Origin of the sequence: Parabacteroides caeci, from assembly GCF_023656795.1 — a bacterium.
In the GTDB taxonomy this organism is placed as follows: Bacteria; Bacteroidota; Bacteroidia; order Bacteroidales; family Tannerellaceae; genus Parabacteroides; species Parabacteroides segnis.
The window spans coordinates 1-41,678 of sequence record NZ_JAMOKT010000063.1 but is presented as its reverse complement, the minus strand read 5'-3'; the positions used below and the strand labels follow the sequence as shown (position 1 = coordinate 41,678).

Here is a 41,678-nt window from a genome sequence, read left to right as displayed (position 1 = left end):
TATTGCTGGTAGGTTGCTCCTCAGCAGAGCCTACTTCCTCTTAACATCCTGATACAAAGATAAATTATAAAAGTTAATTAATAATGAATTATCCAACTTTGTTTGGATTTTAAATGGAAAAAGGATTATGAAACAAAAAATATTATATATAGGTGTGGCTGCCGTACTCTCATTAACGGCATGTAACGACTCATTTTTGGAACGCTCTCCACAGAGTATCAATGATAAAACATTCTGGAATACACCGAGTGATCTGGAAGCTTATGTGAACAATTTTTATGGTTGGCTACCTAGTGGCGTAACTTCTATTGCCGACGGGGAAAGTGACGATCAGGTGCCTAACGGTATCGCGCAGTATTTTTGGGGACAGTTTACTACACCTACACCAGAAGCATCTTCCTGGTGTAACTGGAGTAAAGGGGCATGGAGTCCGATTCGCCTGACCAATTATTTTATGACACATTATCAGACAGTGGTCGGTTCGGAAGCGGATATAAATAAATATGTAGGTGAAAATCGTTTTTTCAGGGCTTTCCAGTATGCCGGATTAATGAGAACTTTTGGTGATCTTCCCTGGATTGACAAAGAACTGGGTACTGATTCTCCGGAATTATATGATCCGAAACTTAAACGTTATGAGATAATGGATAAAATCATAGAAGACTTTGATTTTGCCATTCAGTGGTTACCCGAAAAACCGGCAGCCGGACGTATCGGAAAAGATGTGGCCCGTCATTTGAAAGCCAGAACTTGTTTGCATGAAGCTACTTATTACAGATACCACACCGAACTGGGGTGGCAGGACAAGGCTGAACGTCTTTTGAAGATGGCGGTCGACGAAACCGATGCGATAATAAATAGTGGCCGGTATGAAATTTATAATACGGGAAAACCTGAAAAAGATTATTATGAAATGTTCGTCATGGAAGATAAGACTAATCTTAAGGAAGCGATTCTTTCGGTAACTTTTTTGGATGGGAAGAGAAAACATGGTATGAGCCGTACTTTATGGGAAGCTAATACCGGTTTTTCCAAAAATTTCGTAGAAGGCTATTTGTGTAAGGATGGAAAGCCTATCTCTTTAAGTACCTATTATAAAGGAGATGAAAATATGCGTAACGAAACGACTGATCGGGATCCCCGATTGAAACAGACTATTCTTTCCTGGGATTTTCCGACTCGTGTTACTTTGTCGACAAATGACAGTACGTTTATAGAAGAGGAATCTAAGTTTATCGACCAGTATTGCTATACTGGCTATAAGTCGATCAAATATTTTATTCCGACCGATAAAGCATTTGAAGCGAATAATAATACGTATGATGGAATAGCTTATCGCTATGCCGAAACTTTGTTGATAAATGCTGAGGCAAAAGCTGAATTAGGTACAATCTCACAGGCGGATCTCGATAAAACGATCAATGTGCTGCGTGACCGTGTTGGTATGCCTCATTTGACAATTAACGTTGGTTTTACCGATCCGAACTGGACAAAGTGGGGATATGACCTATCACCGTTATTGCAGGAAATCCGTCGTGAACGACGTGTCGAACTTGCTGGTGAAGGATTCCGCTGGGATGACCTGATGCGTTGGAAAGCCGGAAAGATATGCGATAATGTAAAAACGTATGTGGGTAAGCGCCAACCGGAAAAAGGTGGCAAATATGCGATTGTATATCCTAATTATACGAATGAGGATTATTCTTATGAAGCCGGAAAGAGCCGTACATGGGATGATCGTTTATATTTGCGTCCGATTCCTACGGCAGAACTTCAACGAAATCCTGGTTTGCTTCCTCAGAATCCGGGATGGGATAAATAATAGTAAAAGGGGCTGTGTCATGCAGCCCCTTTTTGTCTCTTTTAAATCATGAAAATACTATGAATGCAAGTAATATATTAATTGTTGGCCTTTGTGCCTGCACATTCTTGTCTTGCAAGGAAGTGGCTCCGCCTGCTCCCGTCTTGCCTGTTCCGACTCCGGAACAAGTTGCCTGGCAGAAAATGGAAAACTATGCTTTTGTACATTTCGGACTGAATACGTTCAACGATCTGGAATGGGGATATGGGAATACGCCTGCCGGAACATTCAATCCGACTGACCTGGATTGCGAACAGTGGGTGCGTGTCATTAAGACGGCCGGACTGAAAGGGGTGATACTGACTGCCAAACATCATGACGGCTTCTGTCTGTGGCCTACAAAAACGGTCGATTATAATATTTCAAATTCTCCCTATAAAGACGGAAAGGGCGATATGGTCCGTGAACTGTCGGATGCCTGTAAGAAATACGGACTGAAATTCGGCCTTTATCTCTCTCCCTGGGATCGTCATAATGCCGAGTATGGACGGGAAGGTTATCAAAAAACTTATCATGAACAGATTAACGAACTGACCTCTAATTACGGTCCGCTGTTCGAATTCTGGTTCGACGGGGCGAATGGCGGAAACGGGTGGTACGGCGGTACCGACGAAAGCCGTTCTATTAACCCGAAAGAATATTACGGCTATGAGATGGCCCGCGAAATGATTAAATCCAAGCATCCGGGTGCCATGATCTTTGGTGGAACCGTTCCGGATATCCGCTGGATCGGTAATGAGTCGGGCTGGGCGGGCGAAACGAACTGGGCTCCTTATTCATACGATAAAGAAGAACATTACAGCCAGGCCCAGTGGGGAATGAAAGACGGTGATAAATGGCTGCCGGGAGAATGCGATGTCTCTATCCGTCTGGGATGGTTTTATCATCATCGCGAAGACCACCAGGTCCGTACCGTTCCTAACCTGGTGGATCTTTATTATCGCAGTGTCGGGCATAATGCCAATTTCCTGTTGAATTTCCCGGTAGCTTTGAGCGGACAGATTCATCCGGTCGATTCGGCACGTGCTGTCGACTGGTATCACACCATCACGGCAGACTTGAAAGATAATTTACTGAAAGATATCAAACCGAAAGCCTGTGAAACCCGTGGTGGAACGTATAATGCTGGCAATGTAACAGATGGTAACTGGGATTCCTATTGGGCTACCTCTGATGGGATGACGACTGGGGCATTGACATTCCCGTTACCTGCCGGAACTTCTCTGAACCGTGTGCTGATACAGGAATATATCCCGTTGGGGCAACGTGTTTGTGCTTTTATGTTGGAAGTAGAGAAAGACGGGAAATGGATGCCTGTTGAAACTGCCGATACGCTTTCGACGATCGGGTATAAACGTATCGTTCGTTTTAAAACAACTCCGGCGGATGCCCTCCGTATAAGTTTTACAGAATCGAAAGGTCCGTTGTGTATCAATAATGTGGAGGCTTTCCTGGCTCCTCCGTTGCTGGAACAGCCCTATATTATGCGTAATGCCAAAAACGAAGTACGCATCGGAACAGAAAGTGAAGGTGCCGATATTTATTATACGACGGATGGAACGGAACCGACTGCCCAATCTGCAAAATATGAGACTCCCTTTATTCTGGATATCAAAGGAACAGTGAAAGCCGTAACTTACGATCCCCAATCAGGTAAAACAGGGCCTGTCGGTATGCGATATTTTGATCTTCCGGCTGCTGATTATAAAATTGTAAACCCTGTCGATGAGCGTACGTCTTTGCTCTTTGACGGGAACGGTTATTCGACTTATTATCTTCCGGAAGGTAAAAATGAGTTGGCGATTGAACTGGCTGAACCGCATGTGATCAAAGGTTTTGTTTATACTCCGAATCAGGGGCGTGATGCGAGTGGTCATATCTCCAATTATCAGCTACTGGTAGATGGTAAAATAGTTGCTTCCGGTGAATTTTCGAATATCAAAAACAATCCGATAGAACAGGAAATACATTTTAATCCTGTAAAAGGTCAAAAGTTAATCTTTAAGGCAACACGAATAGTGGATAATGCTAAACGTGTTGGAATTGCTGAATTTTCTGTTATTACAGAAGATTGAGGTATTCAACATAATTGATGGTGACAGCAAGGGCTTGTGAAGGTCCTTGCTGTTTTGCGAAACTAAGCCTCTGTCCTGAATCTGCATATGTCGTCGACTGAGACGACTGTCATCCCGTGTTTTTCTGCAAAATCAATGATTTCCGGCATGCGTGCCATTGTCCCGTCTTCATTTGTCAGTTCGCACAAAACGGCTGTGTCTCCCAGGCCGGCGAGTTTCACCAGGTCTACGCTTCCTTCGGTGTGGCCTCTTCGTTCTAAAACGCCATTATCTCTGGCTTGCAGGGGGAAAACATGTCCTGGATGGGATAAGTCCTCCGGTTTGGCACCTTGGGCAATTGCCGTTTTTATCGTTTGTATCCTGTCGGCAGCCGAGACTCCGGTGGTTACACCCTCTTTGGCTTCTATCGAGATGGTGAATGCTGTCTGGTTCTTACTGGTGTTGTCGTCTACCATCTGATGCAAACCGAGTGATCTGCATTTTTCGGAAGTGAGGCAAAGGCATACGATGCCGCTGCATTCACGGATCATCAAAGCCATGTCTTTTACTGTCATCTTTTCTGCGGAATAGATAATATCTCCTTCGTTTTCCCTGTTCTCGTCATCGACCAGCAGAATACCTTTTCCTGCCTGTAAACAGCTGATCGCCTTTTCTACGCGTTCTTTGTAGTCAACACCGAAATTTTTGATCGTTTTCATTTTCAAACCCTGTAATTTAAGTAGTTGTTAAATAGTTAGCATATTGCAGCAGGGCAGGAGGGAATACTATATACAACACTTCTCCTGCATAATGACTATGCCGGTAGAATTGTCGTACTATCGTTATTGTCTTCTTCTCTCATCCAGACTTTAACTGTCGGTCCCGGATTTTCACCAGGTCAGTCCTCTGTTTTGCAGAGGAGTCGCGGACTGTCACCGCCGGTAGGGAGTTACACCCTGCCCCGAAGAATACTGGTCACAAAAATAGAAAGAATTAGGAAAACAAACAGGATAAACAGATTAAAAGTGCAATTCTGAAAACAATAATTATATTTGTAGAAATATTAATCAATAAAATATCATGGGACACAATTGTAGCAAATGCCCGATACGGGCGAAATTTGAAAAAAATCCACGGTCATTATTAGGTCGTTTCTGGCGTTGGCACATTGATTATTGTCCGGGTTGGAAAGCCTATTTCACATCGTTGGACGCGGATGAGCAACAGCTATTGCGTAATAAGTATAACTTCAAGAAATATGAGTAAGATGCTCACCGATATCCGTTTGCGAAGTCAGCAATTAGTTCGTCCGGAATTTAAAGATCCCAAGGATTTGGTTTCCTGGATGGGAGCTGTCCAGGCACAAGAGTATAGAATGGTTAAGTGGGCGCTGGGAATACGGCTGAAATCAGCTACATTACAGACAATTAACGATGCGTATCAGCGGGGAGATATTCTGCGGACTCATGTGATGCGTCCCACCTGGCATCTGGTAGCGGCGGAAGATATCCGTTGGATGCTGAAGTTATCATCGCAACGGATCATAGCTGCGTGCAACTCCTTTGCTAAAGGTAACGGAGTGGATATTCCTGAAAGTACCTACACCAAAGCGAATGATTTGTTTGAAAAGGTATTGGAGGGTAATAACCATCTTACAAAACAAGAACTGGAAGATGAGATTGTGAAGGCTGGTATTATGCCTGATTCTCCTAAATTAGGTTATCTTTTCACACGGGCAGAACAGGAAGGTATTATATGCAGCGGAGCAGATAGAAAAGAAAAGGCGACTTATGCTCTATTGGAAGAACGTGCTCCTAAGGTTAAAGAATTACATAAGGAGGAAGCATTGGCTTTGCTTGCTAGAAAGTATTTCAGAAGTCATTCGCCGGCCAGCCTGAGTGATTTTGTCTGGTGGTCAGGCTTACCTGTGGCAGAGGCACGTCAGGCAATTGCTGCAATCGACGGTGAATTGAATAAAGAGAAATTTGCCTCGCAGGAATTGTTTCTCCATCAGCAGTGGGACAAAAAGTTCAGGACTAGCGATGTATTACATTTTATGCCTCCTTTTGATGAATATCTCATCAGTTACAAAGATCGTACAGCTGCGATGGATAAAGAACACCATCCGAAAGCCTTTAATAATTTCGGAATATTCTATCCGGTCATTTTATATAACGGGCAGATTGTCGGTAACTGGAAAAAAGTAAAAAAGAAAAGTGGTATGACATTTGATACGTCCTTCTTTGTCGAATGTCCGGATTTGGATAAAGAGTTATTGGAAAAGGCAGGGGAGAGATATAAGGCCTTTTATAATTTTTAATTGAGAAATTTATGAAACTAACGGTATTGGTAGATAATAATACATATATAGATCAGTATTATCTGGGGGAACCGGCAGTCTGTTATTATATAGAAGACGGTGAAACCCGTTTGTTGCTCGATACCGGTTATTCGGATGTTTACATCCGTAATGCAAAGGCGTTGGGGATAGACCTGGCACAGGTCTCTGTAATCGCTTTGTCCCATGGGCACAACGACCATACTCGTGGATTGCAATTTTGGTCCGGGGAAATAAATACCCCCGTACGTATTGTTGCCCATCCCGATGCGTTCAAAGAAAGGAGATGCGGGGAACTTTTCATCGGTTCCCCTTTGTCTGAATCCCGTTTAAGAGAGAACTTCGAACTGACTTTGTCAAGAAGGCCTATGAAGATAAGCGACCATATTACTTTTCTGGGTGAGATTCCTTCCTCCAATACTTTTGAACCACGGAAGTCTTTTGTAGATAGCAATGATGTTTGTCATGTCGGTAAATTGGTTGTGCATCCCGGATATCAGAATCAGGGAATCGGTAAGGTCCTGATGTATGAAATTGAAAAGTATTTTCCGGCTTGCCGTAAATTTGTGTTGTTTACCGGAGAGGAAACGCCCAATGCCTTACATCTGTACGAAAAAGTAGGTTACCATATCGTTTCGAAAGAAAATATGGGAGGTTTTTCTATGATTTTAATGGAAAAGGTTATAATTCGTTGATATTTTACTGTCAGATCATGTTTCTCAAAATATTTTTATAACTTGCCGTCGGTTTATCTATGTGATGTATAAATTCTTGGAACAATGAATAACAGGCTGTTTCTATTCTTAATAATCAATCTTTTTCTACTGACAATATCCATTTCCTGTAGTAAGCTGGAAAGAGAAAAAGATATGCTCGAATTGTATACAACTTCTCTCTTAATAAATCAGGAAGGCGGGGAAGAGTGCATAGATCTTATGGCGAATGGTCTGTGGGAGATTCAGGATATTCCGGATTGGATCTCGGCCAGTCCTACATCGGGCGATGGTTATGGCATGGTAACTATCAAGGTGGCAGAAAATAAAGGGGCTGAACGGAGAAAGGCTTCTCTGCAATTTTCCCATGGGAAAGCAACGGAGACGTTGGAAGTGGAACAATTGAGCCTGAAGGAGGTGGATCCTTTTCTTGAGTTTAGTAGAAACCCCATGGATGTGAGTTGTTTTGCAGGAACACAAACTATAAAGTTAACAACCAATAGACCGTGGGAGGTATATATTGTTCCTAAATGGATCTCCATTACCCCTTCCTCTGGAGATGAATCAACAGAAATAACCATTAACATAGCAGAGAATCGCAGCCCTGACGGGAGACAGGCTAAGGTCGTGTTTTCAGGAGAGTTTGGACAAAGGGTTTTGGAAGTCAATCAGTCAGGTCTTCGTGATATCGCTATACCCCCGGGATTACCTATTTTTTCTTTTAAACAACTGGAATTTACGGGTGATCTGAGTTGGTGCAATGCATGGACTAACAGTATGTTTATAAATCCCGCTATTCAGGATAAAATTTATTTGGGCAATCTTGTGAGTCATAATGCCCAATCAAATATTAATATCCCTGAATTTACCGGATATACATTCAATCCCGTAACCGTTTCGACATCTGCTGCTGTTGAAGAAGTTGTAAAGACTTATATCCCTTCTCAGAAAGAGCAGGATATATTTGCCCAGCAAATCATGGAAAATATGTCTGATCAGAATGTCTCTTTTGAGATAGACAATGGGACGTTTGATTTCTATAGCCATAAACAGTTATACATGGCAGGTATGATTAATCTGGGAGTAAAGCTGGATGAGGCTGTGTCGGGTGTTTCTTTTTTAGAGAAAGAAATGCCAAGAAAGTACGGACTGATTTATTCATTCAAACAAATCCTTTTCACGCTGGACATGGATCGTCCTGAAAAACTTATAAAAGAAGAGTTGAAGGAGGTTGATAAAGGGAGAGGCGTTTCATATGTCGCTTCTGTGAGTTATGGTAGGATCGGATTGTTGGTCGTAGAGTCGGATACAGATTCGCGTGACGTCCGATTGGCGGTAAATAAAGTAATAGCCGGTGAATCTCTGTCTCAGGAAGAAACGAATATCCTTTCTGTGGTAGATGTTTGTTATGTCTATTTTGATAAAGACAAGAATCTACAGACCCAAAAAGGTGGTTTGGATGTCGTAAATGCCTATAAAGAGGCTATTTTAAAGGAGAAAGACTGTATTTATCCCGTTGAATTCAGTTTATCCGATTATACGGATCATTCGCTTAATAGTATTTCGTTTAGTTGTAGAGCAGGGGAATAGTTCCTGGTTACATTAACTATAGAAAAGGCTGACGGAAAAAGTTTATCTTTGTAAGTTGTCCGATGACCGGATAAACGGATACAAACGAAATATATGCGTATGTTACAAAATAGTGATGCTGAGAAGAAAGTAATCAGGAGAATCGCCGTTTTTTGCGGTTCAAGCCGTGGGACAGAGCGGATATTTGAAGAACAGGCTTACGAATTGGGAAAGACGTTGGCCGTTCAAAACATTGAATTGGTTTATGGTGGGGCCAATGTGGGACTGATGGGTACTGTTGCTAATGGAGTCATGGAAAATGGAGGCAAAGCCATCGGGGTCTTACCTGCTTTTTTGAAGAAAGTGGAGATTGCCAATTTAAATCTGACGGAGCTTGTGATGGTCGATACCATGCATCAGAGGAAAGCGAAAATGAATGAACTCTCTGATGGTGTCATTGCTCTTCCGGGAGGTTTCGGTACACTTGAAGAATTTTTTGAGATGCTGACCTGGGCTCAGTTAGGTCTTCACCGGAAACCTGTAGCTCTCTTGAACGTAGACGGATTCTATGATGTCCTTCTGGCATTGGTCGATACAATGGTCGACAGAGGATTCCTTCGAAAAGAAAACAAGGAGATGCTTCTGGTCAGCGACAATATAGAAGACCTGCTGGATAAAATGAGAAAATACGAAGCTCCGTCAGTCGGTAAGTGGCTGAACAGGGCGGGACTTTTGAATAAATGATCGTTGCCGGTTCTATAATTTGATTATCTCCATATCCTCCGGGACGAAAATATTCCCGGAGAAGTTTTCTCGTGCTTCGGCTGTATATTTTTCTTTACGTGTAGCGAGGGTTTTATCGATGTGCTTTTAGTTTCCTTTTCAGATACCAGGTAATGAGGGCGAGTGTTACCAATACCACAAAAACATAACTTATTTCCCTGCTGTATCTTTCCAGCTCTTCCAGTAACCGGTCTTCAGGAAGTATCTGTGCCAGGTAATATCCGAGCAGAACCAGGATACTGTTCCAGATGGCCGAACCGAGTGTTGTGAACAGGATGAAGGCGGGAAGCCGCATTCGTGCCAGTCCGGCAGGGATGGAAATGAACTGCCGCACGGCCGGTATTAATCTTCCGAAGAAGGTCGATATCTTGCCGTGTTTCAGGAAAAATGCTTCCACATACTCTATCTTTTGTCGGTTTATGCCGAGCAGATGGCCGAAACGACTGTCGGCAAATTTATAGACGATGGGCCTGCCGACGAAGAGGGCGAGATGGTAATTGATCAACGCCCCGATGAGCGCTCCCAAGGTTGTGAAAAGTATCACGAGGGAAATATTCATCTCACCGTTTGCCGCCTTGTAGGCGGCAGGTGTGACGATCAACTCGGATGGTAGCGGAACCAGCGAGTTTTCAAGTATCATGAGGATTAAAATCACCCAATAGCTGAGGTGCTCCAGGCACCATTGGATTAAATCAGAAAAGTCCATAGGGTATTTTATGCATTATTATCGTTGGGTACCTGAACCAGTATTTTATCTATTCTGGCTCCATCCATATCAACAATCTCGAAGCGGAAGTTGTTCCATTCGACTTGTTCTCCGGATTGAGGGATATGTCCCAGCTGTTCCAGCAATAATCCTCCTACCGTATGATAGTTACATCTTTCATATAAATCTTCTTTATCGAAATAAGACAGGAAATCATAAAAAGAACACTGTCCGTCGACCAGCCAGCCGTCGTTGTTGCTCCGTTGGATAATCTCCGGTTCCTTCTGCGTATCGTTGATGGTGCCTAACAAGGCTTCCAGAATATCCCTGAGTGTTATAATTCCCTGGCACATACCGAATTCGTCGCATATCAGGGCGCGGCTTATTCCCTGTTCTTTCATTTCTTCAAGCACTTTATATACACTCATGTTCTCATGGAAATAGAAAGCCGGGCGGACGATGCATTCCAGATTGAAATCAGGGGTATCCAGATGGAGAACCAGGTCTTTCAGAAAGATGACCCCTTCCACGTCTCCCTTTTTCTTGTCGGTCACCGGATACATTTCATATAATTCCTGTTCGATGGTCTTTTTCACTTGCATCTTATCCATATCCAAGTCCAGCCAGATGATTTCATTCCGCTGTGTCATAATGGAACTGACCTTCAAGTCGCCCAGGATGAAAACACGTTCGACGATGTCCTGCTCTACTTCCTGTATTTCTCCGCCTTCCTTTCCTTCCTGTACGATCGATTTGATTTCTTCTTCCGTCACCTTATTATCCGAGTCCTTTATGCCCAGCAGGTTGAACATGCAGGAAGTACTTTTTGACAGCAGCCATACAAACGGGGCGGCTACCAGCGATAAGATATACATCGGGCGGGCAACAACTTTGGAGGCTTTTTCTGCAATACTCAAACCGATTCTTTTAGGAACAAGTTCGCCGAATATCAAAGTCAGGTAAGTGACGGCTACAACAATCAACCCCTGGGCAATGAGGGATGCGTAGAGAGGGGATACTCCCCAATTCTTCAGGATAACCGAGAAGTCGTCCGTCAAAGCTGCACCGGAATAGATACCGGTCAGGATACCAATCAGTGTGATGCCTATTTGAATGGTCGAGAGGAAACGATCCGGCTCATTTGCCAGTTTCAGGGCCAGTTTAGCCGCTTTACTGCCCTTCTTTGCGTCAGTGTTCAGGCTCGATTTGCGGGCGGAGATTAATGCGATTTCAGACATGGCAAATATGCCGTTCAATAGGATAAGTGAAATGATTATTATTATTTCGTTCATGAAAATGATACTGTTTTAGTTTATTACTTAAATGTCTTATGGGCGGGGCCGGATGGTTTGCATACGGTGGTAGTATCATAATATATGATACAAGAATATTATAATATATGAGAATGGAGTATCACAATATATGATACAGCAGTCTTATAATATATGATATTATGCTTTCGTCCGGTGAAAGAATATGGTGTACTAAATAAGGAATGTACAGAACAAGGAATGTATCTGCCGTGGGGCAGGTCTGTTGTTAACGGGTATATAGTAATCAATATGAACCAGCTGTGTGAACAGGTCGGGAAGCGGTACGGAACAAACCGGAATCAGGGGATGAACGGGGCGGTTCCCGTTGCGGTAAAACAGTTCGTCCGTATTACCCGGCTCATCGGTATCTTCTGCCTGGTTGGAAATTTCCGTCTGATTAGCTGTTTGTGTATCATAATTGGGCACAACGTATCCGAATACATCGAGTAACACCAGGAATAACATGATGATACAGATAGCCCGTGCTTTGACAGTATAAATCGTATGTTGCGTAAATGCCATGCAATAATGTACAGCTGAATTTGGGTACGAAAATACATATTCGTCTGTTCGGTACATAGTATTCAACGCGTTTTTGTGTTACTTTAACGAATTTGCTTTAACATCCATCTATTTGAGTATCTTTCTCATGTTTCTTTCCGTAAGAGTATTATATTTGTTGTGAGTATACTATAAACTAATGAATAAACTTATGGCAGGAATTGAGGATTTGAAGATATTATTGTCTTCTATGAAACCGGAATTAGATAGTAGGGAATTTGTATTCTGTACGTTTGATAATCCCCTTTCTATCCGTTTTGATACTGTCTATAAATTAATATCGCTCACAGTTCATTCAAGTCTTAATGCCGTGGGATTAACCGCTGCTATAGGCACAAAACTAGCATCAAAAGATATCAGTGCTAATGTTGTAGCGGCTTATTATCACGACCATATATTTGTTCAGAAGGAGAAAGCCGGGCAGGCTGGAGGCTATAATGGAATTACAAGCAGAATCTTTTCCATGTAGAGAATAAAAAAAGAGCAAACCCTATGCAGTCTTTTCCATATTAGTGCATCATAGTTATATGATGTTGTGGGACATGGACAGAGAGGACTTCGTAGATTTGTGCAAAAAAGGTGATGAGCAGGCATTAAACCAGCTTTATAAAACTTACTCGGGAAAGATGATGAAGATATGCCTTCGTTATGTGCCCGACAGACAAATTGCACAAGACCTGCTGCATGACGGTTTCATTGTTATCTTTACTTCCATTGGCTCATTACGTAATCCGGAGAGGCTGGAAAGCTGGATGGGAGTCGTGATGAAGAATATCGCACTTCATTATCTCAGTCAAAACAACATGGTTAATACCATTCCTCTGTCTGATGTGTCCGAAGAAGATGAACCGGCGGAAAGTCCTTTCATGGCTGATTTGATATCGTATGACCAGTTGATGGAATTGGTGGAAGGGCTTCCCGAAGGTTATTCGAAGGTGTTCAAGCTGGCGGTACTTGAAGGGTTGCCTCATAAAGAGATAGGTGACTTGTTGCATATAGCTCCTCACTCATCATCTTCGCAATTGCATCGTGCGAAAGCATTGCTGAAAAAGATGATTGTCGATTGTCGCCTGGTTATTATAATATTGCTGCTGCTTCTTATCCCGCTGTTCTACAATTATCTGCCCTGGAAAAAGAAACAACAAAGCCATCAGCCTAAGATAGCAGTGCGTCAGCCGAAAGCTGAAAAAAGGGAGGAAGACAGGCAGACCGATTCCCAGGAACAGGAGGTTCGTTCCGGTACGGGAGAACATTCACAATTGCCGGGACTGATTAGTGCGCCACCGCTGGCGGATGCAGGAAAAGTACCGCCTATCTTGCCTGTCGGGAATATTACGATAAGTGTGCCACCTGTCAATAAGCCGTTGTTTGTTTCTGATTTGCCAAGTGCGACTATCTTCGGTTTGTGTTCGGAAGGAAGTTTTGTCTCCGTGCAACGTAAAAAGAAAGCAGGAGCGTGGAAGTTTATGCTGGCAGGTTCGTTAGGTCCGCAACTGGCTCAGAATATATACAAACTGATTGCTACTCCCCATTCAGACAGTGGAGTAGGGGCTGATCTTCCTCAGCAGGTAAGCACCTGGGAGGATTATTACACTTACCTGAATGCCCGTTATCAGGAAGGTACTTTGGGCGATTCAGTTACAATAATGAATATCGCAAAAAACAATCAGGGAGATATTGTAGAAAGTCAACACCACTATTCTCCTGTTACCATTGGGCTTTCAGCAAACAAAAAACTAAACGAACGCTGGAGCCTTGAAACGGGCTTGCAATATACTTTCCTGAAATCCGACTTTACCACAGGTAATGATTTCCGTATTCAGGAAACACAAAAAATCCATTACCTAGGAATCCCTTTCCGTGTATCTTATCGCTGGGGTAATTTCAGGAATTTCTCGCTTTACTCGACAGCCGGTATGCAACTTGATATTCCGTTAAAAGGGACACTTCAAACATCTCATATTACGGACAGTATACCTATGAGCATGGGCTGTCAGTCGTTGAATGTACCTCTACAATGGTCGATTAATGCCAGTACAGGTGTACAATATCATTTCACTCCCCGCATCAGTCTCTATATAGAGCCTACTGTCAATTATTATATTCCTGACGGAAGCGGGTTGCGTACTATCCGGAAAGAGCATCCGGTGACATTCACGGTCCCTGTCGGCTTACGTTTCAGTTGGTAGGGAGAAAAATAAGAAGTCTCAATAAAGTGATTTAACCACGCAGTCTTTTGCCTGAAAGAATATCATACTTATAGATATTTAAAAACAGAAAAGAGATGCAGGAACGACATATCAACCGTGACCGTTATTTTGAGGAACAGGCACAGACGACCCGGAAATATTATATTCCGTATATAAAGCAAATAGTAGGCGACCTTCCGGAGAAAGTCTTGGAAGTAGGATGTGGCGAAGGAGGTAATCTGCTCCCTTTTGCTGAGTCAGGTTGTGAAATAGTCGGAGTGGATATTGCCTCTTTACGAATAGAGCAGGCTCGAACATTCTTCGCCCGAAGAAATCAGAAAGGGACCTTTATCGCATCTGATATTTTCCGATTAAAAGATCTGGAAAAACATTTTCCGCTTATCCTGATACACGATGTGATTGAACATATCAATGATAAATCTCAATTCCTGTCTGGTATGAAAGGTTATTTATCGGCAGGTGGTGTGATTTTTATCGCCTTTCCAGCCTGGCAGATGCCGTTTGGCGGACATCAGCAGATTGCACGGGGCAGAGTTGTTTCGCTTCTTCCTTTCATACATTTGCTTCCGCGGGTTTTATATAAATGGATACTGGAAACAGGCGGTGAAGAAGAAGATACAATAAAGGAGTTGCTGAGTATTAAAGAAACGAAATGCACCATTGAAATGTTCCGGAATCTTGTAAAACAGACGGGATATCAGATTGTTGACCAGCAATTATTTTTTATAAATCCGCATTATGAGGTTAAGTTCGGATTATCACCGCGAAAGCTGGGTAAAGTTCTTTCTTCCGTTCCGTATCTGAGAAACTTCTTTAGTACAAGTTGCTTTTATTTGTTGAAGAAAGCAGAAGAGAAAGGGAATTGAATAACAACAATTTATTTTTAAAAATGGCCATTTTAACCTTTGTAGATAACGGTTAGAGAGATATTTGATTAACTCTGACAACCGTTATCTATATAAGGTTAAAACTATTACATTATTTATTGTTTCTGTCCTGTTACCGTAATTGAGTAGATTCCGACATTTCCTGATTTATATTTCTGAATTGTGCTTTCATCCAGATGTTCATATAGTACTTCATCGGGGATAATTACTGTCTTAGTCCTTTCCACACGGATATTTGTGAAATTCACTTTTTCTATCTCTGCTAAATATTCTTCTTTTTGAATGGCACTAGCGATACAGCCTGCATACATAGCGGCATTGTCGGTAAACTCTTTGGGGAATACCCCATTCAGTACGACATCAGAGATGCAAAAATGTCCACCCGGTTTTAATACACGGTAGATTTCTTTGAAAATAATATTTTTTAGAGGAAGCAGGTTTAATACACAGTTGCTGACAATCACATCTGCTGTATTATCCGGCAAAGGCATATTTTCAATATCTCCTTCTAAGAATTCTATATTCGTATATCCCCGCTTGAGTGCATTAGCACGTGCTTTAGCTATCATTTGAGGAGCAAAATCAATACCGATGACTTTGCCGCTTTCACCAACTTCCGAGCGGGCTATAAAACAATCATTTCCTGCTCCTGAACCCAAATCGATAACGGTGTCCCCCTTTTTAATATTGGCATATTGGGTGGGTAATCCACATCCAACCCCTAAATCTGCATCGGGTTCATATCCCTTCAGATTTTTATAGTCTTCACTCATTATAGTGAATACTTTCTTTGATGGGGGTACCGGGGATTTGCCGCAGCAGCAGCAGCCTTTTAGCGTGTCGGAATCTAATGCTAGTTCGTTATAACGCTGTTTTACCAACTCTTTTAAATCCTGATTCTCTTTCATATTCTTTCTATGTTAAATTAAATCTATTTGTATTAGTTCGTAAAAACACGAACAATATTCTCAAAAAAAGGTGCTGTTATTCACAGCACGATGTATCTTTAGAATTGCAATTATTCCAAAAAGTAGCAAATAAATTACGGGCAAGTTCCCAATTATCCCGGTTGATACAATACCTGACTTTTGGAGTTTCTATTTCTCCCTGGATTAATCCGGCTTCTTTTAATTCCTTTAAATGTTGTGAAACAGTTGCTTTAGCAATTGGTAGTTCTTCGTGGATATCTCCGAAGAAGCAACTATCCTGTTTGGCTAAAAAATTAAGAATAGCCATCCGTGCCGGATGTCCCATCGCTTTAGCAAAACGGGCAATCTGTTCTTGTTCTTTTGTATACTGTTTTGTTTTCATTATTCCTTTATTGTTTGTTGTTCGCAAAACTACGAATAATATTCTGTATTCCAAATGTAACTTGGTATTTTTAGTCTATTTAAAGGTTTAGTATGATTTTGATGGGTGTCAAAAGTCGGGGAATGTCATGCGGAACACTGTTCCTTCTCCGGGTTCAGAGTTTACAATAAGTTCTCCGCCATGGAGTTGCATAATGCGGCGGGATAGTGGCAGTCCTATTCCGCTTCCTTCTTTTTTGGTGGAATAAAAGGGGGTGAAGATATCTTCCAGTCGGTTTTCCGGAATGCCTTCCCCGTTATCAGTTACTTGTATGAATGAAAAGGTAGCTTCTTTTCCTGACTCAACCCTGATTTGTGGCTCCGGGTTATTTGCGGTGGCCTGTAAGGCGTTGCGGATAAGATTAATGAGTGCCAGTGTTATTAAATTCTGGTCTAGTAAGATTTCTACGTTTTCAGGTGAAATATAACGGATATTCTTACTGCCTTGTTCCGAACTCAATAACCGTTCAAGCTTGTCGAACAAAGAACTAATTTGAACTTTTGCTTTGACCGGATCAGGCAGGTGTGTTAACCGATGATAGGCATTCAGGAAAGTATTCAGCTGCTGCACTTGCTGGTTAATGGTTTGCAACCCGTCGATTGTTCCTTCTTTTCCGTATTCATCATTATATTTAATCAGGTCGGCCGACAAAGAGGCTATAGGTGTAATGGAGTTTCTGATTTCATGCGTCAGTACGCGGATGATACTTTCGTAATAAAACCGTCGTTCTTCCAGTTCGGTATGATTGTTTTCAAATTGTGTGATAATCCGGTTCATCTCCCGGAACAATCCATTCAGGAATTTATCGTCCCCTTTTTCTGTGAAGTGGGCGTTGAAATCGTTGTTATTGATCGCGCTGAAGAAGCTTTCCAACTGGCGGTCTGTCTTGTCCATTTTCCTTATCAGCATAATAGCCAAGGCTATGATCATACAGATGCAGACAAAAGCAAAAAACAGGGAAGTCCGACTGATCAAAAGCCAGGCACCTGCAATCGAGAATAACACAATTCCTGTTATCCCGCTGATAATGACCCGGTGTAATCTGCGATTCAGCATATCCTTTATTGCAAAAGTACAATTTAAACTAACATGATGCATTCAAAGTACTCAGCTTTCGGCTGAATGTCTGATTTATGGATAGCCACTTCCCGGAATTGTCTAAAATTTAGACGATTTCACCTCTTTGTTATAGAGGAGCACAATTTTTGTTGTCAGATAGACTGGGACTGACTAGTTTTGACAAAAAACAGAAATATCATGGGGAACATATCATTCAAACTTATATTTCGGAGTTGGTTACGTAATAAAACATTTACTGTAATCTCTATTCTCAGCCTGGCAGTAGGCATTGCCTGTACTAACTTATTAGCTGCTTTTGTTATCCATGAGTATAATATAGAACAGGAGAATCCGAACAAGGATAGAATGGTAGTGGTTAAGCAAACTATTTCGGGGGCAGGAATGACTGCTTTTAATACGGTCTCACGAGATATCACTTCTCAGTTACTCGAACGTGTCCCGGAATTGGATAAGGCGTGCCGTGTACATCCTTATTTCATGGTTACCTATTGTAAAGCCGGAGAGAACTTCTTCAAAGACATCAAAGTAATAGAGTCGGATAGTGCTTTCCTTTCATTCTTTCCTCAGAAAATTGTAAGGGGAAGTTTTGCGGATACCCAGGTGGGGTCGGATCGGATAGTCCTGACAGAATCTTTTTCGAAACGTTTATTCGGAGAGAGTGACCCGATAGGACAAACGGTTCAGATACTATTCGGTCCTGGTGATTTCGGGGATGAAAAAGGGTTATTGACTTTTACTGTTTCTGCTGTGGTAAAAGATAATAGCCAGGCGGCTTTCGGCTTTGATGCTTTATTCTTGGGCGATCCCTCTTCCGGATTAAATTTCTTTCTGCTGAAAAAGAATGTCTCCGTTCCCGACTTACAGGCTAAAACAGGGCGTTTGGCTCTTCAAAGAAGTGATGGTCAAGATTTTGAGAATGAACTCCTCACTATTCAACAGGCCTGTTTTGATACGGTAACGCTCCCGTCATCGTTGAAGAAACCAAATACGACGTTATTGTTTATCGCTCTTTTTTCAGCTATTCTGATATTGGTCATAGCTTGTTTCAATTATGTTAATCTAAGTTTTTCACGTGTATTTAAACAGTTATACTCTTTGCATATACAGAAACTGATGGGTGCAAGAAGCGGACAATTGAGCATGCAATTATTTGCTGATACATTTATGACTGTTGGTTTCGGTTTCCTGATTGCACAACTGATACAATTCGACCTGTTGGGGATAATGAATCGCATCATGTCTATTCAGGTTCCGGTTAATTTTCTGTATAGTAGTCAGATGCTGCCGGTTACATTCGGTTTTATTCTTTTATTGGCGTGTATTCCTGCTTTGTATATGAGCTGGCGTTTGCCGGAAATGTCGATTTCCATGTATAACAATTTCTATCGGGGAAAAGCAAAAGGGCGTATCATTACCTCGCTGGCTATCGTTCAGTTCGTTATTTCATTTATTCTGATAATCGGTAATATTTCCGTACGGCGGCAAATCTCGCTTTTATATGATAAAGCAGAAAATTATAAAGATATTTATATTTTCTCAGTCGGAGATAACAAGACATCTATGTTACGGCTTAAAGAAAATATCGGTTCTCTTTCGGGCATACAGGCTGCGGCATTAAGCAATCTTATATATGAATGGCCTCTCGGTGAGTTTTCGCCGGATGGTACATATGAATCTTATACTTCAGAGGATGGCGATGAAGAAGTAATGGAAGTTATGGGCTATAAGCTATTGAAAGGTCTGCCCTGGAAAGAGGCGATAGAAAGGTATCCGCATCCTGTTTATCTAAACCGTACATGGGCTCAAAGCTTGTTCCCGGATGGAGAACTGCCTGTCGGGAGTCTTATAAAAGAATACGAACCCCGATTGAAGGAGCGTCCTCCTTTTGGAGATGATCATGTTATTGCTGGGGTTGTTGAAGATTATTTTAAACTTTATATCCCTAATAGTCTTGAGACGCCTATAGATAAAGGTATTATTGGCTATACCAGGGATGGAACTAACTTAAAAATCCGTATCGCTCCCGGAAATACTTCGGTTATCAAACAAATCTATAGGGAATGGGATAAACTTTATCCAGGGAAATATCTTGAACATGAGAGCCTGTATGACAAAGTGCTGGGTAATAATAAGAAACTTTTCGAATTGTCTGACTTGTTGATGATGTATTCGGTTATCAGTATCCTGCTCACCTGTTTCGGGCTTTTTGGTATGGCGCTGTATGCTATCGAACAACGAACAAAAGAGATCGGGATCCGAAAAGTGAACGGATCAACTACGTGGCAGATTATAAAGTTACTTGACCGCCAGTTTATTATTTGGATCGGGATAGCTTTTGTAATTGCAGTGCCTGTGACCTGGTGGTTGCTTAATCAATGGATGCAAAGCTTTGTTTACCGGGCAGCCTTTAGTGTCTGGACGTATATTCTGTCGTTCTTTATTGTGGTAGGTATCACTTTACTTACCGTGAGTTGGCACAGCTTCAAGGCTGCATCAGGGAATCCGGTAAAAGCGTTGAAGAATGAGTAAGAAACGGTTTAGGGTGTTTTGTTTTCTGTATTTCAAATAATTAGTACTTTTGTAAGTAGCACAATAAAAAATAGAATTTGGAGAACAGAATGAATACAGATTATAAAGTTGGCGATTTGATTTATGACGCAAGTATTTATGATGGATTAAATACTTTCCTATCCGATTTGCAGTTTTACAAAAAGTGGTTGCCGAAAAATAGGGATGCTAAAATACTTGAACTTTGCTGTGGTACAGGCAGACTTACGCTTCCAATTGCAAAGGAGGGATACAATATTTGTGGAGTCGATTACACTTCGTCCATGCTTGAACAAGCAAAGGCAAAAGCTTCTGAAGCAGGAGTAGAAATTACTTTCATTAAAGCGGATATTAGAACGTTAGATTTGCACGAAAAATTTGACTTTATTTTTATTCCATTTAATTCAATTCATCATTTATATAAGAATGAAGATTTATTTGAGGTATTTAATGTCGTTAAAAATCATCTTAAAGATGGAGGTTTATTTCTGTTAGATTGCTTTAACCCTAATATTCAATATATTGTTGAAGGTGAAAAGGAACAACAGGAAATTGCGGCATATACAACTGATGATGGGAGGGAAGTCTTGATAAAGCAGACAATGCGTTATGAAAACGCAACTCAAATTAATCGCATAGAATGGCATTACTTTATAAATGGTGAGTTTCATTCAATTCAAAATCTGGATATGAGATTGTTTTTTCCTCAGGAATTGGATTCATATCTGGAATGGGCCGGATTTAAGATTATTCATAAGTTTGGAGGCTTTGAAGAAGAAACATTTGGCGATAATTCAGAAAAACAGATATACGTTTTAGCATTTGATAAGTGATGTGGTCAATTTAGGCCTATGCCGAAGTTAATAAGCATCAAACGTTCCGTAATTCGTTACGCACTAAAAGAAAAAGTCCTGACTATCTGTAGATAATCAGGAACTTAATTTTAGGTAGTGTACCCAGAGCCGGGATCGAACCGGCATGGAAGTGAATCCACTGGTGTTTGAGACCAGCGCGTCTACCAATTCCGCCATCTGGGCATTTGTTTTTTTCTAATGCGTTGCAAAGGTACGCATATTTTTTATTTGTGCAAGCGTTCAGCGATTTTTTTTCAAATTATCTATAGCTTTCGGGGAATAATATAAGATAGGAGAATAAATCCCGGATTATTTCGTTAACTTTGTAAGAGTATAATTAAAAAACAACCTGTGTATCATGAAAGATAATTATTGCGTTATCATGGGTGGAGGGATTGGCAGTCGCTTCTGGCCTTTTAGCAGAGAAAGTTATCCAAAACAATTCTTAGATTTTTTCGGAACAGGACGTTCTCTGTTGCAAATGACTTTCGATCGTTTTTCCAAAATCATCCCGGTAGAAAATATTTTTATCGTTACTAACGAAGCTTACGCCGACTTGATTAAAGAACAGTTGCCCGAATTGAAAGAAAACCAGATCCTGCTGGAACCGGCACGTAGAAATACAGCTCCTTGTATTGCTTACGCTGCTTACCATATAAGAGCATGTAATCCGAATGCCAATATTGTTGTTGCTCCTTCCGATCATCTGATCCTGAAAGAAGATATATTTTTGAAAGACGTTCAGAAAGGATTGGATTTTGTAAAGAACAATAATGCATTGGTTACGTTGGGTATCAAACCGAGCCGTCCTGAAACAGGTTATGGTTATATCCAGAGTAGCGATTCCATGCTGGGAGAATTTACCAAGGTGAAGACTTTCACGGAAAAACCGAATCTGGAACTGGCAAAAGTCTTTTATGAAAGCGGTGAGTTTTTCTGGAACTCTGGTCTGTTCCTGTGGAACGTAAATACAATACTGGAAGCTTTTGCCAAATATCTTCCGGATATTGCCGTTCGGTTTGACTTGGGTAAGGATAAGTTCAATACAGAAAACGAACATGAGTTTATTCATGAGAACTTTCCTTATTGCCTGAAGATTTCCATCGACTACGGTATTATGGAGAAGGCGGATAATGTGTATATGTTGTGCACTGATTTCGGTTGGGCAGACTTGGGTACCTGGGGTTCCTTGTTTGATTTGGCTCCGAAAGATGAAAATAATAATGCTGTGTTGAAGAATAGTAATGCATTGCTTTATGAAAGTTCAGGAAATGTAATAGCCGTAGGTAATTCAAAAAGACTGGCTGTGATTCAGGGTGTTGAAGATTGCATCGTGGCTGAATCGGGAAATGTATTGCTTATCTGCAAAAAAGATGACGAACAGCGTATCAAGCAGTTTGTGGCAGATGCACAGATAAAATACGGGAAAGAATTTAATTAAACCATTTCTTTCCCAGATAATGTACGGGATACCAGGCGGCCATGAATCCAATGGCCGCTACCGTAATAAATGCAATCAGGGCATCTGTGAACATCACCCGCACCGGATATGCGTCGATAATAAAGGCGCCGGCTGTTTGTCCCAATTTAATCAATCCGAATTGCCGCTGTAAAAAACACAATGCCAGACCTATCACAATCCCTATCAGGGCTCCGAATCCGGAGATCATCCAGCCTTCAAATAGAAATATACGACGGATAAGTTTATTGTCAGCTCCCATATTCCGAAGGGTATGTACGTCATCTTTCTTTTCTATCATCAGCATAGACAGCGAACCGACTACGTTGAACAAGGCGATTGTCAGAATGAATGAAAGTATCAGGTAAGTGATCCATTTCTCTACCTGCATCATTTTGAAGGACGCTTCCTGTTGTTCGTAACGGTCTTGTATGATAAACCGGTCACCCAGGATAGCTTTGAGCTGTTTTTTGACTGAAGAGATATTGGCTCCGTCAGCAATTTTCAGTTCGATGGAGGTGACTTCCTTGTCATATTTGAATAATTCACGTACCAGTGAAAGGGGGAGTATCATGTATCCTTCGTCGTATACCTGCTGGTTAATCATGAAAACTCCGCCTATGTAGGCATATTCCTGACTGAATGAAGAAGCCGGGTTGGATAAATTGACCTTTTCATTCCGTTTGGGGACATAAATTTCAAGCGGAGAAGCGAATCCCGGTTTGGCACCCAGTTTGGATGACAGTCCGACCCCGAGGATGGCATAATCAGTAACTTCGTCTTTCAGGATGAAGCTGCCGTCTATCAGTACACTGTCTATCTGGGTCAGATGGCTGAAGTTGTCGTCCACCCCTTTGATTATTGCCACATCCTGGCGGTCGTGATAGCGTATCAATGCATTATCCTGAAGAACCTCTCCGAAATAAGCAATATCGGGCAGTTGTTTTACCTGTTGGAATTCGGCAGTTGTCGGGTCGAACACTTTCCCGGTGCGGGGAGAAATCTTCAACTCCGGGTCGAAACTGCTGAACATGTCTGCTACCAGGTCATTGAACCCGTTATAGACCGACAGTGCACAAACAACTGCGGTGGTAGCAATGACTACACCGCAGACACATACCATCGAAATAATATTGATGGCATTGTGGGATTTCTTCGAAAAGAGGTACCGCCGGGCTATATAAAACGAAAGGTTCAACGCTTGATTCTCTTATTTCTGTAACAGTTTGTCAATGTTTTCAATATAATCCAGCGAATCGTCAATGAAGAAACTCAGTTCCGGGATGATGCGAACCTGTTTTCCTATACGTTTGCCCAAATCGAAACGGATCGCTTTGGTATTTGCACGGATCGATTCCAGTAACTCTTTCCCTTTTTCGGAAGGGAAGATACTCAGGTATGCTTTGGCAACGCCCAGGTCGGGGCTGACGCGTACCGCACTTACAGAAATCAATATACCCGGCATTCCCTGGGTCTGTTTCTGGAAAATGTCGCCCAATTCTTTCTGGATCAGACGACCTATCTTGTTCAGTCTTGTACTTTCCATATCGTTATCAATTTATTTTTTCCATATCATTGTCAGACCGTCACGAAGCGGAAGGATCACTTTCTCCACCCGGGGGTCTTCTTTTATTTTATCATTAAAACTAAGTATTCCGATGGTTTGTTTATCTGACGGGTGAGGTTTTTCCAAAACTTTACCATCCCACAGGGTGTTATCGGCCAGAATCAGGCCTCCCGGACGCACTTTGGGAAATACCAGATCGTAATAGTCGGAATACAAGCGTTTGTCGGCATCGATAAATACCAGGTCGAATGTTTCGTCCAGTTCCGGTATGATTTTCATCGCATCGCCTATATGCAGCTTTATTTTATCTTTCAGGGGAGAGCGTGAGAGATATTTCATGATGAAATCCTCCATTTCATCATTGATCTCGAGTGTATGGATCAGGGCGTTGTCTTCGGTTCCTTCGGCCAGACAGAGTGTGGCGTAACCGGTGTAAGTCCCTATTTCCAGTACACGGCGGGGGCGAAGCATGCGACAAAACATTTTCAGTATCCGTCCTTGCAGATGGCCGGACAGCATACGGGGACGCAGCAGGTTTACATTGGCATCGCGGTTCAACGCGGATAACAATGCGCCTTCTTCGTCGCTGTGATTGAGAATGTATTCGTCTAATGTCATTTAAATAAAGAATGTTTATGCTTCAAATATACGAAAAAAGATGTAGCAAAAGCGTTTTACCGACTTTTGCGACACCTTTTCCTGTTTTATTTTATTTATTCCTTAAAGGTCGGGAGTGAATATTTACTTCCGGCATCCAACACTTTTCCGACGTTGTTGATTTCGAGGAATGTCGTGCCGCCACCTTCACCGAAGCTGCCGCTCAGGTAAGCAACCATGTCGTTACGGGTGATACGTCCGCTCTTAATCAATTCGTTCAGTGCGCTGTAGAAATAACCGCGACGGCTGTCATCCCACGGCTGATATACGGCCCATACGCCATATGACAGAGAAAGCATGCGGGTTACACGCGGGTTATAGCAGATGGCGAACACCGTTGATGTACCACGGAAAGCTGCCAGGTATCGGGCTGTGCGTCCGGTGTGGCTGTCGGTGATGATTGCCTTTACATGTAGCTTGTTGGAAGATTTTACCGCCTGTTTTGCCAGGAATGAAGTAACATCCAGGTCGTTACCTTCGATAGGTACACGGATGTCGTTGGCGGCTAGCTTGGTCTTTTCAGCTTCGCGAGCAACTTTGGTCATTGTCTGGACTGCTTCCAGCGGATATTTACCGTAAGCTGTTTCACCGCTAAGCATCAATGCGTCTGTGCGGTAATAGATTGCGTTGGCAATATCGGTTACTTCCGCACGGGTAGGACGCGGATTCTTAATCATGGAGTGAAGCATCTGGGTCGCAACGATCACCGGCTTTTTCACTTCCACGCATTTGCGGATCAACACACGCTGGATTCCCGGAATCTTTTCGGCCGGAACTTCGATGCCCAGGTCACCGCGGGCGATCATGATACCGTAAGCTACTTCCAGGATTTCGTCGATATTGTCGACACCTTCCTGGTTTTCGATCTTGGCAATGATCTTGATCGGACTTTTATGTTCGTCCAGGATCTGTTGTATATCCAATACATCCTGTTTGTTTCTTACGAAAGAGTGAGCAATGAAATCCAGTTCGTTTTCAATCGCCCAAAGAATATTTTTACGGTCTTTTTCTGTCAGTGAGGGGAGGTTGATGCGTACACCGGGGACGTTCACGCTTTTGCGGCTTCCTAATGTCGCGTCGTTCTGCACTTCACAGAGCAGATAATCATCCTGTTTCTCGATGACTTTCAGTTCCAGGTCTCCATCGTCGATCAGGATATCGCTGCCGATATTCAGGTCGCCGACAAAGTTTCTGTATGAAACATAAATGCAATCACGGGTTGTCTCTTTTTCCGGATCACCGATTATCTTAACGGTGTCGCCGGTTGTAAAAGGTATTGGCTCTTTTGCCGTAGTGGTACGTACTTCCGGGCCTTTGGTATCCATCAATATACCGATGCGGTCGGATACTTCGCGTACATTTGTAACAACACGGTTTAAACCTTCTTCCATCATGTGGGCCGTATTCAGGCGCACAACATTCATTCCTGCATTGTACAGTGAGCGGACAAATTCCACATCACAACGTTGATCAGAAATTGTAGCAACAATCTTCGTATGCTTTAACATATACCTTAAATATTATAACCTATTATTTACTTTTTAGTCGTTGGCAGTTGGTTGCTGCATAAGCGCTTCGAGCGCCAGCCGGTATGAATCCAGACCGAATCCCAGTATAACCCCTTTGCAGGCAGCAGAGATCATCGATACATGACGGAATGATTCGCGTGCATGTACATTTGAAATATGTACTTCTATAACCGGGGTAGTCACTGCTTTTATGGCGTCGTGTAATGCGATGGATGTATGTGTATATGCTCCCGCATTCATTATAATACCATCGTATTCAAAACCCGTTTCATGGATTTTGTTGATCATCTCACCTTCTATATTACTTTGAAAGTAAGCTATTTCGCATTGAGGATACCGGGCGCGTAATTTGTCCAGATAACCTTCAAAAGAAGCATTACCATATACTGTTGGTTCGCGTTTGCCCAACAGGTTAAGATTAGGACCGTTAATAATCTGAATCTTCTTCATTTGCTGTAACTTTATTACCTTTGCACCACCTGGTACGGGCTGAAAATATCCGGCAAAGGTAATGATTTTATTTGATACATACATAATTGCCTGTGTACAATGCAACAAGGAAATAATATAATCGACAAATATAAGACCTGGCTCCGGCTGGAAAAGTCTCTATCTGCCAATTCGATAGAAGCTTACCTGACCGACCTGGACAAACTCATTCGCTTCGTGGAAAGTGAAGGGAAAGACTTTGCTACGATCTCTTATCAGGATTTACAGCAGTTTGTAGCCCAGTTGCGTGATATAGGAATCCATCCGCGTTCGCAGGCCCGCATCATATCCGGTATAAAATCGTTCTACCGCTTTCTTTTACTCGACGAGTATATAACAGCCGATCCGACGGAATTGTTGGAATCGCCCAAGATCGGATTGAAGCTGCCCGAAGTATTGACGGTCAATGAGATAAATGATATATTGGATACGATAGACCTTTCTTTGCCGGAAGGGCAGCGCAATCGGGCTATGCTGGAGGTGTTGTATAGTTGCGGCCTGCGTGTTTCCGAGTTGATATCTTTGCGTTATTCGGATGTTTATTTTGATGAAGGTTTTATCAGGGTGGAAGGTAAAGGGAGCAAGCAACGCCTGGTTCCGATTTCTGAGACGGCTATCCGGGAGATAAAGAATTATCTGCTGGACCGTAACCGGATGGTGGTGAAAAAAGGATTCGAAGATATTTTATTCCTGAGTCGCCGGGGCACGACTCTATCCCGTATCATGGTTTTTCATATTATCAAGCAGCAGACGGAGATGGCGGGTGTTCATAAAAATGTCAGTCCGCATACGTTCCGACATTCTTTTGCGACCCATTTGCTGGAAGGCGGTGCCAACCTGCGGGCCATCCAGGAGATGCTGGGACATGAGAAGATAACGACTACCGAGATTTATACACATATCGACCGGCAGTTTCTCCGGAAGGAAATACTGGAACACCATCCCCGGAGCCGTCGGCGGGAATGAGATGTATCATATATTATGATACGGATCTTATTATATTAGCTTTTCTATCCTTCCGATCAGCTCATCTCCCAGTGCCCGTTTGGTGCTGATATGTTCTTTTACGGCTGTGACGAACGGGTTTTGTTCGAATGCGCCGCGTACGACTTCGAAGTCCTCTTCTTTTTCTTTGCGTGTGCCGTCTACGCCGAAGCCTGTCATTGAGGTAAGGGAGAACTCCTTGCGGGCATCTTTGTAAAGCATCTCGTCCAGACCGATGACGGATGATTTCCAGATTTCAACCAGTTCGATGATCTTTTCGGGGGTGATCTCACTTAGCTTGATTCCGTAGTATTCTTCTATTTTCTGATAAGCCCATGTCCATTCTATTTCATAATATGAATTATGTTGGTACTGGAAGAAGGCATTAATCTTTTCCAAAGAATTTATCCGGTGGCTCTCGATATCTTCTATCAAACCGTTTAATTGATCTTTCGGAAGGATCAGTCCAGACAGGTCAACCCATTCGCCGGTTCCTTCTTCGGCGGTTGGGGTCAGTTGTTTTCGGACTTCTTCTATGTTCTGGAACTGTGTGCCTTCTAGTCTTTTTATCAGAGAATTACCGAGAAATTTATTAATTGCCATTCCGTATAGTTTCAGTGCATTCTGTAAGGAAGAACCTTTAATACGGGTATTCTGATAGTAATATATTTCGGAAGTTTCGCCGACAAGGCTTTGTAGATTCTTTAGAATACCGACCGCTTTTATCATTTTCTGGATGGTGTAGGGACTCAACAGATTGTAGTTAATCATATCCAGTTTGTTTGTGTCGGTTCGTTTATCACGTCTCGGCCATTTTTGTGCGTCACGGATGGTACCGACACTTCGCAGATTGACACCCGGCACCAGATAAGTCTCGTCGTCTTTTTCAATCAGATAGGAGAAAGGCATATCGGACGTGTCGCTGTGATGGTGGTGGCGGCCCATAATTAATGAAAAGGCGCCGATGCGTGCCGGCCAGAGGATATAGGAATCACTGGTCGTTTTGGACCCTCTTTCAACAATACCCTGGTGGATCGGTCCGAGCTTATACATGTGATTGCTTTGATTCGAACCGCTTCCGGCGTTCAGAAACGAATACATGCCGGCAATCAGGAGACTGCTCTTATGCATGGATACCGTGAACGGTCCGGCGAAGATGGCACAGGCCTCTCCGTTTTCAAAAGAACAGTTGCTGAACAGCAGGGAGTCGTGTGCCGAAAAATTATGTGTCACGTGGCAGGCCTGTCCGATGAAGCAACGGATGATCTTTGCCGCATCGGCTATTACCGCACCTGATGAGATGATAAAATCCTGGGCGATCACGCTGTCACCGATATAGACAGGGGCTTCTTTATTACTGTTCACAGTCCCGTTTTCCAGGCGTGTACAGTTCTCGATGGTAGCGTGTTGGCCTATGTTTACATTACGGATTGTCCCGGCATTGATTATCTTTACGTTCTCTCCGATCGTCCCGTAGTCGGAGGAGATACTTTGGGTATACTCTGCAATCATTTCCTGCAACCGTTCGATCAATATCGGGCGGTGGCGGTAAAGTGCGATTACATAAGCCAATGGGGCGGAAAGCTGATTGTATATGGGGACTTCGCGACCTCCGGTCTCGTTCAGCACTGAAACCTGTACGTTGTTGCCGAACGTGCTTTCTCCTTCCACGACCATCACGTTGACATTCTCTATATAGCAGTTGTCTTTGATACGGTAGTTAGCAATGTAATTGTGGGTGTTCTCGATCAGGATATTATCACCCAGCATGCAATTATGCAAGGTTGTATTTCTGAGCCCGCTGTGTTTTCTTATTCCGCCGGGGAGGGTAAACTCTTTCTCGAAATGTCCTAAAATAACTGTGCCTGAGAAATGTACGTGATGGATATATCTGGTCTCGAAGGATAAAGGGACTAGCACCTGTCCCCAGTTTTCGGCATAACAACCCTGAGATTGCAATACCGCAATCTCTTCGGGTTGTAGGTTTCTGATTTTTTCCATTGGTCAACTAGTTAGTATTTCTATTGCTTTATTCTTCGTCGTATTGCTGGAAGAGAAAGTCATTGTATGGGAAACGGGTGATATGTATCTGTTTTACCCGTTCATATAATAATGATTTCAACGCATCTATGTTAGTACGTTCCTTGGCGGAGATAAAGATGCAGTTATCCTGCAACTTATTCATCCAGGTGCGTTTCAGCTCGTCCAGGTTGATGTTTTCCCGTTTCCGCGGAGTCAGGTCGTCTTCGTCTTTCGGAACGAAGGTGAACGCGTCGACTTTGTTGAAGACCATGATCATCGGCTTTTCGGTCTTGTCGATTTCAGCCAGAGTCTTGTTTACCACTTCGATCTGTTCCTCAAAAGTCGGGTGGGAGATATCTACTACATGAATCAGCAGGTCGGCTTCGCGCACTTCGTCGAGGGTCGACTTGAACGATTCGACCAGTTCGGTGGGCAATTTGCGGATAAAACCAACAGTGTCTGACAACAGGAACGGCAGGTTTTCAACGATTACCTTTCTAACTGTCGTGTCAAGTGTGGCGAACAGCTTGTTTTCGGCAAACACATCACTTTTGCTCAGTTGGTTCATCAATGTTGATTTTCCGACATTGGTGTATCCGACCAGGGCGACGCGGACCATCTTGCCACGGTTCTTCCGTTGCACGCTCTTTTGCTTGTCGATATCCACCAGGTCACGTTTCAACTTGGCTATTTTATCCAGAATGATACGCTTATCGGTTTCCAGCTGGGTTTCACCCGGGCCACGCATGCCGACACCACCACGCTGACGTTCCAAGTGAGTCCACAGGCGAGTCAGGCGAGGCAACATATATTTGTATTGTGCCAACTCGACTTGCGTTTTTGCGTTGGCGGTCTGTGCGCGGCTGGCAAATATATCGAGGATCAGGCTAGTACGGTCGAGTATCTTCACCTGAAGTTCTTTTTCGATATTGCGAAGCTGTTTAGGCGAGAGTTCGTCGTCGAAAATAACTAGTCCGATTTCATTTTCGATCACGTACTCTTTTATCTCCTGTAGTTTACCGGTTCCGACGAATGTGACGGGATTCGGGTAGTCCAGTTTCTGATAAAACTTTTTGACGGCTTCGGCTCCGGCCGTATCGGCAAGGAATGCCAGTTCGTCCAGATATTCTTTAACTTTCTGTTCGTTTTGCTCGGGGGTAATCAAACCAACGAGCACCGCTTTTTCTGTCAGTGCTTCTGATATAATAAATTCTTTCATGCGGCAAAGATAATCATTTCAATTATTTCTTTATATTTGCAAACACAATAACGACTAAAATAGTTTAGCTATGAAAAAGAAACATTTACGTATGTTTCGGCATATTCTTGCCGGAACTATGGTTCTAACAAGTATGGTGTCTGTTCAGGCACAGGTAACAAATCCCGAAACATGGAGCAGTTTTGTAGAAAGTGGTGCGAATCCGTCGGTGGTGGATACGTTTCGCTGGCAGTTGTTCACATCGTCGGAGCGTAATAACTGGAGTTATACTCTTGGTGATGGTGCAATCATATCTAATGATCAGAAAACGTTGAAAATGCCCTTGTCTTCCTCTGTCATTTTTGAGAAAAATTTATTGTCATGTTATAAGAATGTATATATAGTTGTGGGGATTACGGTTCATTCTTTAGTTCCTGGGGATACTTTATATGCCGTATATAGCAATACTTTAGGGGTAAAGCGAAAAGGTATTTTATGTCCTGATCCCAAATATCCCAATCAGTCACATTTTTCCAGAAGGTTGGGGTATGATGCTTATTATTTAGCTCTGACTGCTTCAGATCCTGTCAGTGGTTCTAAAAACGGGTATTTTCAAATTGATAGTGTGTATAGCTACGGCTCAATTCGCCAATATTCTCTTTTCTCCGGAAATGGCAACTGGAATGATACCATTCGTTGGTCTCACCTTCCTCCCTTGCGTCATCGAAGTGCCCTGATCAGTGGTGAGGCAGAAATTAATTCTACCGTGCAGTGTGAGCAGGCCCTGTTGGGTAATGGCAGTCTGCATATTTCAGAAAAAGGCCATTTCATCGTGGATAGGCTTGTTCTCTATAGCACTGACAATCCACTGACAAACACTGACAGAGCGCTGACAACTACTGACAATTCACTGACAGTGGCTGGTAAACTGACGGTTAACAAGCAATTGGAAGTCCGTTATACATTCCCGGAAAAAGGTAAATGGTATTTCCTCTCTTTCCCCTTTGATGTTTATCTGAATGATATAGATAAACGTTTTCAGTTGAAAGATAGAACCTTTTCCGGTAAAGGTGATTTTCTGTATGTGCAAGTTTATGACGGGGAGAAGCGTGCCCAAAGCAATGACGCGACAGGTAACTGGACGGTACTTTCCCCGGAGGGATTATCCGATGGTCTTGTCTTTGAAAAAGGAAAAGGTTATCTGGTCGCTTTGGATGCAGCTGCATCCGATAATACGTTGACCTTTTCAACCGCAGGGAACGATATTCCTGAAAGTTTTGGTAAAACGGCATCTGTTCCGATCTATGCGGCATCTGCCGGAAATACGGACAAAGCGCATAAGGGTTGGTATCTTTGTGGGAATCCATTGCCTTCTCCTATCTCATTGTCGCAGATATCAGCAAATCCGGCGCTAGATGGAAATATTTATATATATGATGGAAATGCCTACGAGTCCTATCCGATAGGCAGTGAGTATGTACTTCCTCCTTTCTCGGCTTTCTTTGTCAAAGCATCGGCAGATACGGAGATTAAATTGACGGCTGCTGCATTGTCAACAAATGCAGTTCGTCTGAAAACAGGTTGTCCTTTCTCTGTAGCGGCTACAGAGCCGGAAGAAGTGGCTGTTCATAATTCTGTATTTTCAGGAACAGAGAAGAAATGCTATTTGAAAGGAAAGATACTTTATCTGTCAGATTTGCCGTCGACTGGAACTGTGCGGGTATCTGATTTTACCGGACGTGTGGTGTCTGTCCATTCGGTATTACCGGGTTCTTCAACCCTTCCGCTTTCTTTACCGGTAGGATTCTATATAATAAATGTGGAGGCAGGTCATTATCATGCCCAACACAAATGCGTTCTGACCCAATGAAAGAATAAACTATCTTGTATCTTTGTCTGTTCAAAACAATAAAAAAGCCGTATGAAGAAGATTAATATTACAACTGGCGTTCTGGTGATCTATCTGATTGTGATGAGTGTATGGGGATGGCCCGGAAAACAGCCCGATCCGGACTGGGTACAGTATTTCTCGGTGATGGGAGTATCCCTCTTCGTCATTCTCCTGCTGCGCTATCTGCAAGTTAAGCGGATGAAGATGCGGGATAAATGGAAAGAAGAGAATCGGCATTCAACAGAAAAATAGGATATATTTCGTTTAAAACGGGCGAAATCTTGTTTAAAACGGGTGTCGGATTCGTTTAAAACGAGATTTTACCCGTTTAAAGCGAAGTTGTGCCTCGTTTTAAACGGGATTTACCGGATACATTGATTTGAACCGAAAGGAAATCGTTTGTATTAATCTTTAATACTTCTTAACTTGTTTCTATTTGTAGATATACGATAATTTCGTAGATTTGCGATATAATCGTAAATGAATTAGGATCATGGAAAAATTAACAATGCAGGAAGAAGAAGTAATGCGCTTGATTTGGCAGATTGGGCCTTGTTTCGTTAAAGATATACTGGCTAAGTATGACGATCCGAGGCCGCCTTATACAACACTTGCTTCTATTGTAAAAAATCTGGAACGTAAGAAGTATGTGAAAAACAAACGCTATGGAAATACGTATGAATACACTCCGCTGATCCCGGAGAGTGAATATAAACGTACCTTTATGAGCGGTGTTGTTCGTAACTACTTTGAAGATTCATACAAAGAAATGGTTTCTTTCTTTGCCAAAGATCAGAAGATTTCGGCAGAAGATTTGAAAGACATCATCGATTTGATAGAAAAAGGAAAAGAATAAACCTTTTAACACCTTATTACCATGACACCGGAATTTGCCTACTTTCTGAAGGTGAATGTAGCCTTTGTACTCTTTTACGCCTTCTACCGTCTGCTCTTTTATAAGGACACATTCTTCAAGTTGCGCAGGGCTTCCCTCCTTGCTTTCTTTGGTTTGGCGTTGCTTTATCCATTGTTGAATATTCAGGAATGGGTGAAGGAGCAGGAGCCGATGACGGAGGTGATACAGATTTACTCGGCTATGCTGCCGGAGATGACAGTAACCCCAGAGGTCGTTGTTAAAACAGACTGGAAAGGAATCCTGCTTTCGGCAAGTTCATATATGTACTGGGGTGTCATGGCTCTTTTATTTGTCCGTTTTTTTATTCAGTTAAGCAGTATCCTGCTGCTGGCTTACCGGAGTAGACGGACTGTTATACATGGCGTACCTGTCTACCGGCTAGATAAGCCTGCCGGACCTTTTTCATTCTTCAAAATGATCTTCATACATCCGGAAAGCCATTCGGAGAAAGAGATAGATGAGATACTTACACACGAATGTACCCATGTTTTCCAGTGGCATTCGGTAGATGTGATGATTTGCGAGCTGATTACCGTCATATGTTGGGTGAATCCCTTTGCGTGGCTTTTGAAACGCGAAGTGCGTCATAACCTGGAATACCTGGCAGACAATACCGTTATCCAATCCGGATACGACTGCAAGAGTTATCAGTATCATCTGTTAGGCCTTGCCCATCATTATCAGGCTGCAGCAACATTATATAATAGTTTTAACGTATTACATCTAAAAAACAGAATCAGTATGATGAACAAAAAGAGATCCCACGGGATCGGAAGAACAAAATATCTGATATTCATTCCTCTGGCAGCATTTTTGATGTTGTTGAGCAATATTGAGGCGGTTGCCCGTATTACGGGAGAAATTGCAGCCGAAGCTGTTGCCGGAGTAAAGGAAGCGACTGAAATAAGTGTGCTTTCGGAGGATGATGTGAAAGTGTCAGGTCAGGTAATTGACGATTTTAACGGGCCGGTTATCGGTGCGAATGTGATTGTAAAGGGTACTAATGTAGGTACTATTACGGATACGGAAGGTTATTTTGTGCTGGAAACGACCAAGAATGCTGTTCTCCGCTTCTCTTTCCCGGGTATGAAGGCGAAAGAAGTCGCAGTGAAGGATGTACAGGGTAAGTTGAAAGTACAATTGTACTCGGATGGAAGTGCACAGGGATTGCAGTCTGCTCCTCCCCCTCCTCCTATGTCACCTCAGATATCGACAGACCCCTCGGATCTGGTTTTCACAGTCGTGGAAGTGATGCCTGAATTTCCGGGCGGACAAGGTGCCTTACTGCAATTTTTGGCAAAGAGTATTAAATATCCGGTAATCGCTCAGCAAAATGGTATTCAGGGACGTGTAACCTGCTCGTTTGTAGTGGGTAAAGATGGAGTGATCCGGAATATCGAGGTCATTCGCGGGGTTGATCCGTCGCTGGACCTGGAGGCTGCCAGGGTAATATCCATGATGCCTAAATGGAAACCGGGTATGCAAAAGGGAAAAGAGGTAAATGTGAAGTATACGGTGCCGGTGACTTTCCGTTTGCAAGGAAAAGAGGACAATAAACCGACACCTCTCCCTGCTGGAGAGGGCGATAATGGAATCACTGTTGTGGGATATGGTGAGCAGAAATCAACTGATACTTCCGGCCAGGTATTTGCAATAGTGGAAAAGATGCCACAGTTCCCGGGCGGAGAAAAAGCGATCAATGAATTTATTTCAAAGACGTTGCAATATCCGGTCATTGCACAGCAGAATGGCATCCAGGGAAGGGTTGTTTGTTCATTTATTATAAATCAGGATGGTTCGGTCACAGATGCTGAAGTGATCGGTGGCGTTGATCCATCTTTAGATAAGGAAGCGCTGCGTATCGTTAACGCAATGCCTAAATGGATTCCCGGTACTCAACGGGGAAAAGCGGTTCGTGTAAAATATACTATGCCTGTTACTTTCACATTGCAGTAATCACTAAAACATAGAGCAGATGATGCACAAATATACTGTTTTGCTTCTTCTCAGTGTCCTGTCCCTTATGGGGCAGGCACAGAGTCTTTCATTTCAGGAACTACTCAATAAAAAGAAGTTCACAGAAGTGATCGCCCTGGCCGATAGTCTTACTCCGGCAGATTCTGCTGATTATGTTACTATGTCGGCTATCGGCCAGGCTTACGAAGGTGTATTAGAATATAATGAGGCTTACCGGTGTTATCAGCATTGTCTGCAAATGGATACGACAAATGTCGATGCCTTAAGTTCCGTTGCCCGGGTAGCAATGAACCTGGGAAAAGCTTCCGTAGCCCAGGATTGTTTCCGGAAAGTACTCGAAAGCGACAGTACCGATTTTTATGCTAATTATCAATTAGCCCGCCTGTATTCCCAGATCGGCGATTATGAGAATGCCGTGTTGCAGTTCAATGTGTTGCGCGATCAGGATACGACAAAGGTAAATCCTGTTATTTACCGGAATATAGCTGATTGCTACATGAAAATGAATGCTATTCCGGCAGCTACGATCTGCTATTTTCAGGCTTATAATGTTAACCGTGAAAATGCCGGATTGGCCAGTGCTTTGGTGAATTGCCTGTACCGGATGGGAGGTCCGAATATACAGGACGGATTATCCATTTGTGATACGGCGTTGTTTTATAATCCCGGAAATCATGCGTTGCGTCGTAACAAGGCGATGGGTTTTTATATGAATAAACAATATGCCCAGGCTGATACGTTATATGGAGAATTGTTTGCAGAAGGCGATACCTCTTTCCTTACATTAAAATATGGAGGTGCTTCGCGTTACCTGGCCGGACGTGCCATGGATGCGATCGATTTGCTGGAATGGGCGTATGGGAAAGATACGACGGATGTAGAAACGAACCTGTTACTGGGAGCTGCTTTAGGTAAAACATATGACCGTAAACGGGCCTTCCTGTTGTTCGATCAGGCAGAAAAGTTGATGCAGCCGAATGAGGCGTTGGTGAATATGTTGCTGACTTCCCGCTCAGAGACTTTATTCAAAGATGGTCGTCAGCGTGAAGCTGAAGGATTGCTTTATAAAGCCTGGCTTGCCAATAAGGATCGGCTGGACTTATTGTTCCGTATTGAACGGGAGTATTCCAACTGGGGACCGGAGTATAAATCGGCAGAAGATTTGGCCAGGGCTTTGTTTGCCAAGGTTACATTCCTGAGAGAATATTTTCTGACAGGAAAGAAATTACAGGGATTCCAGCGGTATCGTTCTATACTGCAATATCTGTATGAAGACGCTTTCTTTACGAATAAGACAGAGCTGGTGATGATTGCCCCGGACAATAAGAAAAGTAAGATATCGGCTGAAGACTTAAAGTCTATAATAGACCGGTTGCCGGATATCTCGCAACTTCCGGAGGTAGAAAGAAAACATTATCAACAGATGGAAGAAGTGTTCAAAAAAAGGAAAGAAAACGGAGTCGGCAGTACAAAATCGGAGCCTCTTGACGAGAACTCGGAAGCGTTTAAAGCAGGAATGAAAGCTGTTCAAAAGTACCTTGATAGTCAAAAGAAAGAGCAGGAAAAGAAATCTGAATAACTAAATAAGTACGGATATGGATAAACGAATCAAGTTGGTGGGGATTTTATTACTCCTCCTTACCTTTTACATCCATGCGTTACAGGCGCAGACGCTGTTCTCTTTGCAAGAGTTGGTGAACAGAAAACAATTTCCGGAAGTGCTGGCTCGGGTAGACAGTCTTACGGCAGCTGATTCGGCTAGCTATACGACTATGTCGGCTATCGGTCAGGCTTATGAGGGGATGTTCCGGTATAAGGAAGCCTATATCTGTTTTCAATATTGTTTGTCAATGGATACAACGAATGTGGATGCTTTGAATGCACTTGCCCGTGCTGCAATTAATTATGGTAAGATTACGGAAGCCAAACGTTGCTATGGAAAAGTGTTGGAATCGGATAGTCTGAATTTTTACGCCAATAATCAGTTGGCACGTCTTTATTATCAGTTGGGTGATTATGATAAATCGATGGATCATTACCGGACTTTAGCATCCTATGAGAGTGATAATCCGACTATTCTGGCCGGCCTGGCGGATTGCCATATGAAAAAAGGCGGTATGAATATGCTGATTGCTTTGGAACTGTATACCCGTGCCATGGAAATCAATCCGGAGAATATCCGTGTGGCCTCTTCCCTGATTAACTCGTTACTATGGAAAGGAGATGGAAAAACAGCTTTACAGGTTTGTGATACCGCCTTGTACTATAATCCTGATAACCGACAGATTCGGCAAAGCCAGGGGATGGCTTTATACATGACTAAAAATTATTTGAAAGCAGATACCGTTTACAGCGGTCTGTTAGCAGAAGGTGATTCGTCTTTTATCAATCTGAAATATGCAGGTGCCTCCCGTTATATGTCCGGCCATGCAATAGATGCCGTGGAACCGTTGGAGTTGGCTTACGAAATAGATTCGACAGACGTGGAAACAGTCTTGTTGTACGGAGCTACATTGGGTAAAACCTATGACCGGAAACGTGCCTATCAATTGTTTGACCAGGCAGAAGAGTGTATGAAACCAAAGAAGTTTTATGTTAATCTATTGGCCTCTTTCAGAGGAAGTACACTCGAACGGGACGGTCGTTTCAATGAAGCAGAGAAAGTCTATTATGAAGCATGGAAGAAAGATCCGACACAGTTGAATTTACTATATGAAATCAATAAGCACTACTGGCTAAGGGAGTCGGAAATGTTTAAGGATGAGAAGTTGTTACAGAAAACCCTTTTCAGTAAATACACTTACATGACTGAAATGATGAAGCGGAAAGAATCTAAAGAGAACTTGTTTGGCTTTCGTTATTTCTTTGAAGACTTATATCAGGAGGCTTTCTTCCGTGATATTACTGAACTCACAATGTTGGCTCCCGATGGTAAAAAGAGTAAACTCTCTATGGCTGATTTGCAAAGCATAATCAAGCAGCTTCCCGAACCCTCTGAACTCGAACGGAAACGTCGTGAAGATATGAAGGCGGCCATAAAGGAATATGAAAAGAAAAACAAGAAAAAAGAAATAGCTGCAAGGGATTCGTCAAATGGCATCAATGTTGAAGGGAAAACTTCTCGATAGAAGGTGTCAATGACACATTCGGTTATGGTGCAAAAGGATATGACTTTTGCCGATGGCTATTGGTTTGTATATGATTATGTTAATCTGTTCTGAAAAATAAATAACAAAATACACAAATATGAAAACTATCAAACACTTGCTTTTAGGGGGATTTACCCTTTTGTTGCTCTCATGCGGAGGAAAGAAGTCCGGTGATCAGCCGGTTGAAAATATATCGGAAGTGCCTGAATATCCGATAACAATCTCCTTTGCCAAGGGCATTGAGACAGAGCAGGAGGTCCGGTTGAGTGAAATTGCCAGGGAAGTAAAGATCGTGCCATTGGAAACAAAGCCCGAATGTCTGGTTGCCAAAGTATCTCAGGGAATGATACAGATGATAGATCATAACCTGTTTATTCCATGTAGCGAAGGGTTATTGCAGTTTACGGATGATGGAAAGTTTGTCCGCTCAGTAGTCAAGCGGGGACAAGGGCCGGGAGAATACAGCATTATCCGGTTTATAGCGGCTAACAACAGGTTGAAACAAATTTATATAATGGATAACGGAAGGATTCTTACCTATACAATAGGCGGTGACTATGTAGGAGAGTCTAAAATACCTTTCTGTTGGCAGTTTACTTTGTTGGGAGATAGTGCATACGTCGGCTACATTTATAATAATACAGGCCAGAAGAAAGACCGGCTTGTCCTGGTTGACCGGCAGGGAGAGACACTGAATACTTTTCCTCAATATGATCAGTTTACGATAGCCAATGGATTGAATTATTATTTGTGGGGGCGCTATGATCGTTATCTCTATTCTTTCAGGGAAGAAGCCTGTTGTAAAGAGTATTATAATGATACGGTCTTTACGGTTACCCCGGAACGGCTTGAACCGCGCTATATCCTGGATTTGGGAAAGTATAAGATACCGAAAGAAAGGCGTTTTGAAGTTCTGGAAGGAAATTGGCAAGCCTATTCAGAGCCGGCACAAGCCTATCTGCGACCGGATTTCCATGAAACGTCTCAATGGGTATTTCTCCCTTATACCTCCTGGGATGTTACCAACAAAGATGAGTTGCCCCGTCTGGCCATGTACGATAAGAAGAAAGGCGCTTGCTATAAGGTGAAAAACAATCGTATCATAAATGATATGCAGGGGAGTTTACCTTTCTATCCGGAGACTCGCATTTCGGATGATGTATTGCTTTATTTTCTTGAAGCACCCGAGATAATGGAGTTGGCGGAAGATGATCCTTCTATCCTGGAATATGAACAGCTGAAAAATCTCAAAGAGGATGATAATCCGGTATTGATGATTGTTTATTTGAAGTAGTATGATATATTTTATCCAATTTCTTTTGTTGTTTCCGTTACTGTTCAATTATTCAGTTGAACAGCCGGTTCCTGTCCGGCTTCATTATGATGAGACGACACCTTCTCCCTCGGGTGCACAGGTTATTAAGTTGTCCGGAGATTTGCAAGAACGAACTTATAAGATACGGATGGCACATTATAAAGAAGGAGTTGTGTCTTATAAAATCCTGAATGAACAGGCTTATGTAATAAAAGATACCGTATTCTCTATTCGTATCGCGGTTGAGCCTCTCCATGCACATGAAGTGGACTTTACCGTGGAAGGTGAAACGCTAATTGTGGAAAAAGCAGAGGTAGAAGATGTCTTGCACAGTATTTTATTGGAGACATATCCGACAAGAATCTATACTTCCAATGATACGATACCTCTTACCAGTTATACGAGTGGTGCTTTATATGAAGTGATGCTTGAAGGAAAGAAACAACAGGCTGGTAGCTATTGTGATGTCCGTAATGCTAAACTTCCTCCGAAGGAATGGCATGAAGCATTTAATATGAAAGAGTATATATGGTTTGATTTATTTTTTGAGTAACATTGAATTATAACTTTAAGTCAAGGGCATTATGAAAAAGAAAAACTTATTTTTGTTTATGTTGCTGCTTTTAAGTAGTTACTATGATATGGATGCACAAGATGTATCCCCTGTTAAAATACCGTTTGAAACAGCATTAAATACAACGAAAGAACTAGTCTTGAGCCAGATTGCAGCGGATGTGAAAATAGTACCGTTGGAAACAACGGAGAATTGTTTACTCTCAAAAGTGAAAGCAGGTGCCATACAGATGATCGGACATGATATTTATATTCCTTGTGATATGGGACTGCTTCAATTTTCCGATGACGGTAAATTTATCCGCTCTGTTTCCCGTAAAGGGCAGGGGCCTGGTGAATATGCTAATATCCGCTATGTCGCTGTTGATAGAGTACAGAAGCAAATCCATTTATTAACTAATGGAAAAGTGCTGGTTTTCTCGTCGGAAGGTAAATCTTTGAGGGAAGCCCGGTTCCCGATGGTGTGGCAATTAGAACTGTTGGGGCAAGATACGTATGTTTCTTATGTATATAATGGTAACGGAAAGAAAAGAGAGAAGATTATTTTGTCTAATATGAAAGGAGAACAGATAAATACTTTCCCGCAATACGATCAGTTTACCGTCCCGAGCGGAATGATGTTTTATAATACAGACCCTTATGACAGATACTTGTATCAGTTTGCCGGAAACACCTGTCTGAAAGAGTTTTATAATGATACCGTTTTTACTGTAAAGAAGGATAAGCTTATACCGCGTTATATCTTTGACATGGGAAAGTATAGATTGCCCGATAAGTACCGGTTTGAAGTATTGGATGGAAACTGGGAGCGCTTTAATGAAGTCTCAGCTCCTTACTGGCGTCCTAATATGGTGGAAACCACCCGTTCGGTTTTCGTTCCTTATTCTCCCTGGAAATTTGAAGATCGTATCAAAGGACGCAAACTGGTCGTATACGATAAAAAGGGGAAAAGTAGTTATAATGTAAAAGGCGGATACATAAAAAATGATATGAATAGCCGGTTACATTACTGTCCCGTAAAAGTGGATAAATAGTTCTTTGAAATAATTGAAATATAGTCTATTAGATACTACTTTTTAGGCGCGACGATTTGAAATCATACCTTTGAGGTCAATTAAGGTGACCT

At 42.5% G+C, this 41,678-nt stretch carries 37 protein-coding genes, 1 tRNA gene and 1 riboswitch; of the genes, 23 read left to right on the top strand and 15 right to left on the bottom strand.

The window, feature by feature from the left end:
• The first annotated feature begins 127 nt into the window (after positions 1-127).
• Positions 128-1,822, top strand: a complete 1,695-nt coding sequence (locus NBH15_RS23590; RefSeq protein WP_186958645.1) for a RagB/SusD family nutrient uptake outer membrane protein — start codon at positions 128-130, stop codon at positions 1,820-1,822.
• Positions 1,823-1,881: 59 nt separating this feature from the next.
• On the top strand, positions 1,882-3,936 hold the full coding sequence (locus tag NBH15_RS23585; protein WP_128135032.1) for an alpha-L-fucosidase: 2,055 nt from the start codon (positions 1,882-1,884) through the stop codon (positions 3,934-3,936).
• A 62-nt stretch (positions 3,937-3,998) separates the two neighbouring features.
• Here the strand turns inward: NBH15_RS23585 and ribB are convergent, their stop codons facing one another.
• Positions 3,999-4,634 carry a 3,4-dihydroxy-2-butanone-4-phosphate synthase gene (gene ribB / locus NBH15_RS23580; RefSeq protein ID WP_128135031.1) on the bottom strand — a complete coding sequence of 212 codons (636 nt, stop codon included), beginning with the start codon at positions 4,632-4,634 and terminating at the stop codon, positions 3,999-4,001.
• Positions 4,635-4,761: 127 nt separating this feature from the next.
• Positions 4,762-4,888, bottom strand: a riboswitch (FMN riboswitch).
• A gap of 107 nt (positions 4,889-4,995) precedes the next feature.
• Between ribB and NBH15_RS23575 the strand changes: the two genes are divergently transcribed.
• The 5 genes from NBH15_RS23575 to NBH15_RS23555 all read left to right on the top strand — a co-directional run bounded on the left by NBH15_RS23575 (position 4,996) and on the right by NBH15_RS23555 (position 9,279).
• Positions 4,996-5,181 carry a hypothetical protein gene (locus tag NBH15_RS23575; protein WP_010800915.1) on the top strand — a complete coding sequence of 62 codons (186 nt, stop codon included), beginning with the start codon at positions 4,996-4,998 and terminating at the stop codon, positions 5,179-5,181.
• On the top strand, positions 5,174-6,235 hold the full coding sequence (locus NBH15_RS23570; RefSeq protein ID WP_128135030.1) for a winged helix DNA-binding domain-containing protein: 1,062 nt from the start codon (positions 5,174-5,176) through the stop codon (positions 6,233-6,235). Before NBH15_RS23575 ends, NBH15_RS23570 begins: the two co-directional genes overlap by 8 nt.
• Before the next feature lie 11 nt (positions 6,236-6,246).
• Positions 6,247-6,948 (top strand): GNAT family N-acetyltransferase, encoded by a 702-nt coding sequence (locus NBH15_RS23565; RefSeq protein ID WP_250823693.1) that lies wholly within the window; start codon positions 6,247-6,249, stop codon positions 6,946-6,948.
• Positions 6,949-7,032: 84 nt separating this feature from the next.
• A complete protein-coding gene (locus tag NBH15_RS23560) occupies positions 7,033-8,556 on the top strand; it encodes a BACON domain-containing protein (protein WP_250823692.1) in 1,524 nt (507 codons plus the stop codon).
• A gap of 99 nt (positions 8,557-8,655) precedes the next feature.
• Positions 8,656-9,279 carry an LOG family protein gene (locus NBH15_RS23555; RefSeq protein ID WP_250823691.1) on the top strand — a complete coding sequence of 208 codons (624 nt, stop codon included), beginning with the start codon at positions 8,656-8,658 and terminating at the stop codon, positions 9,277-9,279.
• A 112-nt stretch (positions 9,280-9,391) separates the two neighbouring features.
• On the opposite strand, the gene NBH15_RS23550 is transcribed toward NBH15_RS23555, so the two are convergent.
• The 3 genes from NBH15_RS23550 to NBH15_RS23540 all read right to left on the bottom strand — a co-directional run bounded on the left by NBH15_RS23550 (position 9,392) and on the right by NBH15_RS23540 (position 11,859).
• Positions 9,392-10,024, bottom strand: coding sequence for a DedA family protein (locus NBH15_RS23550; RefSeq protein WP_128135187.1), 633 nt, complete (start codon positions 10,022-10,024; stop codon positions 9,392-9,394).
• An 8-nt stretch (positions 10,025-10,032) separates the two neighbouring features.
• On the bottom strand, positions 10,033-11,316 hold the full coding sequence (locus NBH15_RS23545) for a hemolysin family protein (protein WP_250823690.1): 1,284 nt from the start codon (positions 11,314-11,316) through the stop codon (positions 10,033-10,035).
• 192 nt (positions 11,317-11,508) lie between these two features.
• The gene (locus tag NBH15_RS23540) at positions 11,509-11,859 is read right to left on the bottom strand and encodes a hypothetical protein (protein WP_233567472.1); all 351 of its coding nucleotides are present in this window, start codon (positions 11,857-11,859) and stop codon (positions 11,509-11,511) included.
• 190 nt (positions 11,860-12,049) lie between these two features.
• Here NBH15_RS23540 and NBH15_RS23535 point away from each other — a divergent pair, with 190 nt between their 5' ends.
• The 3 genes from NBH15_RS23535 to NBH15_RS23525 all read left to right on the top strand — a co-directional run bounded on the left by NBH15_RS23535 (position 12,050) and on the right by NBH15_RS23525 (position 14,974).
• Complete coding sequence (locus NBH15_RS23535; protein ID WP_128135184.1) at positions 12,050-12,367, top strand: ACT domain-containing protein; 318 nt, start codon at positions 12,050-12,052, stop codon at positions 12,365-12,367.
• Between the two features lie 73 nt (positions 12,368-12,440).
• Positions 12,441-14,087, top strand: a complete 1,647-nt coding sequence (locus NBH15_RS23530; protein ID WP_199676394.1) for a sigma-70 family RNA polymerase sigma factor — start codon at positions 12,441-12,443, stop codon at positions 14,085-14,087.
• Positions 14,088-14,182: 95 nt separating this feature from the next.
• On the top strand, positions 14,183-14,974 hold the full coding sequence (locus tag NBH15_RS23525; RefSeq protein WP_250823689.1) for a class I SAM-dependent methyltransferase: 792 nt from the start codon (positions 14,183-14,185) through the stop codon (positions 14,972-14,974).
• Positions 14,975-15,090: 116 nt separating this feature from the next.
• Here NBH15_RS23525 and arsM read toward each other — a convergent pair whose 3' ends face one another.
• The 3 genes from arsM to NBH15_RS23510 all read right to left on the bottom strand — a co-directional run bounded on the left by arsM (position 15,091) and on the right by NBH15_RS23510 (position 17,401).
• Positions 15,091-15,903, bottom strand: a complete 813-nt coding sequence (arsM, locus tag NBH15_RS23520) for an arsenite methyltransferase (protein ID WP_250823688.1) — start codon at positions 15,901-15,903, stop codon at positions 15,091-15,093.
• Between the two features lie 76 nt (positions 15,904-15,979).
• Positions 15,980-16,306, bottom strand: coding sequence for an ArsR/SmtB family transcription factor (locus tag NBH15_RS23515; protein WP_128135180.1), 327 nt, complete (start codon positions 16,304-16,306; stop codon positions 15,980-15,982).
• A 108-nt stretch (positions 16,307-16,414) separates the two neighbouring features.
• A complete protein-coding gene (locus NBH15_RS23510; RefSeq protein ID WP_250823687.1) occupies positions 16,415-17,401 on the bottom strand; it encodes a sensor histidine kinase in 987 nt (328 codons plus the stop codon).
• 201 nt (positions 17,402-17,602) lie between these two features.
• Here NBH15_RS23510 and NBH15_RS23505 point away from each other — a divergent pair, with 201 nt between their 5' ends.
• Together NBH15_RS23505 and NBH15_RS23500 are read left to right on the top strand one after the other, a co-directional pair.
• Complete coding sequence (locus NBH15_RS23505; protein ID WP_250823686.1) at positions 17,603-19,954, top strand: ABC transporter permease; 2,352 nt, start codon at positions 17,603-17,605, stop codon at positions 19,952-19,954.
• An 89-nt stretch (positions 19,955-20,043) separates the two neighbouring features.
• Positions 20,044-20,805: a class I SAM-dependent methyltransferase gene (locus NBH15_RS23500; protein WP_250823685.1), complete on the top strand. Its 762-nt coding sequence runs from the start codon at positions 20,044-20,046 to the stop codon at positions 20,803-20,805.
• 120 nt (positions 20,806-20,925) lie between these two features.
• Here NBH15_RS23500 and NBH15_RS23495 read toward each other — a convergent pair.
• Positions 20,926-21,009: transfer RNA gene (locus NBH15_RS23495), tRNA-Leu, on the bottom strand.
• Between the two features lie 175 nt (positions 21,010-21,184).
• On the opposite strand from NBH15_RS23495, the gene NBH15_RS23490 reads away from it, so the two are divergent.
• Complete coding sequence (locus NBH15_RS23490) at positions 21,185-22,267, top strand: mannose-1-phosphate guanylyltransferase (protein ID WP_128135368.1); 1,083 nt, start codon at positions 21,185-21,187, stop codon at positions 22,265-22,267.
• Here the strand turns inward: NBH15_RS23490 and NBH15_RS23485 are convergent.
• From NBH15_RS23485 to aroQ, 5 genes are all read right to left on the bottom strand, one after another.
• Positions 22,260-23,483 carry an ABC transporter permease gene (locus NBH15_RS23485; protein ID WP_244050574.1) on the bottom strand — a complete coding sequence of 408 codons (1,224 nt, stop codon included), beginning with the start codon at positions 23,481-23,483 and terminating at the stop codon, positions 22,260-22,262. The two genes, NBH15_RS23490 and NBH15_RS23485, sit on opposite strands and share 8 nt — an antisense overlap.
• A gap of 12 nt (positions 23,484-23,495) precedes the next feature.
• Positions 23,496-23,831 carry a 30S ribosome-binding factor RbfA gene (gene rbfA, locus NBH15_RS23480; RefSeq protein WP_010800893.1) on the bottom strand — a complete coding sequence of 112 codons (336 nt, stop codon included), beginning with the start codon at positions 23,829-23,831 and terminating at the stop codon, positions 23,496-23,498.
• 12 nt (positions 23,832-23,843) lie between these two features.
• Positions 23,844-24,470, bottom strand: a complete 627-nt coding sequence (locus tag NBH15_RS23475) for an O-methyltransferase (RefSeq protein ID WP_128135367.1) — start codon at positions 24,468-24,470, stop codon at positions 23,844-23,846.
• A gap of 95 nt (positions 24,471-24,565) precedes the next feature.
• Positions 24,566-26,017, bottom strand: a complete 1,452-nt coding sequence (gene pyk, locus NBH15_RS23470) for a pyruvate kinase (protein WP_128135366.1) — start codon at positions 26,015-26,017, stop codon at positions 24,566-24,568.
• Between the two features lie 33 nt (positions 26,018-26,050).
• Entirely contained in the window at positions 26,051-26,488 is a 438-nt protein-coding gene (gene aroQ, locus NBH15_RS23465; protein ID WP_250823684.1) for a type II 3-dehydroquinate dehydratase, read from the bottom strand.
• A gap of 99 nt (positions 26,489-26,587) precedes the next feature.
• Between aroQ and xerD the strand changes: the two genes are divergently transcribed.
• Entirely contained in the window at positions 26,588-27,493 is a 906-nt protein-coding gene (gene xerD, locus NBH15_RS23460) for a site-specific tyrosine recombinase XerD (protein WP_128135364.1), read from the top strand.
• Positions 27,494-27,523: 30 nt separating this feature from the next.
• On the opposite strand, the gene NBH15_RS23455 is transcribed toward xerD, so the two are convergent.
• Complete coding sequence (locus NBH15_RS23455; protein WP_250823683.1) at positions 27,524-29,512, bottom strand: DUF4954 family protein; 1,989 nt, start codon at positions 29,510-29,512, stop codon at positions 27,524-27,526.
• Between the two features lie 28 nt (positions 29,513-29,540).
• Positions 29,541-30,752, bottom strand: a complete 1,212-nt coding sequence (gene hflX, locus NBH15_RS23450) for a GTPase HflX (protein WP_250823682.1) — start codon at positions 30,750-30,752, stop codon at positions 29,541-29,543.
• A gap of 70 nt (positions 30,753-30,822) precedes the next feature.
• On the opposite strand from hflX, the gene NBH15_RS23445 reads away from it, so the two are divergent.
• The 9 genes from NBH15_RS23445 to NBH15_RS23405 all read left to right on the top strand — a co-directional run bounded on the left by NBH15_RS23445 (position 30,823) and on the right by NBH15_RS23405 (position 41,586).
• Positions 30,823-32,601: a T9SS C-terminal target domain-containing protein gene (locus tag NBH15_RS23445; protein WP_250823681.1), complete on the top strand. Its 1,779-nt coding sequence runs from the start codon at positions 30,823-30,825 to the stop codon at positions 32,599-32,601.
• A gap of 51 nt (positions 32,602-32,652) precedes the next feature.
• Entirely contained in the window at positions 32,653-32,874 is a 222-nt protein-coding gene (locus tag NBH15_RS23440; RefSeq protein WP_009860036.1) for a hypothetical protein, read from the top strand.
• Between the two features lie 241 nt (positions 32,875-33,115).
• Positions 33,116-33,478 (top strand): BlaI/MecI/CopY family transcriptional regulator, encoded by a 363-nt coding sequence (locus NBH15_RS23435; RefSeq protein ID WP_009860035.1) that lies wholly within the window; start codon positions 33,116-33,118, stop codon positions 33,476-33,478.
• 21 nt (positions 33,479-33,499) lie between these two features.
• Entirely contained in the window at positions 33,500-35,494 is a 1,995-nt protein-coding gene (locus NBH15_RS23430) for a M56 family metallopeptidase (protein ID WP_250823680.1), read from the top strand.
• Between the two features lie 19 nt (positions 35,495-35,513).
• The gene (locus NBH15_RS23425; RefSeq protein ID WP_244050577.1) at positions 35,514-37,094 is read left to right on the top strand and encodes a tetratricopeptide repeat protein; all 1,581 of its coding nucleotides are present in this window, start codon (positions 35,514-35,516) and stop codon (positions 37,092-37,094) included.
• A 16-nt stretch (positions 37,095-37,110) separates the two neighbouring features.
• On the top strand, positions 37,111-38,643 hold the full coding sequence (locus NBH15_RS23420; protein ID WP_233567506.1) for a tetratricopeptide repeat protein: 1,533 nt from the start codon (positions 37,111-37,113) through the stop codon (positions 38,641-38,643).
• A 118-nt stretch (positions 38,644-38,761) separates the two neighbouring features.
• Entirely contained in the window at positions 38,762-39,958 is a 1,197-nt protein-coding gene (locus NBH15_RS23415) for a DUF4934 domain-containing protein (protein WP_128134435.1), read from the top strand.
• 1 nt (position 39,959) lies between these two features.
• Positions 39,960-40,532, top strand: coding sequence for a hypothetical protein (locus tag NBH15_RS23410; protein WP_233567278.1), 573 nt, complete (start codon positions 39,960-39,962; stop codon positions 40,530-40,532).
• A 31-nt stretch (positions 40,533-40,563) separates the two neighbouring features.
• The gene (locus NBH15_RS23405; RefSeq protein WP_250823679.1) at positions 40,564-41,586 is read left to right on the top strand and encodes a DUF4934 domain-containing protein; all 1,023 of its coding nucleotides are present in this window, start codon (positions 40,564-40,566) and stop codon (positions 41,584-41,586) included.
• Positions 41,587-41,678: the final 92 nt, after the last annotated feature.

Bases quoted from the DNA above. Each gene is read 5' to 3' on its own strand.
- NBH15_RS23590 (WP_186958645.1), top strand. From the start codon at position 128: ATGAAACAAAAAATATTATATATAGGTGTGGCTGCCGTACTCTCATTA.
- NBH15_RS23585 (WP_128135032.1), top strand. From the start codon at position 1,882: ATGAATGCAAGTAATATATTAATTGTTGGCCTTTGTGCCTGCACATTC.
- ribB (WP_128135031.1), bottom strand. From the start codon at position 4,634: ATGAAAACGATCAAAAATTTCGGTGTTGACTACAAAGAACGCGTAGAA.
- NBH15_RS23575 (WP_010800915.1), top strand. From the start codon at position 4,996: ATGGGACACAATTGTAGCAAATGCCCGATACGGGCGAAATTTGAAAAA.
- NBH15_RS23570 (WP_128135030.1), top strand. From the start codon at position 5,174: ATGAGTAAGATGCTCACCGATATCCGTTTGCGAAGTCAGCAATTAGTT.
- NBH15_RS23565 (WP_250823693.1), top strand. From the start codon at position 6,247: ATGAAACTAACGGTATTGGTAGATAATAATACATATATAGATCAGTAT.
- NBH15_RS23560 (WP_250823692.1), top strand. From the start codon at position 7,033: ATGAATAACAGGCTGTTTCTATTCTTAATAATCAATCTTTTTCTACTG.
- NBH15_RS23555 (WP_250823691.1), top strand. From the start codon at position 8,656: ATGTTACAAAATAGTGATGCTGAGAAGAAAGTAATCAGGAGAATCGCC.
- NBH15_RS23550 (WP_128135187.1), bottom strand. From the start codon at position 10,024: ATGGACTTTTCTGATTTAATCCAATGGTGCCTGGAGCACCTCAGCTAT.
- NBH15_RS23545 (WP_250823690.1), bottom strand. From the start codon at position 11,316: ATGAACGAAATAATAATAATCATTTCACTTATCCTATTGAACGGCATA.
- NBH15_RS23540 (WP_233567472.1), bottom strand. From the start codon at position 11,859: ATGGCATTTACGCAACATACGATTTATACTGTCAAAGCACGGGCTATC.
- NBH15_RS23535 (WP_128135184.1), top strand. From the start codon at position 12,050: ATGGCAGGAATTGAGGATTTGAAGATATTATTGTCTTCTATGAAACCG.
- NBH15_RS23530 (WP_199676394.1), top strand. From the start codon at position 12,441: ATGGACAGAGAGGACTTCGTAGATTTGTGCAAAAAAGGTGATGAGCAG.
- NBH15_RS23525 (WP_250823689.1), top strand. From the start codon at position 14,183: ATGCAGGAACGACATATCAACCGTGACCGTTATTTTGAGGAACAGGCA.
- arsM (WP_250823688.1), bottom strand. From the start codon at position 15,903: ATGAAAGAGAATCAGGATTTAAAAGAGTTGGTAAAACAGCGTTATAAC.
- NBH15_RS23515 (WP_128135180.1), bottom strand. From the start codon at position 16,306: ATGAAAACAAAACAGTATACAAAAGAACAAGAACAGATTGCCCGTTTT.
- NBH15_RS23510 (WP_250823687.1), bottom strand. From the start codon at position 17,401: ATGCTGAATCGCAGATTACACCGGGTCATTATCAGCGGGATAACAGGA.
- NBH15_RS23505 (WP_250823686.1), top strand. From the start codon at position 17,603: ATGGGGAACATATCATTCAAACTTATATTTCGGAGTTGGTTACGTAAT.
- NBH15_RS23500 (WP_250823685.1), top strand. From the start codon at position 20,044: ATGAATACAGATTATAAAGTTGGCGATTTGATTTATGACGCAAGTATT.
- NBH15_RS23490 (WP_128135368.1), top strand. From the start codon at position 21,185: ATGAAAGATAATTATTGCGTTATCATGGGTGGAGGGATTGGCAGTCGC.
- rbfA (WP_010800893.1), bottom strand. From the start codon at position 23,831: ATGGAAAGTACAAGACTGAACAAGATAGGTCGTCTGATCCAGAAAGAA.
- NBH15_RS23475 (WP_128135367.1), bottom strand. From the start codon at position 24,470: ATGACATTAGACGAATACATTCTCAATCACAGCGACGAAGAAGGCGCA.
- pyk (WP_128135366.1), bottom strand. From the start codon at position 26,017: ATGTTAAAGCATACGAAGATTGTTGCTACAATTTCTGATCAACGTTGT.
- aroQ (WP_250823684.1), bottom strand. From the start codon at position 26,488: ATGAAGAAGATTCAGATTATTAACGGTCCTAATCTTAACCTGTTGGGC.
- xerD (WP_128135364.1), top strand. From the start codon at position 26,588: ATGCAACAAGGAAATAATATAATCGACAAATATAAGACCTGGCTCCGG.
- NBH15_RS23455 (WP_250823683.1), bottom strand. From the start codon at position 29,512: ATGGAAAAAATCAGAAACCTACAACCCGAAGAGATTGCGGTATTGCAA.
- hflX (WP_250823682.1), bottom strand. From the start codon at position 30,752: ATGAAAGAATTTATTATATCAGAAGCACTGACAGAAAAAGCGGTGCTC.
- NBH15_RS23445 (WP_250823681.1), top strand. From the start codon at position 30,823: ATGAAAAAGAAACATTTACGTATGTTTCGGCATATTCTTGCCGGAACT.
- NBH15_RS23440 (WP_009860036.1), top strand. From the start codon at position 32,653: ATGAAGAAGATTAATATTACAACTGGCGTTCTGGTGATCTATCTGATT.
- NBH15_RS23435 (WP_009860035.1), top strand. From the start codon at position 33,116: ATGGAAAAATTAACAATGCAGGAAGAAGAAGTAATGCGCTTGATTTGG.
- NBH15_RS23430 (WP_250823680.1), top strand. From the start codon at position 33,500: ATGACACCGGAATTTGCCTACTTTCTGAAGGTGAATGTAGCCTTTGTA.
- NBH15_RS23425 (WP_244050577.1), top strand. From the start codon at position 35,514: ATGATGCACAAATATACTGTTTTGCTTCTTCTCAGTGTCCTGTCCCTT.
- NBH15_RS23420 (WP_233567506.1), top strand. From the start codon at position 37,111: ATGGATAAACGAATCAAGTTGGTGGGGATTTTATTACTCCTCCTTACC.
- NBH15_RS23415 (WP_128134435.1), top strand. From the start codon at position 38,762: ATGAAAACTATCAAACACTTGCTTTTAGGGGGATTTACCCTTTTGTTG.
- NBH15_RS23410 (WP_233567278.1), top strand. From the start codon at position 39,960: ATGATATATTTTATCCAATTTCTTTTGTTGTTTCCGTTACTGTTCAAT.
- NBH15_RS23405 (WP_250823679.1), top strand. From the start codon at position 40,564: ATGAAAAAGAAAAACTTATTTTTGTTTATGTTGCTGCTTTTAAGTAGT.